At 43.4% G+C, this 56,461-nt stretch carries 58 protein-coding genes and 1 pseudogene (1 of these 59 cut by a window edge); 36 read left to right on the top strand and 23 right to left on the bottom strand.

Annotated elements, in window-relative coordinates; genetic code table 11:
• Both H6F92_RS05765 and H6F92_RS05760 read left to right on the top strand, forming a co-directional pair.
• On the top strand, positions 1–263 hold the 3' end of the coding sequence (locus tag H6F92_RS05765; RefSeq protein WP_190357110.1) for a DUF1361 domain-containing protein. Its footprint begins 367 nt before the window's first position; 263 of the gene's 630 nt are visible here — the last part of the coding sequence; the start codon falls outside the window, past its left edge; it ends in the stop codon at positions 261–263.
• 126 nt (positions 264–389) lie between these two features.
• A complete protein-coding gene (locus H6F92_RS05760; RefSeq protein WP_190357109.1) occupies positions 390–1,730 on the top strand; it encodes an aromatic ring-hydroxylating dioxygenase subunit alpha in 1,341 nt (446 codons plus the stop codon).
• 111 nt (positions 1,731–1,841) lie between these two features.
• On the opposite strand, the gene H6F92_RS05755 is transcribed toward H6F92_RS05760, so the two are convergent.
• The 3 genes from H6F92_RS05755 to brnA all read right to left on the bottom strand — a co-directional run bounded on the left by H6F92_RS05755 (position 1,842) and on the right by brnA (position 4,463).
• Positions 1,842–2,306, bottom strand: a complete 465-nt coding sequence (locus H6F92_RS05755) for a DNA phosphorothioation-associated protein 4 (protein WP_190357108.1) — start codon at positions 2,304–2,306, stop codon at positions 1,842–1,844.
• 100 nt (positions 2,307–2,406) lie between these two features.
• Positions 2,407–3,999 (bottom strand): ArnT family glycosyltransferase, encoded by a 1,593-nt coding sequence (locus H6F92_RS05750; protein WP_190357107.1) that lies wholly within the window; start codon positions 3,997–3,999, stop codon positions 2,407–2,409.
• Positions 4,000–4,286: 287 nt separating this feature from the next.
• Positions 4,287–4,463 carry a type II toxin-antitoxin system BrnA family antitoxin gene (gene brnA / locus H6F92_RS05745; RefSeq protein WP_190357106.1) on the bottom strand — a complete coding sequence of 59 codons (177 nt, stop codon included), beginning with the start codon at positions 4,461–4,463 and terminating at the stop codon, positions 4,287–4,289.
• Between the two features lie 362 nt (positions 4,464–4,825).
• Between brnA and H6F92_RS05740 the strand changes: the two genes are divergently transcribed.
• Positions 4,826–5,218: a pre-16S rRNA-processing nuclease YqgF gene (locus H6F92_RS05740; RefSeq protein ID WP_002765340.1), complete on the top strand. Its 393-nt coding sequence runs from the start codon at positions 4,826–4,828 to the stop codon at positions 5,216–5,218.
• Between the two features lie 39 nt (positions 5,219–5,257).
• Positions 5,258–6,412: a glutamate--cysteine ligase gene (gshA, locus tag H6F92_RS05735; RefSeq protein ID WP_190357105.1), complete on the top strand. Its 1,155-nt coding sequence runs from the start codon at positions 5,258–5,260 to the stop codon at positions 6,410–6,412.
• Positions 6,413–6,416: 4 nt separating this feature from the next.
• On the opposite strand, the gene H6F92_RS05730 is transcribed toward gshA, so the two are convergent.
• Positions 6,417–6,704 (bottom strand): YggT family protein, encoded by a 288-nt coding sequence (locus H6F92_RS05730; protein ID WP_002750032.1) that lies wholly within the window; start codon positions 6,702–6,704, stop codon positions 6,417–6,419.
• 261 nt (positions 6,705–6,965) lie between these two features.
• On the opposite strand from H6F92_RS05730, the gene fumC reads away from it, so the two are divergent.
• Complete coding sequence (fumC, locus tag H6F92_RS05725; RefSeq protein WP_190357104.1) at positions 6,966–8,369, top strand: class II fumarate hydratase; 1,404 nt, start codon at positions 6,966–6,968, stop codon at positions 8,367–8,369.
• A 120-nt stretch (positions 8,370–8,489) separates the two neighbouring features.
• Here fumC and H6F92_RS05720 read toward each other — a convergent pair whose 3' ends face one another.
• The 5 genes from H6F92_RS05720 to map all read right to left on the bottom strand — a co-directional run bounded on the left by H6F92_RS05720 (position 8,490) and on the right by map (position 13,616).
• Complete coding sequence (locus tag H6F92_RS05720) at positions 8,490–10,817, bottom strand: WD40/YVTN/BNR-like repeat-containing protein (protein WP_190357103.1); 2,328 nt, start codon at positions 10,815–10,817, stop codon at positions 8,490–8,492.
• Positions 10,818–10,951: 134 nt separating this feature from the next.
• The gene (gene pth / locus H6F92_RS05715; RefSeq protein ID WP_190357102.1) at positions 10,952–11,578 is read right to left on the bottom strand and encodes an aminoacyl-tRNA hydrolase; all 627 of its coding nucleotides are present in this window, start codon (positions 11,576–11,578) and stop codon (positions 10,952–10,954) included.
• 49 nt (positions 11,579–11,627) lie between these two features.
• The gene (locus H6F92_RS05710) at positions 11,628–11,852 is read right to left on the bottom strand and encodes a DUF2811 domain-containing protein (protein WP_190357101.1); all 225 of its coding nucleotides are present in this window, start codon (positions 11,850–11,852) and stop codon (positions 11,628–11,630) included.
• Positions 11,853–12,300: 448 nt separating this feature from the next.
• Positions 12,301–12,702 carry a universal stress protein gene (locus H6F92_RS05705; protein ID WP_190357100.1) on the bottom strand — a complete coding sequence of 134 codons (402 nt, stop codon included), beginning with the start codon at positions 12,700–12,702 and terminating at the stop codon, positions 12,301–12,303.
• A 68-nt stretch (positions 12,703–12,770) separates the two neighbouring features.
• Positions 12,771–13,616, bottom strand: a complete 846-nt coding sequence (map, locus tag H6F92_RS05700; protein WP_190357099.1) for a type I methionyl aminopeptidase — start codon at positions 13,614–13,616, stop codon at positions 12,771–12,773.
• Between the two features lie 132 nt (positions 13,617–13,748).
• On the opposite strand from map, the gene trxA reads away from it, so the two are divergent.
• From trxA to H6F92_RS05665, 7 genes are all read left to right on the top strand, one after another.
• Positions 13,749–14,066, top strand: coding sequence for a thioredoxin (gene trxA / locus H6F92_RS05695; protein ID WP_002765348.1), 318 nt, complete (start codon positions 13,749–13,751; stop codon positions 14,064–14,066).
• 33 nt (positions 14,067–14,099) lie between these two features.
• Positions 14,100–14,384, top strand: a complete 285-nt coding sequence (locus tag H6F92_RS05690) for a DUF427 domain-containing protein (protein WP_002750041.1) — start codon at positions 14,100–14,102, stop codon at positions 14,382–14,384.
• Positions 14,381–14,854, top strand: a complete 474-nt coding sequence (gene coaD / locus H6F92_RS05685) for a pantetheine-phosphate adenylyltransferase (RefSeq protein WP_002758057.1) — start codon at positions 14,381–14,383, stop codon at positions 14,852–14,854. The genes H6F92_RS05690 and coaD overlap by 4 nt, the downstream gene beginning before the upstream one ends.
• 36 nt (positions 14,855–14,890) lie before the next feature.
• The gene (locus tag H6F92_RS05680; RefSeq protein ID WP_190357098.1) at positions 14,891–15,550 is read left to right on the top strand and encodes an ATP synthase F0 subunit B; all 660 of its coding nucleotides are present in this window, start codon (positions 14,891–14,893) and stop codon (positions 15,548–15,550) included.
• Positions 15,551–15,710: 160 nt separating this feature from the next.
• Complete coding sequence (locus H6F92_RS05675) at positions 15,711–16,508, top strand: hypothetical protein (protein WP_190357097.1); 798 nt, start codon at positions 15,711–15,713, stop codon at positions 16,506–16,508.
• Positions 16,509–16,896: 388 nt separating this feature from the next.
• A complete protein-coding gene (gene folP / locus H6F92_RS05670; protein ID WP_190357096.1) occupies positions 16,897–17,739 on the top strand; it encodes a dihydropteroate synthase in 843 nt (280 codons plus the stop codon).
• Positions 17,740–17,787: 48 nt separating this feature from the next.
• Positions 17,788–18,246, top strand: a complete 459-nt coding sequence (locus tag H6F92_RS05665) for a cupin domain-containing protein (RefSeq protein WP_190357095.1) — start codon at positions 17,788–17,790, stop codon at positions 18,244–18,246.
• A 17-nt stretch (positions 18,247–18,263) separates the two neighbouring features.
• Here H6F92_RS05665 and H6F92_RS05660 read toward each other — a convergent pair whose 3' ends face one another.
• The 4 genes from H6F92_RS05660 to H6F92_RS05645 all read right to left on the bottom strand — a co-directional run bounded on the left by H6F92_RS05660 (position 18,264) and on the right by H6F92_RS05645 (position 20,805).
• Positions 18,264–18,464, bottom strand: a complete 201-nt coding sequence (locus H6F92_RS05660; RefSeq protein WP_190357094.1) for a hypothetical protein — start codon at positions 18,462–18,464, stop codon at positions 18,264–18,266.
• A 293-nt stretch (positions 18,465–18,757) separates the two neighbouring features.
• On the bottom strand, positions 18,758–19,618 hold the full coding sequence (locus H6F92_RS05655; RefSeq protein ID WP_190357093.1) for an Rpn family recombination-promoting nuclease/putative transposase: 861 nt from the start codon (positions 19,616–19,618) through the stop codon (positions 18,758–18,760).
• A 96-nt stretch (positions 19,619–19,714) separates the two neighbouring features.
• Positions 19,715–19,939: a hypothetical protein gene (locus tag H6F92_RS05650; RefSeq protein ID WP_190357092.1), complete on the bottom strand. Its 225-nt coding sequence runs from the start codon at positions 19,937–19,939 to the stop codon at positions 19,715–19,717.
• A 53-nt stretch (positions 19,940–19,992) separates the two neighbouring features.
• Positions 19,993–20,805 carry an Rpn family recombination-promoting nuclease/putative transposase gene (locus H6F92_RS05645; protein ID WP_190357091.1) on the bottom strand — a complete coding sequence of 271 codons (813 nt, stop codon included), beginning with the start codon at positions 20,803–20,805 and terminating at the stop codon, positions 19,993–19,995.
• Positions 20,806–20,845: 40 nt separating this feature from the next.
• Between H6F92_RS05645 and H6F92_RS05640 the strand changes: the two genes are divergently transcribed.
• The 14 genes from H6F92_RS05640 to H6F92_RS05575 all read left to right on the top strand — a co-directional run bounded on the left by H6F92_RS05640 (position 20,846) and on the right by H6F92_RS05575 (position 33,459).
• A complete protein-coding gene (locus H6F92_RS05640) occupies positions 20,846–21,736 on the top strand; it encodes a S66 peptidase family protein (RefSeq protein WP_190357090.1) in 891 nt (296 codons plus the stop codon).
• A 61-nt stretch (positions 21,737–21,797) separates the two neighbouring features.
• Positions 21,798–22,775: an SDR family oxidoreductase gene (locus tag H6F92_RS05635; protein WP_190357089.1), complete on the top strand. Its 978-nt coding sequence runs from the start codon at positions 21,798–21,800 to the stop codon at positions 22,773–22,775.
• Between the two features lie 23 nt (positions 22,776–22,798).
• Positions 22,799–23,716: an NAD(+) kinase gene (locus H6F92_RS05630; RefSeq protein WP_045360739.1), complete on the top strand. Its 918-nt coding sequence runs from the start codon at positions 22,799–22,801 to the stop codon at positions 23,714–23,716.
• A 380-nt stretch (positions 23,717–24,096) separates the two neighbouring features.
• On the top strand, positions 24,097–24,885 hold the full coding sequence (locus H6F92_RS05625; protein WP_190357088.1) for an ion transporter: 789 nt from the start codon (positions 24,097–24,099) through the stop codon (positions 24,883–24,885).
• Between the two features lie 544 nt (positions 24,886–25,429).
• On the top strand, positions 25,430–25,792 hold the full coding sequence (locus tag H6F92_RS05620) for an ATP synthase subunit I (protein WP_002739749.1): 363 nt from the start codon (positions 25,430–25,432) through the stop codon (positions 25,790–25,792).
• A gap of 57 nt (positions 25,793–25,849) precedes the next feature.
• A complete protein-coding gene (gene atpB / locus H6F92_RS05615; RefSeq protein WP_147068794.1) occupies positions 25,850–26,599 on the top strand; it encodes a F0F1 ATP synthase subunit A in 750 nt (249 codons plus the stop codon).
• A 230-nt stretch (positions 26,600–26,829) separates the two neighbouring features.
• On the top strand, positions 26,830–27,075 hold the full coding sequence (atpE, locus tag H6F92_RS05610) for an ATP synthase F0 subunit C (RefSeq protein WP_002740068.1): 246 nt from the start codon (positions 26,830–26,832) through the stop codon (positions 27,073–27,075).
• Positions 27,076–27,305: 230 nt separating this feature from the next.
• Entirely contained in the window at positions 27,306–27,737 is a 432-nt protein-coding gene (locus H6F92_RS05605; RefSeq protein ID WP_002795845.1) for a F0F1 ATP synthase subunit B', read from the top strand.
• Positions 27,738–27,863: 126 nt separating this feature from the next.
• Entirely contained in the window at positions 27,864–28,406 is a 543-nt protein-coding gene (locus H6F92_RS05600) for a F0F1 ATP synthase subunit B (RefSeq protein ID WP_190357087.1), read from the top strand.
• The gene (atpH, locus tag H6F92_RS05595) at positions 28,407–28,955 is read left to right on the top strand and encodes an ATP synthase F1 subunit delta (RefSeq protein WP_002763366.1); all 549 of its coding nucleotides are present in this window, start codon (positions 28,407–28,409) and stop codon (positions 28,953–28,955) included.
• Positions 28,956–29,023: 68 nt separating this feature from the next.
• Complete coding sequence (gene atpA, locus H6F92_RS05590; RefSeq protein ID WP_110578666.1) at positions 29,024–30,532, top strand: F0F1 ATP synthase subunit alpha; 1,509 nt, start codon at positions 29,024–29,026, stop codon at positions 30,530–30,532.
• Positions 30,533–30,832: 300 nt separating this feature from the next.
• Positions 30,833–31,780, top strand: coding sequence for a F0F1 ATP synthase subunit gamma (locus tag H6F92_RS05585; protein ID WP_190357086.1), 948 nt, complete (start codon positions 30,833–30,835; stop codon positions 31,778–31,780).
• A gap of 419 nt (positions 31,781–32,199) precedes the next feature.
• Complete coding sequence (locus H6F92_RS05580; protein ID WP_190357119.1) at positions 32,200–32,838, top strand: MotA/TolQ/ExbB proton channel family protein; 639 nt, start codon at positions 32,200–32,202, stop codon at positions 32,836–32,838.
• 18 nt (positions 32,839–32,856) lie between these two features.
• Positions 32,857–33,459: an ExbD/TolR family protein gene (locus tag H6F92_RS05575; protein ID WP_190357085.1), complete on the top strand. Its 603-nt coding sequence runs from the start codon at positions 32,857–32,859 to the stop codon at positions 33,457–33,459.
• Here H6F92_RS05575 and H6F92_RS05570 read toward each other — a convergent pair whose 3' ends face one another.
• A complete protein-coding gene (locus H6F92_RS05570) occupies positions 33,460–33,810 on the bottom strand; it encodes a hypothetical protein (RefSeq protein WP_190357084.1) in 351 nt (116 codons plus the stop codon).
• A 574-nt stretch (positions 33,811–34,384) separates the two neighbouring features.
• On the opposite strand from H6F92_RS05570, the gene H6F92_RS05565 reads away from it, so the two are divergent.
• Entirely contained in the window at positions 34,385–35,578 is a 1,194-nt protein-coding gene (locus tag H6F92_RS05565; RefSeq protein ID WP_190357083.1) for an NAD(P)/FAD-dependent oxidoreductase, read from the top strand.
• Here the strand turns inward: H6F92_RS05565 and H6F92_RS05560 are convergent.
• Positions 35,558–35,977, bottom strand: a complete 420-nt coding sequence (locus tag H6F92_RS05560) for a GAF domain-containing protein (protein ID WP_190357082.1) — start codon at positions 35,975–35,977, stop codon at positions 35,558–35,560. The genes H6F92_RS05565 and H6F92_RS05560 overlap by 21 nt on opposite strands.
• A 203-nt stretch (positions 35,978–36,180) precedes the next feature.
• On the opposite strand from H6F92_RS05560, the gene H6F92_RS05555 reads away from it, so the two are divergent.
• Together H6F92_RS05555 and H6F92_RS05550 are read left to right on the top strand one after the other, a co-directional pair.
• A complete protein-coding gene (locus H6F92_RS05555) occupies positions 36,181–37,515 on the top strand; it encodes a ParA family protein (protein ID WP_190357081.1) in 1,335 nt (444 codons plus the stop codon).
• Positions 37,512–38,204: a Rho termination factor N-terminal domain-containing protein gene (locus tag H6F92_RS05550; RefSeq protein WP_190357080.1), complete on the top strand. Its 693-nt coding sequence runs from the start codon at positions 37,512–37,514 to the stop codon at positions 38,202–38,204. The genes H6F92_RS05555 and H6F92_RS05550 overlap by 4 nt, the downstream gene beginning before the upstream one ends.
• A 506-nt stretch (positions 38,205–38,710) precedes the next feature.
• On the opposite strand, the gene H6F92_RS05545 is transcribed toward H6F92_RS05550, so the two are convergent.
• Complete coding sequence (locus tag H6F92_RS05545; protein ID WP_190357079.1) at positions 38,711–39,427, bottom strand: lysophospholipid acyltransferase family protein; 717 nt, start codon at positions 39,425–39,427, stop codon at positions 38,711–38,713.
• Positions 39,428–39,581: 154 nt separating this feature from the next.
• Between H6F92_RS05545 and metG the strand changes: the two genes are divergently transcribed.
• Positions 39,582–41,195, top strand: coding sequence for a methionine--tRNA ligase (gene metG / locus H6F92_RS05540; RefSeq protein WP_190357078.1), 1,614 nt, complete (start codon positions 39,582–39,584; stop codon positions 41,193–41,195).
• Positions 41,196–41,295: 100 nt separating this feature from the next.
• Complete coding sequence (locus tag H6F92_RS05535; RefSeq protein WP_002743578.1) at positions 41,296–41,901, top strand: LabA-like NYN domain-containing protein; 606 nt, start codon at positions 41,296–41,298, stop codon at positions 41,899–41,901.
• A gap of 433 nt (positions 41,902–42,334) precedes the next feature.
• Here H6F92_RS05535 and H6F92_RS05530 read toward each other — a convergent pair.
• From H6F92_RS05530 to H6F92_RS26720, 4 genes and pseudogenes are all read right to left on the bottom strand, one after another.
• Positions 42,335–43,557 (bottom strand): ISAzo13-like element ISMae28 family transposase gene (locus tag H6F92_RS05530; RefSeq protein WP_190357077.1). Its coding sequence is split into 2 segments (ribosomal slippage): positions 42,335–43,086 and positions 43,086–43,557, totalling 1,224 coding nucleotides; the frame shifts between segments, so codons are not numbered across the junction.
• A 149-nt stretch (positions 43,558–43,706) separates the two neighbouring features.
• Complete coding sequence (locus H6F92_RS05525) at positions 43,707–44,903, bottom strand: DNA double-strand break repair nuclease NurA (RefSeq protein ID WP_072927091.1); 1,197 nt, start codon at positions 44,901–44,903, stop codon at positions 43,707–43,709.
• Between the two features lie 88 nt (positions 44,904–44,991).
• Positions 44,992–46,149, bottom strand: coding sequence for a HigA family addiction module antitoxin (locus H6F92_RS05520; RefSeq protein ID WP_190357076.1), 1,158 nt, complete (start codon positions 46,147–46,149; stop codon positions 44,992–44,994).
• Positions 46,142–46,477 (bottom strand): annotated as a pseudogene (locus tag H6F92_RS26720) (type II toxin-antitoxin system RelE/ParE family toxin). The gene H6F92_RS05520 and the pseudogene H6F92_RS26720 overlap by 8 nt, the downstream one beginning before the upstream one ends.
• A 419-nt stretch (positions 46,478–46,896) precedes the next feature.
• Between H6F92_RS26720 and rpsL the strand changes: the two are divergent.
• From rpsL to rpsJ, 5 genes are all read left to right on the top strand, one after another.
• Entirely contained in the window at positions 46,897–47,280 is a 384-nt protein-coding gene (gene rpsL, locus H6F92_RS05510) for a 30S ribosomal protein S12 (protein ID WP_002740176.1), read from the top strand.
• Between the two features lie 155 nt (positions 47,281–47,435).
• The gene (rpsG, locus tag H6F92_RS05505; RefSeq protein ID WP_002758831.1) at positions 47,436–47,906 is read left to right on the top strand and encodes a 30S ribosomal protein S7; all 471 of its coding nucleotides are present in this window, start codon (positions 47,436–47,438) and stop codon (positions 47,904–47,906) included.
• 143 nt (positions 47,907–48,049) lie between these two features.
• Positions 48,050–50,125, top strand: coding sequence for an elongation factor G (gene fusA, locus H6F92_RS05500; RefSeq protein ID WP_190357075.1), 2,076 nt, complete (start codon positions 48,050–48,052; stop codon positions 50,123–50,125).
• A gap of 152 nt (positions 50,126–50,277) precedes the next feature.
• Positions 50,278–51,507 (top strand): elongation factor Tu, encoded by a 1,230-nt coding sequence (gene tuf, locus H6F92_RS05495; RefSeq protein ID WP_002743584.1) that lies wholly within the window; start codon positions 50,278–50,280, stop codon positions 51,505–51,507.
• A 90-nt stretch (positions 51,508–51,597) separates the two neighbouring features.
• Complete coding sequence (gene rpsJ, locus H6F92_RS05490) at positions 51,598–51,915, top strand: 30S ribosomal protein S10 (RefSeq protein WP_002740287.1); 318 nt, start codon at positions 51,598–51,600, stop codon at positions 51,913–51,915.
• Between the two features lie 134 nt (positions 51,916–52,049).
• Here the strand turns inward: rpsJ and H6F92_RS05485 are convergent, their stop codons facing one another.
• The 3 genes from H6F92_RS05485 to H6F92_RS05475 all read right to left on the bottom strand — a co-directional run bounded on the left by H6F92_RS05485 (position 52,050) and on the right by H6F92_RS05475 (position 56,015).
• On the bottom strand, positions 52,050–53,705 hold the full coding sequence (locus H6F92_RS05485; RefSeq protein ID WP_190357074.1) for a lipoxygenase family protein: 1,656 nt from the start codon (positions 53,703–53,705) through the stop codon (positions 52,050–52,052).
• Between the two features lie 354 nt (positions 53,706–54,059).
• A complete protein-coding gene (gene glyQ / locus H6F92_RS05480; RefSeq protein WP_190357073.1) occupies positions 54,060–54,935 on the bottom strand; it encodes a glycine--tRNA ligase subunit alpha in 876 nt (291 codons plus the stop codon).
• A gap of 156 nt (positions 54,936–55,091) precedes the next feature.
• The gene (locus H6F92_RS05475; RefSeq protein WP_190357072.1) at positions 55,092–56,015 is read right to left on the bottom strand and encodes a serine/threonine protein kinase; all 924 of its coding nucleotides are present in this window, start codon (positions 56,013–56,015) and stop codon (positions 55,092–55,094) included.
• Between the last annotated feature and the right edge of the window lie 446 nt (positions 56,016–56,461).

The following is a 56,461-nucleotide window of genomic DNA, read 5'->3' as shown; positions in this document are numbered from 1 at the left end:
ATTGTCAGCAAAGTCAGCTAAATTCAGCAGTTTTACCCCTAGAAATAACTCTCCATTTTTTAAGTGCGATCGGTATCTATTTAGGGCGTTTTCTCCGACTGAATAGTTGGCACTTAATCACTCAACCGCAGCAAGTCGTCTGGAGTTTGCAGAATTTACTGACTAAAAAACCTTTGATCTTCATCTCTGTCTGTTTTTTAATTATTTGGCTACTATACGAGATCAATAAAAGACTTTACAATCGATTTTTTGGTTACAATTAACGCCTATCGGGAATTTCGACCCTCTCCTAGTCCCTTTCGGATTGATTAAAAGATAGTAGGAAGACAGAGATCAATTTGCCGCACCGATATTATGATCATGATCAATATTTTTTCTCTCTCATCCCCATGACAAGCACTGATCAATCTCAACCCCTGCCTAGGGATGACTATTTTCACTACCAAAATTGTTGGTATCCTGTGTTATTTGTGCAGGATTGGCAAAAAAATCCCTACTCTTTCTCTCTTTATGGGCAACCATTGCTAATATTTCGCGATCAGCAGGGAAAATGGGGCTGTTTGCTCGATCGCTGTCCCCACCGCTTGGCGAAACTCTCCACCGGACAGATGATCGCTGGGCGTTTAGAATGTTTGTACCATGGTTGGCAGTTCGAGACGGATGGAAAATGTTCCCATATTCCGCAACTGCCAGTTAATACCCCGATTCCTCGCAATGCCAAGGTTAAATCCTATCGGGTGGTGGAACTTCAGGGAGTCCTCTGGGTTTGGTTAGGAGAAGAGGAAACAGGGAAAGAAAGCGATATTCCTATCATCAAAGACCTAGAAGACCCCAATTGCGTCCATACCGATTATGTCATCGATTTTCCCTACGAACAGGGCTATTTACTCGAAAATCTCCTCGATCCCGCCCATGTTAATATTAGCCATGATCGCAGCGAATTCGGGGCAAAACGGGAAAATGCTCAACCGTTAGCCTTCCAAATCCTCGAAATCTCGGCGCGGGGAATTCGCAGTCAGTGGCGCAATAGCCGCAATCCGCAGGAAAGCTGGAAATATCTGGATTTTATAGCCCCTAATCTCGTTCATTATCGTTTTTCTGTCCCTAATCCCCATTGGTATGCTGGATTGGCTTTATACGGGATTTCTCTCGGTCAAGGTCGTTCTCGCTTACTGGTGCGACGTTACCAAAATTTTGCCGTTAACTCCCGTCAATACCGTTGGCGCTGGTTGGAACATCTGCGTCAAAGTCGCATCCTCGAAGATGATCTACCTTTAATTCAAAGTCAGCAGCAAATGGTGGAAAAGTCAAGAGATAGTTTACAAAAATTATACTTACCCTTAAAAAGTTCCGATGCCTTGGTGATTGAGTTACGTCAATGGTTCGATCGCTATGGGGACTCTTTCCCCTACTATCAAGGCTACACCAGTCGGCGGACAACGGCGATCGATTTATCCGATCCTTTACCCCTCGATCGCTATTCTCGTCACACTGTCCACTGTCGCACCTGTAGCGATGCCCATGAAAAAATGGTAAAAACTAAACAAATGGCGATTTTAATGGGGATATTATTAGCTTTACTGGCAATTTTATCCCCAAATCAGTCTATCTATCAAATTACTGCCCTTATTTTCGCAATTTTGGCTTTAGCAATAGCGATCGCTGCCAATTACACCCGCACAAAATTTGAACGCACCTATGAGAAAAAAGCCCATACCAAACTACACTGATAAGTAGTCGTGCAAAATTAATTTCCTAGTGAAGATAGGCAAGAGGCAAGAGGCAAGAGGTGGTTAGAGATGTGGAATTAATTCTACTTAGGTACTTAACTAAGATTTCTACTACAAAAATCTGCCTAAATCGAATTCCGTTGTGGCAGTAATTTCTCGAAAACGTTCTTGACTGATAATTAACAATAATCTTTCAGTATAATCCACCGCACCGCGCAATTCTCGTTCTAATCTTGCTAAACCAGCGTTGGCATATTCCTCGAAAAGTGTCACTCGCAAAGCTTCCGAATCTACCCCGTGGGGAGAAAGAATTTTTGTGTCTTGGAATTCATTGACTGCCAATAATTTGATTAGGGTATCGTAGCCACGAGAAATAAAAATTTCTAGGTTAATAGGTGAGGGTTCCTTCGCTACATTTTCTATCGCCACCCTCTCTTGATATCTTACCCCTAAAGCCGCCGCAAAAGCGATGACATCAGCATAGGTTTGAAAGGGTCCAATTCCCTGATTAAAATTAACTAAGGACTGGACAAATTCCCCTTTATCTCTAGCAATACGCACTCGATGAATGGACATATTTACCAAGTAAAAAGTAAAAAAGTTTACAAAATTCAGGAGATAGCATCTATCAGTATATATGAACTATTTTATCTATCCCCTATCCGCTATAACTGCTTTAAGGATAAGTTTTAATTAGTCCTTTAGCTTGGTAAACATGAAATTGTTCGATGGCGACACCACCGCGCTTGATCGGAATGACAGCTACTTTAGTTATATCTTGGAAATAGGGACGGTAGCGATCGATTATTTCCGGTCTTTCTAGAGAACTATTTGTAGTAATTAATAAACCATTTTTACCGATCCATTCTTGAGGATTAAACCAAATTTGATAACCCCTTTGATCATTGTTAAAACAGGTGACGGGAATAGGAACTAGGGGATAAAGAGCCATATCTAGCCATGCTGTCACATAAAAATTATGGGTAAAAACGAAGCTAGACTCTTTTAAGAGCGCTAATAATTTGGGCGAATTAGCAAAGCCTTGGCGCAGTTGATCGATATCGACAATTTCCCGAGAAGGGTCCTGTTCTGGGGCAATAATTCCCCCAAAGATTGCGTATTGACTAGGTTTTTGGAAAGTGCCAAAAGTAACGTGAAGCATTGCTATAGATAAAACAGTAACGATAAAAATTCCCGATCCCCATAACCATCTTTTTACCCAGATTCGAGAAGATTGCTGCCAAGTATTGGCCTTTTCTCCTAATAAAATTGTGCAGGACCAGAACCCCGGTAAAATCCAACTAGGGGCGAGATAATGGGAAGCCCCCACATAAAGCATTCCCAGGATTAAAGGCAGAGAAACCGAGAGAATTAACCATTTTTTGAGTGATTCTTCATCTCGATGAAAAAATCTTTTTTTCGAGAGAAAGTTAGGAATTTGTTCGCCAAAACTTTTAAATGTCACCCACCACATCGGCAGACCAAAAGGAGGAAACATCGTGGCGATACTAATGCCAACAACCGAGAGAATACCAAGAATATTAAAGGTTTTGGCTTCTCCAGAAAAACGGTCCTCTAAATGAAAGCGAAAGGAAATCCAATCATGGTTAATATTCCAGTAGATAATTGGCAATAAAGTTATCAAAAAGAGAATAAATCCTAATCCCAACCAGGGGGATCTAAATACAGGCCAATAGCGGGGAGTGGTCAGACAAAATAAAACTAAACCAAAGCCCAAAATAAAGCCGTGATATTTACTTAAAACCGCCAATCCTACGGCAAGTCCAATATAAGCGAGACGATAGCTAGGATGATAGTTTTTTTCCCGAATTGGCCAGAATTCTTGGGCAGCTAAATAGACTGTTAATGACCAAAAAAAGATTAAAGGACTATCTGGCTGCGAGAGAATCCCGAAGACAATCCCATAGATGGGGATGAGAGTGGCGATCGCTAAAGTCATTCTGGCGACCGGCAAACTGAACAATTTTAAAGCCGTCAGATATAGCAAACAGAGGCTGCCAGTATAGAGGAGGAGAGTACCGAAGCGAATGGTAAATTGATTGACTAATCCCGTGATCCAAGTCCCAAAACCCGTGGAAATCGCTACTATTGGCGGATGATCGAAATAACTCCAATCTAGATTATGGCTGTAAACGTAATAATAGGCTTCATCGTACCCGGGATAAAGCCCCAGGGCGATGATGATTCTAAACAGGAGTCCACCGATGAGCAGATAAACGGCAATGCGATCGCTAATTATTTTCGTCAAAATTCTTACCTCATTTCATCGCTAAAACTGATGTTAGAGACGGGAGATTTTTGGGGTTGCCAGATTCGAGATTTGTGCATCTATGGCAAGATTAGATTTAAATGTGATCTTTAGTTACTATATCACCAACTCTGTCATCTCTTAGCCCTTGGCTATCAACAAACTCTCCCTAGGCGTTGCTGATTCGAGATATGAAAGAGGATTAAGGGAACGGGGAACTTAGATAAAAGTGATGTTAATTAAAGAACTTTTGCCCCCATCAAAGCAATAATAATCAGGGCAATACCTTATAACGGTAAATCACGACGCTGACTTTCTTGCTCAAGAGCCTCTATTATCCATGAGGGAAACTCAAAGGCAATTGTTTGTTCCTCGGAATTAGAACGTTTAATTTTAGTTAAATCCAAGTATTCGATGATATTTTCTCCAGCATCAAATTTGCGGTCAAAATCTTCAGCTTTCATAAATTTCTACCTCTTCAGGTCTAGTTCATCTCCGGGGCTGCATCTCAATTTTGTCGAAATATCTATAGGACATTTTGGGTGCAGGCAGTTCGATCAACTCACTGGCCACTAGGCGCTCCTACCATAATATTATGGTAGTGACTGTATCGGCAAGAGTCATAGTATAATTAAACCAAGAAATTTGGGGATTCCCTTGCTGCTGTTATCAGTGAGCAGTGAACAGTAAACAGTAATCAGTAGTTTTCACCTCACACTGTCCACTTAAAACTGCAATCTGATCACTGATAACTGAAATCCCCAACACCCGACACCCTAATTTATTGATTTAATAAAACCGACCACTGCTGCAGGAGATAAAAACTATGTGTATTCTCGGTTTTGATCCGGGTAAGGATAAATGTGGGATCGCGGTTAGGTCATCGACAGGGAAAATTTATACCCATGAGGTGATAGCATCGTCACAAGCGATCGAGCGTTTAGCCAGTCTCTGTCAACAATATCCGATCGAATTATTGGTGATGGGGAACCAAACCACCTCAAAAAGTTGGCGCCAAAAAATTGCCGCTCGTGTCACCATCCCAATTACTCTAGTGGATGAACGCAATAGTACCCTAGAAGCTCGCGATCGCTATTGGCTGATGTTTCCCCCCAAAGGATTACAGAAACTCATCCCCCAGGGGATGCGTCTTCCCGATCGCCCCATTGATGATATAGTGGCGATTCTACTGATCGAACGTCATTTACAGTCCAAATAATGTCACACTACAAATTAGACACAGCAGGGTGGATAGACGATGCTCCTAAGTAAAGGTTTTGAAGTGGAAATGTACACCGGAACGGCAGCCGGAGAAATTATCGGTTTATCCGATCGCATTGTCAAGGATTTAGATGGTTTTGTCCGGGAACCGGATAGTCGTAACGTAGAATATACCACGGCTCCCATGACTAACTATGACCGTCTTTTATGCGCTACTTTAAAACCTCGTCTCGCTCTACGGCAATATTTGCGTCGTTTAGGCGATTATACCCTAATCCCTGGCAGTACCCTCTCCTTGGGCGATAGTCAACATTTTTATCGCAGTGACCCCCACAATCCCTATCATGACTATATCGAACAGACCTACGGCACTAATGTAGTCACGGCCAGTATTCATATTAACGTCGGTATTAGCGATTATGAGGATTTAATGCGTGCCTGTCGCTTAATTCGCCTAGAAGCTCCTTTATACTTGGCTTTAAGTGCTTCTTCTCCCTTTCTCGACGGTAAAATCACCGGTTCCCATTCCCGTCGTTGGCAAGTTTTCCCCCAAACTCCCGCTTATGTTCCCCTCTTTGAAAGTCATAAACATTTTGTCACTTGGACTGAGGAACAATTAAAACTCGGTACGATGCAGAATGTTCGTCATCTCTGGGTGTCGGTACGTCCTAACGGTAGCAATCGTCCCTATAATCTCAATCGTCTAGAATTGCGAATTTGTGACCTGATTGCTGATCCTATTAGTTTATTAGCAGTTATGGCTTTTTTAGAGGCCCGTTTAACTCAACTTTTACAGAATCCCCAATTAGATCCCCTAATTTTAAGTCAATTACCTAGTAGTAATCGCAGTGAGGATTTATTAACTTTAACCCAGGAAAACGAACAGGCAGCCGCGCGTTTTAGTCTTGATGCCACCCTGAAACATTGGTACGATGGCCGGGAAATCTTAGCTAGGGATTGGATTAAAGACCTCTATGTTCAAGTTTATCCCGTCGCTAAAGCAAGGGGTTTTAGTTGTTTCCTCTCTCCCCTACAAAAAATCCTCCGCGAAGGTAACACCGCACAACAATGGTTAAAACAATCCGACCAGGGGATGGATGTTAAAAGTATTATCAAACAGGCGATTATCACCCTAGAAAAACAGGAACGAGAGTTAGAACATAAATTATGTCAGCACATTCTAGTCGCTTAAATAATTATTTTAAGGCCATGGTAATCAAACCCTGTTGACCGAGAAGAATTTCCCGCAGTAGCGTACAAATTCCCACCCAAATAATTGGAGAAATATCAACTCCTCCCAAGGGTGGTATCAGTTTACGCACGGGGATTAAAAAAGGTTCCGTTGGCCAGGCAATAATATTAAAGGGAAAGCTATTTAAATCTACCTGTGGATTCCAAGTCAGCACGATCCGTAAGATAAACAAAAGGGTCATCAACCCTAAGATAATTCCCAATGTCCAACTTAATGCGATCGCTGTGTCCATAGTCTCCAATCCCGTCTTTTTTACTGATTATCTTCCCTAAAATATAACAGTTTTTGTCTCATAATCACTCCAGCACCCTGCCAGTTATTCTTGTCAACCCCCCGGGTAAAAATGCCGCCAGAAAAAGTTCCAATAGGGCTTGACAAACCAGCTAGACTTGACTTATACTTTTATTATAATGGGAGTCCGTGTCGCCCTGCGACCCCCCTTTTTCAGGCCAGATAACGACCATCTTTTCCTGACCGCAGAAGTAACTTAAAGATGACAGAATTTCGCATCGAGAAAGACAGCATGGGAGAAATTCCCGTACCTGCCGATAAACTTTGGGGAGCGCAGACCCAAAGATCCCTACAATACTTTAGTATCGGTGATAATCTCATACCCCGGGAGATGATCCGGTCCTATGCCATTCTCAAAAAAGCCTGTGCAATTGTCAATCAGCAAAAAAATCGTCTCAGTCAGGAGAGAAAAAACCTAATCTGTCAAGTCTGCGATGAAATTTTAGCCGGACAACACGCAGATAACTTTCCCCTCTACGTTTGGATGACGGGAAGTGGCACTCAATTTAACATGAACATCAACGAAGTCATCTCCAATCGTTGTAGTCAACTGACGGGGAATCCTCTGGGGAGCAAAACTCCCGTCGATCCCAACGATCATGTTAATATGTCCCAATCGACTAATGATTCCTTTCCCTCGGCCATGTATATTGCCGTTGCCTTGGCAGTCAAGGAAAAATTAATTCCCAGTCTGCAACTATTACGGAATAGTCTCGATGAAAAGGCGCAATTATGGGCAAATATAGTTAAAATTGGTCGGACTCACCTACAGGATGCCACTCCTTTAACCCTCGGACAAGAGTTCTCCGGTTATGTGGGTTTATTAGATGATGGCAGCGATTGGCTAGAAAAATGTCTAGAAAAAGTCTATCGTTTATCCTTGGGAGGAACAGCAGTGGGTACAGGAATTAATGCTCCCCCAGATTTTGATCGAGATGTGGCTGCCGAAATCGCTAATCTGACCAAATTACCCTTTATTACCGCTCCTAATAAGTTTACCGTGCAAGGTTCCCATGATGCTCTGGTTTTCTTGAGCGGGGGACTGAAAACTATCGCTAGTTCCCTGTATAAAATTGCTAATGATATCCGTTTACTTAGCTGTGGTCCCCGTTGTGGATTAGGAGAATTACAGCTGCCGGAAAATGAACCGGGTTCTTCAATTATGCCGGGGAAAGTTAATCCCACCCAATGCGAAGCTTTATCGATGATAGCAGTGCAGGTTATGGCTAATGATTTAGCGGTGACGATGGGAGGCGCCGGAGGACATCTGGAAATGAATGTCTATAAACCGCTGTTGATTCATAATCTCATGCAGTCTATCCGGCTGCTCACGGATGGTTGCGCTAATTTCTGTCAGTTTTTGGTTAAGGGGATGACTGCTAATCAAAAACAAATTGAGACTTTTTTAAATCAATCCTTGATGCTGGTGACTGCTTTAAGTCCCGTGATTGGCTACCAAAAGGCTGCCTACGTCGCTCATTATGCCCTAGAAAAGGACTTAACTCTGAAAGTGGCAGCCTTGCAACTGGGATACATCAAGGAAGCGGATTTTGATCGCATTGTTGACCCCGCTAAGATGGTCAATCCCTACGTTGCCGATGGTTAATTCTCTGAGGGGTTGACTGCTGTAAAAATCAGAGGTCGCAGGCAGGCACGGATTCCCATTATATATATAAGTATAAGGCAAGCGGCGGGATTTGTCAAGCCCCGCCGGTGAAAATTTCTCCTAAACTTGGCTAATGATAGCGAAGAAAACAAACAGAAAAATCATAAATGCTGCTGCCATGGGGAAGAAGGATTTAGGAAGATTAATAACTTTCTCCAGTTTCAGGAAACCCACCAGAAAATAAGCGGCGATTGCTAGGAGAATCGGGATAACCACGCGCAAGATTGTGCCAAGGGGACCAGAGAAAAACTCACCGATTTTATAGCGGGTTGTATTTTCTTCTGCGTGAGGAGGAATAGTTACACTTGTCCAAGTTTCTCCCCCATCGGTGGAACGAAAAACTGTAGTTTTAGCGCCACCAAAACCGAATAAAGTTTTATCTTGAGCGTAATTAGGAGAAAACTGAACAGAGATCCCAGAGGAAGGGATACTATGAATTTTCACTAGGGGTATTTTAGGATCACCAATTGATTTAAAAGTTTCCCCGCCATCGGTAGATTTAAACAAACCATCTCCCTGTAAACTAACCATTACCGTGCGATCATTAGCGTAATCAGGAGAGATAGCAATGGTTTCTACTGAGGTATTGGGATTAAACCCTGGTTTTTCTAATTTTGTCCAACTTTTAGCCCCATCTTTGCTGACAAACAAACCGGAAATTGTCCCAGCAAAAATAGTTCCATCACTGGGATAATTGGGAGACATTGCCAACTGCACATTAGAGGTTTTTGATAGGGGGGTTCCTTGGCTGACATTTTGCCAAGTTAGTCCACCATCAACACTTTGATAAATACCCTCTTTTCCCGTGACAAACAAAGTTTTATCCTTAGCAAAATCAGGGGAAGCTACCATGGCAGGGGCATAATTACCAAAAATTCTGCCCACTTCACTGATATTTTTAACTGTATTTCCTCCATCGGTAGAACGAAATATTCTACCCTGCTGATTGGTGAGAAAAAGAGTTTTATCCTTGGCAAAATCTGGGGAAGGAACTATCCTCGGACCGCGGACTCCTTCATCGATTTCGATAATTTTCCAGAAATCACCACTGTTATCGGATTTGGCAAATTTATTGCGTAAAAACCCCGCAAAAATAGTTCTATCTTCTCCATAGTTAGGAGAAAAGGCAATGTCAAAGAAACGCCGGGGATCTTGTCCTGATTCTTCGGGATCTTTACCAAGTCGATAAACCTCTAAACCGCGATTAATTGGTGTCCAAGTTTCCCCTTTATCCCGACTGATGAAGATATTGCCTACATAATTAGCCATGACGACAGTGGCATCCTCGGCATAATTAGGAGAAACCGCCATGGCGATAACTGTTCCCCGGGCTAAAGTTTCTATTTCCTGCCATTGTTTGCCCCTATCCGTGGTTTTAAATAAGCCATTAAATCCCCCCAAAAACATCGTATCTTCAACGACTTTTAAATCCATAAAGTGGGGAACATTATAATCATCAGCCTGTTTATCTTTGGTTAAACCCGCGCTCATTTTTGTCCAACTTTTGCCCCCATCCTGAGAAACATACATTCCGTCATACCAAGTAATGGCATAAAGGGTGGAGTTTTGGGCATATTCGGGAGAAATAACGATGTCTTCGATGATTTTATCCTTAATTCCTTCGTTAACGGCTTGGAAGGTTTTACCATCATCAACGGTTTTAAAAATACCTGCTTCTTTTGTACCGACAAAAAAGGTTTTATCCCTGTCTAGATTAGGAGAAAAAGCAATTGTATCCACTGCCCCCACATTAGCGGGTAAGGGGAGATTCTGCCAAGTTTTCCCCCCATCGGAGGAAGTGTATAATTTACCCTGTTCATCCCCGAAAAAAATTCGCCCGGGATTGTTGGGAGTAATAGCTAGAGAAGTTATCAGTGCCGTGGTGGGGAAAATATTTGACCAATTTTTACCGCCATCTTCGGTTAAATAAACCCCTTTTTCTAATCCCACTGCCACTGCTATATTGGCATCGGAAGGGGCAATTTGTACGAAGTTAATAAAGTTAGTTTCTAAACCCTGATTAACTTTCTGCCAAGATTCCCCCGCATCTTCACTTTTATAAATGCCATCGGATCTTGAAGCTAAATAGAGAATATTTTTATTGAGGGGAGATAGGGATAGGGAACTTAATTCCCCCGTATAATCTAAACCTTGAATTAATCTTGTCCAGTTGCTACCTCCGTCGCTAGACTTATAAAAGTTATTTCGCACCAAGATATATACTGTATTATCTGTCTGGAAATCGAGAGAAACTTCCACTTGACTAATTACATCATGGGGACGATGGGCAAAAGCAGGATTACTCCAAAGACAAAAAACTGTAGCGATTATCAATAAAATGAGATTAAACTTGTGGGCGAATCTCAGCAAACTTTGGCGATTAATCATACTTAAACTGCTAATATCAAGGATAAAAATTGACCTAATCTAGCAAAGGGCGATCGGGATTTAACCAAGGGTTCTGTAAGAGTATAGACGAAAATGGCGATTATAACCATTACTAAAATCAGGCTTATTTGCTATCAGCATAGATTAGAACCAATCTCTACACTTTGATTGTTGTAAAGACTCATTGCCTTTTGTAACCCTTGTTTGAGACCAAGTTCGATCGCTTTTCTGGACAAGTCTAACACTTTCAAGATCACTTCGTTTTCTTGGGGGGTGAATCGGCCTAAAACGTGGGAAATTGTCGCTTTTTCGGTTGATTTACCGATTCCTATGCGTAAACGAGCGAATTTTTCCGTGCCAACGTGGGCAATCATCGATTTAATACCGTTGTGTCCGCCCGCCGATCCCGATAGACGGATTCTCAACCGGCCTAGGGGCAGATCCATATCATCGTAAATGACTAAAATCGACTCTGGCTCTAGTTTATACCAGTCCAGCACCGATCGCACCGATTGCCCGGAGCGATTCATATAGGTTTGGGGTTTCAAAAGACGAATTTTGCCCGGGAGAGGACCGTCACCCTCGGCGATAAAACCTTGAAATCGCTTGTTTTCCTGCCAAGATAACCCCCAATCCCGCGCTAATGAGTCCACAGCTTCAAAACCGATATTATGACGGGTGCGATCATATTTGGGTTCGGGATTACCCAAACCGATAATTAGCCGAGGAATGATTAAATTAGGGGTTTTATCGGAATTCATAGGGAGAAATCGGGTTTTTAACCAGGACCCGATTCTTATTATCACCGAATTAGCACTCCGAGCGCCGGAACAAAGTTTCTAGATAAACCTTGGCACAGCTATTTTGCTCCTCAAAATTCATCCTTTCGGGGGATTGACAATTAAGTAGAAAAAATGATAAAGCCGCCGTAAACACACCATCTTGATCCCAACCGGGGTGAGTTTCTAGGTATTGTTGTAGGGATTGGTGGAGAATTTCGGGGATTTCTGCCAAGATACTGACTGATGTATTCATATCGTTTACCTCTGATCGGAAGTGGGGAAATCCCTGACTCGTGTAGTGGACAGTAAGGACTATTGTCAGCCAAGTTGGAGGGAGTTGCAATATTACCAGATGTAAAGGAATGCTTTAGAAAAACTTAACATTTACGAGGGAATAAGGTTTAGAGCCAGATTTTATTTACTTAACTTAACAGTAACTCAGTATCTACCGATGGGGATTTTGACAATCAAGATTAATTTTTTCTGGAAGCAATGCCGATTCTATCGCTGTTGCCTGTGGAAAAGTCTGGGTAAACTGTGGAAAACTTGGGAGTGAATGGGGAAATACTGGGGAATGTATGGGGGAAAACATCGGGGAAAAATAAGATTTGCAAATTTTAGTCAGCAGTGATGCCAAATTAATTTTCATCTTTGAGATAGGCACTCTTGTCAGAGTACCTTTTCTAGCTCAATGCTGGCTGCTATGCTTTTACCACCAATACGGAACAGGTAGCTTCTGCCACCACGAGACTACTAACAGAATCTTCGATCACCCGTTGAACTCCCGTTAATCCCCGGCTGCCGATCACGATCAGATCAGCTTGATAGATATTAGCTAAACGAATAATTTCCTCCGCCGGATCACCAAAGATGACCTCGATTTCACTAGGGGTAGCAATCTGGGATTGATAGCAGCGCAATTGATCTTCAATGATCTCACGGGAGGGGTGAGGGCGATCCACTGCCGATTCATCTCCCTCCTTACTGAGAATATGGGTGAGTATAATGCAAGAATTTGCCGTTAGAGAAAGGGAATTCAAAGTATGGAGTACTCGATGGGATGATTCCCCACAATCCAAGGCAACAACGATATTTTTAAACATTTTGACTAAATCCTACCGCTAAATAAATTTCCAATTAAGATTCCAAGGCAAAAAATCTATAGACAATTTTATAGGTTATTGCGATCGGTTAGGATTTCATAACCTGTGGCGGTTACTAGGACAGTATGCTCAAATTGAGCGGAGAGAGCATTATCCATCGTCACCACCGTCCAACGATCGCGTAAAGTTCTGGTATGTTTAGATCCCCCATTGACAATTGGTTCAATTGCCAGAGTCATCCCGGCGCGGAGTTTGACATTGGGTAACTCATTAGTGCGAAAATTAAATACCGAGGGTTCTTCGTGGAGATTTCTGCCGACTCCATGGCCGGTAAAATCTTCTACCACCTGGAAACCGTTAGCTTGAACGTGATCTTCAATTGCTCCTGCAATATCGAGCAGATAATTGCCAGCTTTTACCTGATTTATGCCTTTATATAAAGCTTCTTCCGCCACGCGGATTAATTTTTCGGCTTTGGGAGAGACGGAACCGATAGCGATCGTGATACAGGAATCCCCATGATAACCTTGGTAGTAGGCCCCCGTATCTACCTTTAACACAGAACCGGCTTTGAGGCGTTTTTTCGGGCTAGGGATACCGTGAACGACTTCGTTATCGACGGAGGCACAAATCGAGGCAGGAAAGCCATAATAACCTTTAAAACTGGGAGTAGCACCCATTTCGCGGATACGTTTTTCCGCATAGACATCCAGATCCGCCGTCGTCATCCCGGGTTGAGCGATCTCGGCAATTTCCTTGAGGACTGTGGCGGCAATTTTACCCGCTTGTCGCATAATAACGATTTCTGCGGCGGATTTGGTCTCGATTCCCCGGCGGCTTTTCTGTACTCGCGGTGAACCTACTTGCTCTGGGGTTTTAGTTTCGGGAAAAAGCAGCTTGGTTAGGATGTTCATGGAAAGTTGGCTGTCGAGTCTTTACTTAACTTAGCATTTTCCCGGCGATCGATGACTGCTCTGGGGAAATCAAGGAGCATCTAGAAAAGCTATAGTAGGAAAAAGGCTATTGTTCCGGCGAGGTGACAATTTATGGCAGTCAAAAAAGAGTTTTCCAGTTTTCAGGAACTGTTGCAAACCACTAATCTCCCCGTGTTAGTGGATTTCTATGCCACTTGGTGCGGTCCTTGTCAAATGATGGCTCCGATTCTAGAACAAACGGGAATGTATTTCAAAAATCGCCTACAAATTGTCAAAATTGATACAGACAAATATCCCAATTTAGCCACTAAGTACGGTATTCAAGCTTTACCGACTTTAGTAGTCTTTAAAAATGGTCAACCGATCGATCGAATCGAGGGAGTGGTGCAGGTTAACCAACTGGTTCAACATTTACAAACTCTGTTGTAAGATAATTTTGAACCAGAACTAGGAGTTAGTGTCATGGCAAAGGCGATTTGGAATGGTGCAGTGGTAGCGGAAAGCGATAACTGCGAAATTGTCGAGGGGAACTACTATTTTCCCCCCGATACCATCAAAGCTGAATATTTTCAACCCAGTAACACCCATACCATTTGTTCTTGGAAAGGAGAGGCTAGTTATTATACTCTCAGGGTAGATGGACAGGACAATAAAGATGCCGCTTGGTATTATCCCGATCCTAAACCAAAAGCCCAAAATATTAAAGGATATATCGCTTTTTGGCGAGGTGTGCAGGTTGAGAAATGATCGCCATCTACCCCGGCAGCTTCGATCCAGTTACACTCGGTCATTTAGATATTATCGAACGCAGTGTGCCACTATTCGAGCGAGTAATCGTGGCAGTTCTCTGCAATCCCCATAAAAACCCCCTGTTTACCGTCGAAAAACGCATAGAACAGATCAGTTACTGTACAAAACACCTGAAAAACGTTGAAATAGACAGTTTTTCAGGATTAACAGTTGAATATGCCAGATTAAAAGGGGCTAAGGTGCTGTTGCGGGGGTTGCGGGTTCTCTCAGACTTTGAAAAAGAACTGCAAATGGCACATACCAATAAAACCCTCTGGGAAGGAATCGAAACGGTTTTTTTGGCCACCACGAAAGAATATAGTTTTTTAAGTAGTAGCGTGGTTAAAGAAATCGCTCAATTCGGTGGCTCTGTCACCCATCTAGTCCCAGAAAACGTTTCTAGAGATATTTACTCATACTATAGTTAACATACTAGAATACAGGAATGAGGACGATCTGAACCTATGGCGCGCCGAGAACCTAATGATCGCAGAAAAGCAGTACCTAACACTTCTAATAGTGGGGTTCCCAGTCCACCCGTCGATTTCGATATCTATCAGGATTTGGCGCGTCTGCAAGAGATGATTTTTGAGAGTTTCCATATCCCTCTCACCCGTTGGACAATGATCGATGAGGGACAGATATCTGAACAGATCGAGATCATCTATGAAACCGTGCCACCAGCAGTACAGAAAGCTTTAGCAATTTTGCAGGAAGAAGAGGAAATTATTACTAAAGCGGAAGAATACGCTCAACAAGTCCTTCGTTCCGCTCAACAAAGGGCAGCCCAAATTCTCGATCAGTCCGGTATTATTCAACAAGCAGAACGGCAAGCAGCCCAAATTCGTCAACAGGTTCAGCAGGAGTGCGAATCCGTGCAACAACAAACCCTAGATGAAATCGAACAGATGCGTCACAGTGCCCTGCAGGAAGTGCAACAGTTACGACAAAAAACCCAAGCTGAATGTCATGAAATTCAAAAAGGCGCTGACGACTATGCTGAAGCGGTTTTAGAACATCTTGATCAACAATTAGGGCAAATGTTACAAGTTATCCGCAACGGTCGTCAACAGGTAAGATCGAAACCAACATCGTCAAAAAATTTACCCGGAGAACGTCCTTAATCAGTGATCAGTTATCAGTGATCAGTTATCAGATGTAAGTTTTAAGTTAATTAGTTAGTTAGTTATCTTCATCTTTATCCCTGATTACTGTTTACTGTTTAGGGGTTGCTGAAAAGAACCAAACCTCCAATTCCTCACCGATAACTGATAACGGAATTTCATGAATAACCCCTCCTCGAATTACCATCTATTCGGACGCTTTCTTGGCGGGTTATTCAGCTGGAAAATTTGGTTATTTGTCCAGATATTTCAAGGCAGTAAAAGCTTTTATCGATTCCTGTATCATTATTTATATCGTCGTCCTAAAATCGATCGCATTCTCGGTAGCGATGTCGTCTATATTCCTGAGAAAAAACTTTATAGCATTCCCCTTGATGTGCTGAAAATGGAGCAGCAAATGGTTAATAGTGATCGCCAGCAGTTGACTTCTATTACTACTTGGAAAGTTAAAACGATTCATCCCACCATCACCGAAACCGAGATTCAATTCCACGATATTACCGTCGATTTACAACAGGTACACCTGATTAAATCAGACCTTAATAACTACGATTATACTAATACTCGCCGCTTGGCTCCTCTGGTGAAAACCTTACTTTTTGAAATTAACCCCAAAATTGCCAGTTTAGTAGAAAAGAAAAATCAATTACATAGACTGCGAAATCTGGCCGCATCTTCCGAAATTTTTCATTCACAAACTCCATTGTACGATCGAGCAATTAATCAAGTCCAGCTAATTATTGATCAAGCGGAAACTTTGAGACAAGAATGTTTAAAATTTATCCGAGAAACTCTTATCGAACGGGAATTAGTCCAATCCGATATCGATAGCAATCTCGTTGATTGTAACCTCGATTTTGCTAGTCAATATCAACTAATTCAAGACAAATATCAACTCTGGAAAGAAGAAGTACAAGCTTATTTTGAATTAAAAGATTCTTCCCCACCTAAAAATTAACTATAACCGTCAGTTATCAGTGATCAGTTATCAGTGATCAGTGATCAGTGATCAGTGATCAGTTATCAGTTATCAGTGATCAGTGATCAGTGATCAGTTATCAGTTATCAGTTATCAGTTATCAGTTATCAGTTATCAGTTATCAGTTATCAGTTATCAGTTATCAGTTATCAGTTATCAGTTACAGGATTTATTAAACCTCTTGCATAATTAATTTGTGAAGGTTCAAAAACGGCAAAAGTAAGGATTAAATTGCATAAAATATGTAAATAGACCATTTAATTGATTATTATTCATTCTTAATTCTCCTGACTACTGACTACTGACTACTGACTACTGACTCCTAACCCTAACAACAATTTTTGATTTTTACAAGAGGTCTATTATTATGTCTAATTTAACGGCAATTCGTGAACATATTTTTGCTTGGGGAAAACGCACCTATATCATGGGTGTTTTAAACGTTACTCCCGATAGTTTTAGTGATGGGGGAGAATTTGACAATGTTGAAAATGCCCTGCTACAGGCGATGAAAATGATCGAGGCCGGGGCTGATATAATCGATATCGGTGGTCAATCCACCCGTCCGGGAGCGCAAGAAATTAGCCTAGAAGCAGAATTATCGCGAGTTATCCCCGTAATCACCGCTATTCGACAAAAAAGTTCTATTCCTATCTCTCTCGATACCACTAGGGCGATCGTAGCAGACCAAGGTATCGCCGCCGGGGCCGATTTGATCAATGATATTTCTGGGGGAACCTTCGATCGCCTATTATTGCCGACGGTGGCTAAATTGGCTGTTCCCATCATCCTCATGCACCTGCGGGGCAATCCGCAAACCATGCAATCACTAACACATTATAATGATTTAGTCAAGGAAATTAAAGAATTTTTACAGGATCGCGTTAAGGAAGCTTTACAGTGGGGCATTGCTAGGGAAAATATTATCATCGATCCGGGAATTGGTTTCGCCAAAACTGGCACACAAAATCTTGAGTTATTGCGAGAATTAGGGCAATTTCGGGATTTAGATTTACCTGTTTTAATTGGATTGTCGAGAAAACGCTTTATCGGCGAGATTACAGGCAAAAATGACCCAAAAGAACGAGTTTTCGGAACGGCGGCGGCCTGTGCTATAGCGATCGCTAAGGGGGCTGATATCCTGCGCGTTCATGATGTGGCTGCGATCGTAGATGTGAGTAAAGTGGTGGACGCAATCGAGCGAAGTTGAAAATTTTTGCTAGTCTTAGAATCATCCACAGTTCGATCGAAATCAGCGATGAATAGCCAACTAACTAGCGATCATTGTATGTTGCCCGTGATTCGATCTCCCCGGGATTATCAAGTTTTTCGCATTAGCGCTGGGGATACGAATCGTTTAGCGATCGTCTTTGATTCTACCGTAGCGGGGGATTCCTTGACCGTCTGTGTGGAAATTTTCGATCCCCACGGTCGCACCCCTACCCATCGTCATCATTTTGCCGTAGAAATGTTTTTTATCCTCAAAGGGGAGGGAATGGCTATCTGTGATGGTAAACCGATTCTCCTGGGGCCGGGGGATAGTTTATTAGTCCGTCCCACGGGTATTCACGAGATTAGAAATGTCGGGGACGGAAGACTGTATGCACTATGTTTTATGGTTCCCAATGAGGATTTTTCGGAATTAATTCGCAATGGTATCCCAGAGGAGTTAGACGCAGAAGATTTAGAGGTGTTGATGGGAACTATTAAAGGATAATCAAGCAATATCATCCCTTAAATTTTCGGCTTTTTTTTCAGGAAAAGAGCGATAAAAAAGGTAAAGGTTCCTCCCAGAAGTCCGAAGATTAGCCAATTTAATCTTGGATAGCCTTTATTGATAGCGATGACTGTGGCAATGGCACCGACGAGACAATGCCAGAAAAAAAGCAACAAGAATAAATCCAAGCTCGGGGAAATATCAGCAATTAGTTTCATATTTTATCAGTAGAGCGAATAGAATCTTTCCAATGGCCGAATCTCTTGGCCGTTGTTATGTTTATTAACCTCTATAAGTATTTCTATTTTTTTGTCCAAGGCCATTTTGTTCCCATCTCGGTTAAAGCTGAAAAAACTAGATAGAGAATGAGAAGGGCAACACCAAAGAGAAAAGTCAATAAGTCGTTATTCATCGAGTTATCGCTGATAGCTTAAAGGTCACTAATTCGCTGCTATCCCTTTGTCCACTACTTAGCAATTACTGCTTTTCTAGACTGTTGAAACAGGTTTGATTATTGTTGCTGTTGTGCCAAATAGTTAAGCACTGTTTCCAGAGTCAAGTCTAAGCGTTCTGAGATTTGTTGCGGGGTTAAACCGAGGTCTTGCAGTAGAGGAATTGTTTTCAATTTTTGCAAGTTTATTCCCTGTTCAATTCCCTGTTCAATTCCCTGTTCAATTCCCTGTTCAATTCCCTGTTCAATTCCCTGTTCAATTCCATCTCCAAAAGCTTCTTGATAGAAACGAGTTTGTTTGAGGTCTTGTAGTTCCAACATAGCTTCAATTTCCTCTCGACTTTTTTGTGGTAACTTATAAATGATTATGGTTTCGATTAAATCAATGACATTTCTCTGCACTAAGCGATCGCTTACTTCTCTTTGAGCCTGTTTAATTAAAATCTTAGCAGAATTAACAGCTTGACTCTCACTTTCCGTAACCAATTTGACTATGGCGATCGCTAAGGAAGGAGTCTCGTCATTTGGCAATTCATCCAGATAGATTCTTTTAACCCTTGCTAGGGATAAAAAATCGGCAAATTGCTGGGGATGTTCTCGCTCAATTTCTCGACTGGGATAAATAACAACTATCTGCCAGGGTGATAAAGGTTTATACTGTCTAAGATACAGGAAAAGTTCCGAAAATAATCGATAATATAGGTCTTCATCCTTTTGAAACTGCACTTCTACCAGATAAAAGGGTGAATTTTCTAGATGATCGAGCGGCAAAAATAAACCATCTAATCGAAAAGCTAGTTGTTTGACTTCTTGGGAAGTAAATCGATAATTGCTAACCCTAGCATCGGGTCGAGCGATTAATTCAAAGAACGAATTGGGAAAATCGAGAAACATTCGATAGAATATGCTGTCAGTTTTCATGTCATCGCTGATAGGTTAAAGGTCACTGATTCGCTACTATCCATTTGTCCACTACTTAGCAATTACTGTTTTTCTGGACTGTTGAAACAGGTTTGATTATTGTTGCTGTTGTGCCAAATAGTTAAGCACTGTTTCCAGAGTCAAGTCTAAGCGTTCCGAGATTTGTTTTGGGGGTAAACCGAGGTCTTGCAGGAGAGTAATTGTTTTCAATTTTTGCAAGTTTATTCCCTGTTCAATTCCCTGTTCAATTCCCTGTTCAATACCATCTCCAAAAGCTTCTTGATAGAAACGAGTTTGTTTTAGGTCTTGTAGTTCTAACATAGCTTCTATTTCCTCTCGACTGCTGTTTTTCTAGACTGTTGAAACAGGATTGATCATTGTTGCTGTTGTGCCAAATAGTTAAGCACTGTGTCCAGAGTCAAGTCTAAGCGTTCCGAGATTTGTTTTGGGGTTAAACCGAGGTCTTGCAGTAGAGGAATTGTTTTCAATTTTTGCAAGTTTATTCCCTGTTCAATTCCCTGTTCAATTCCATCTCCAAAAGCTTCTTGATAGAAACGAGTTTGTTTTAGGTCTTGTAGTTCTAACATAGCTTCTATTTCCTCCCGACTTTTTTGGGGTAACTTATAAATGATTATGGTTTCGATTAAATCAATGACATTTCTCTGCACTAAGCGATCGCTGACTTCTCTTTGAGCCTGTTTAATTAAAATCTTAGCAGAATTAACAGCTTGACTCTCACTTTCCGTAACCAATTTGATTAGAGCGATCGCTAAGGAAGGAGTCTCGTCATTTGGCAATTCATCCAGATAGATTCTTTTAATCCTGTCCAAGGATAACAAGTCAGCAAATTGCTGGGGATGTTCTCGCTCAATTTCTCGACTAGGATAAATAACAACTATCTGCCACGGTGACAAAGGTTTATACTGTCTAAGATACAAGAAAAGTTCTGAAAATAATCGATAATATAGGTCTTCATCCTTTTGAAACTGCACTTCTACCAGATAAAAGGGCAAATTTTCTAGATGATCAAGCGGCAAAAATAAACCATCTAATCGGAAAGCTAGTTGTTTGACTTCTTGAGAAGTAAATCGATAATTGCTAACAATAACATCGGGTTGAGCGATTAATTCAAAGAACGAATCGGGAAAATCGAGAAACATTCGATAGAATATGCTGTCAGTTTTCATGCTGCCACAAAATTGCCTGTAATTTCCGCTTAATCTGCCTATGATCATCCCATCGTTTCTGCAACCCAGTGCTAAAGTTTCTCTGGTGGCCACCAGTGGCGCCGTCAAGGAATTAGCCGCCCTAGAAAAAGGCCTAGAAATCTGGCGATCGAGGGGTTATCAAGTGGAATTTAGCGAGAATTGGTCGAATCGTCTCGGTTATCTCGCCGGTAGCGACGAGGAACGTCGTCAAGCTTTAGCCCAAGCATGGCAAGATGCCGATTGTCAAGCAATTCTCTGCGCTAGGGGGGGTTACGGTAGCGCTCGCCTCTTGGAAAATTGGACATGGGCAAAAACTAACCCGAAATGGTTAATCGGTTTTTCCGACGTGACGGGGATTTTATGGAGTTTAGCGAAACAGGGCATTTGTAGCGTTCACGGTCCAGTTTTAACCACCTTAGCCCAGGAAAGTTCCCAATCAATCGATCGCCTCTTTTCTCTTCTGGAAGGTCGTCCTTTAGCCCCTCTTGTCGGTCAAGGTTGGGGTGGGGGCAAAGTGCGGGGACGCTTATTACCAGCTAATTTAACCGTAGCCACCCATCTCCTCGGAACCTCGGTTCAACCCACCCTAGAGGGGGTAATTTTAGCCCTAGAGGACGTAACCGAGGCCCCCTACCGGATCGATCGAATGTTAACTCAGTGGCGAATGCTGGGCATTTTCTCCCAAATTAAAGGCATTGCCCTCGGTCGTTTTAGCCGTTGTCTGGCGGCCCCTGGTAGTGATAGTCAAACCGTAGAGGAAGTCTTAAAAGAGCGTTTGGGCGATTTGGGCATTGCGGTTATTGCTGAGTTACCTTTCGGGCATGATGGCGATAATGCCGCTTTACCGGTGGGAACAATGGTAGAACTGGACGGGGATCGGGGAATCTTAGAATTTTTCTATCCCCAATGATCCACTTTTTTGATAGTATCTTAGAGAAGTGTTAACAAATGTAACAAAAAATTAATTATAGATGAAAGTATTAGTTGTCGGTGCGACAGGAACCCTAGGGCGACAGATCGTGCGTCATGCCATCGATCAGGGACATCAAGTGCGTTGTTTGGTACGCAGTCAGAGAAAAGGGGCTTTTTTGAAGGAATGGGGCGCAGAATTAGTCGGGGGAACCCTACGGGATAAGAGTACCATTATTGCCGCTTTAGAGGGAATGGACGCGGTGATCGATGCCGCTACTGCCCGGGCGACGGACTCAGCCAGCATTAAACAGGTGGATTGGGATGGTAAAGTTAATCTGATTCAAGCGGCCAAAACTGCGGGAGTCGATCGCTTTATTTTCTTCTCGATTCTCAATGCCGAAAAATATCCCAACGTGCCTTTAATGGAGATAAAACGCTGTACCGAGAAATTTCTAGCAGAATCGGGTTTAAAATATACAATTCTCCGTCCCTGTGGCTTTATGCAGGGTTTAATCGGTCAATACGCCATCCCGATGTTAGATAATCAAACGGTCTGGATCACGGGGGAAAGTACGGCGATCGCCTACATGGACACCCAAGATATCGCTAAATTCGCCGTTCGCGCCCTAGAAGTCCCCGAAACCGTCGGTCAATCCTATCCCGTGGTCGGCAGCAAAGCTTGGAAAGCTGAAGAAATTATCGAAGTTTGCGAACGCTTATCGGGTAAAGAGGGGAAAATTTGGCGTTTACCCATGGGATTACTGCGTTTTATGCGGGGAATAAGCCATTGTTTCCAATGGACCTATAATATATCTGACCGACTAGCTTTTGCGGAAGTTCTCGCTAGTGGTCAAGCTCTTGATGCCCCCATGGCAGAAGTTTATCAAGTATTTGGCCTTGATCCGAGTCAAACAACTACTTTAGAATCCTATTTACAAGAATACTTTAGCCGCATTCTCAAGAAGCTCAAGGAAATCGACTTCGAGAAACAAAAAGCTCAGAAGAAGAAGAAAACTCCTTTCAAAAAGAAAGCGTGATTCAGCAGTAGGAAAATTTGTCAATGCCCAAAATCGGCATTATTTACAACGATATTAAGCCTATCGCTTGTAAAACAGCCCATCAGATACAAGATCAGCTACTTTCCCTAGGTTGGCAGGTGTTTATGGCTACCGGCAGCGGTGGCCTGCTAGGCCATTCTAAACCCTCTCGTCCGGTTTGTTTTACCCCGATCGATCAGTTAGTCCCCCCCCACTTCGAGCAAGATTTAAGTTTTGCGATCGTGTTGGGGGGCGATGGTACAGTCCTATCGGCGGCCCGGCAGTTGGCCACCCTCAATTTGCCCCTGTTAACGGTCAATACGGGACACATGGGCTTTTTGACCGAAATTTACCTAAATCAGCTTGAACCCGCCTTAGAACTGGTTCTAGAGGGGAATTACACCATCGAAAATCGCTCGATGATCACGGTGCGACTGTTTCGCGAAGATACCCTCCTCTGGGAGGCACTTTCTCTCAATGAGGTGGTCGTCCACCGGGAACCCCTCACCAGTATGTGTCATTTTGAGATTCAAATTGGTGAACACGCGCCCGTCGATATCGCTGCCGATGGGGTGATTCTCTCCACTCCTACCGGTTCTACTGCCTATGCTCTCAGCGCCGGTGGCCCGGTAATAACTCCCGATGTGCCGGTATTACAATTAGCCCCCATTTGTCCCCATTCTTTAGCTTCCAGATCCTTGGTATTTTCTGACAAGGAAACTGTGAATATTTTCCCAGCAACTGCTAATCGCATGGTGATGGTAGTGGACGGTAATGGCGGTTCTTATATCTTGCCAGAAGATCGAATTAATGTGCAGAAATCGCCCCACCAAGTCCATTTTATCCGTCTGCAATCGACGGAATTCTTCCGCATCCTCCGGGAAAAATTGGGTTGGGGTTTGCCTCATATCGCTAAACCAACTTCGGTGGAATTACCTTAATCAGTTATCAGTTATCAGTTATCAGTTATCAGTTATCAGTTATCAGTTATCAGTTATCAGTTATCAGTTATCAGTTATCAGTTATCAGTTATCAGTTATCAGTTATCAGTTATCAGTTATCAGTTATCAGTTATCAGTTATCAGTTATCAGTTATCAGTTATCAGTTATCAGTTATCAGTTATCAGTTATCAGTTATCAGTTATCAGTTAAGTAGTCGGACATAAATTCTGTTGTCTATCTTAAGAAATGTAAATTGCCGCAATTCCTACTGACGACCGACTCCTTACCCCACAGTTAACTTTACTTTTGTCCAACTACTTATCAGATGTGAGCTTTCAGTTCACTGATTGCTGGTTACTGTTTACTGATAGCTGAATTTATGCTTTCTTTTCGTGCCAAGATAGCTTTTTATTTAGAGGATGTCACCACGGCGATCGGACTGACGGTAAATCTGCTTATCCTAGCATTAATTTTACTCTCGTTGGGGATTTATGTGGCGCAAACCTATCCCTTATCTGCGACTTGGCAAATGTGGTTACGTCAGCTTGATGGGGGAATTTTAAGCTTATTTTCCCTAGAGTATTTAATTCGGTTTTGGTGTGCGGAATCAAAACTAGGCTTTGTTTTTAATATTTTTTCTATCCTAGATTTATTATCAATTCTTCCCCTATTTTTTGGTTTTTTTGATATTAGGTTCTTTAGAATTTTTCGCTGGTTTAGAATTTTGCGAGTGATTCGTTTTTTTGGTTCCGATCTTTCTATTTTTCAAATTAAAACTTCCGATCAGATAGTATTTATTCGCATTTTACTAACTCTATTTTCGATTATTTTTGTCTATGCGGGTTTAATTTATCAGATCGAACACCCGATTAATCCCCAAGTATATCGGACATTTTTTGATGCTTTTTACTTTGCTGTCGTGACTATGACTACCGTGGGATTTGGGGATGTGACTCCCCTTTCTGATGGGGGCAAAATGGTGACAGTTTTAATGATTTTAACGGGAGTTTTGTTAATTCCCTTGCAAATTAGCGATCTGACTAAACAACTATTAAAATCTGGCACTCAAACTGATTATCCTTGTCCAGATTGTGGTTTACCCCGTCACGATATAGATGCCAATTTTTGTAAAAACTGTGGCGCAAAACTCTTAAAAAAACCTGATTGAGACTAATTCTGGCGAAATGGGGAAGTGGGGAGCTTTTCAGTGTTGCCAAAGGCACGGCGTAGCCGTCCAGTAAACAGTAATCAGTAATCAGTGAACTGAAAAAGCTCTCTTGGATATTGGCGGAAAAATGTTCACAATGTCACATTATGGGCGCAAGCAGTTCGATCAACTCACTGACCACGTTGCGCCCCTACATTGCACCTGTGTAATTGGTAGGGACCTATAGCCTACGCCCTTTCTTCGATAAGAGCTGCTCATCACTATAACCCCAAGAGAGCCGCTGATCACTGATCACCGATAACTGTCTCGGAGTCTCCTGTCTCCCGTCTCCTAACGACCGACGACCGACGGAATCATGACAATTTACAATTGCTTAATAATTGTTGCCGCTGCCGTGATAATATGTCTTGTGGCTTACCTGAGCGTCATAGCTGGGAAAGCAATCCAGATATTGAGATTAGTCTATCGCTGATTTAGGTGTACCTTGTCTGATCCATCGATCGAATCTCCCCCAACCCCAGAAACCAACCCGCCGTCAGATCCGATGCGGGAATACTATCAACTACAAAACACTTTACTGATCACCACCCTGATCTTAAGCGGTCTGATCTTTATACCCGTGTGGCTGTTTTATTCCCTCAATACTGCCCTTAATTACCTATTAGGGGCAATGGTGGGAGTCGTTTACCTAAAACTCCTGGCCGGGGAAGTGGAAAAATTGGGGGTAACGAAAAATCGGGTAGGCAAAAAAGGATTAGCCCTATTCGCTGGATTAATCATCATCGCCAGTCGTTGGCAAGAACTGCACATAGTGCCGGTTTTTTTGGGTTTTTTGACCTATAAAGGGGCGATCATCGTCTATACTCTGCAAACCATCTTCAAGTTGGAGCAGAAAGCCGATTCCTAAACCCTTTGACCGTTAAAATAACCCTGATTTGCGAACCCGAATCTCTCCAAGGTGAAAATGTTAGACAGTTTAAGTGTGCTTAATTTTTATAGCCTCGCTTCCCTGGAAGTGGGACAACACTGGTACTGGCACATCGGCGGACTAAAAATTCACGGGCAAGTGATCGCGGTCTCCTGGATCGTCTTCGCTATCTTAATCATCGCCTCGATCGCCGCTACCCGCAAGATCCAGAAAGTTCCTGGCGGTATTCAAAACCTCATGGAGTACGTTCTGGAATTTCTGCGCGATTTAGCCAAAAACCAGCTAGGAGAAAAGGAATATCGACCCTGGTTGCCCTTCATCGGCACCCTATTTTTATTTATCTTCGTTTCTAACTGGTTAGGGGCCTTGATTCCTTGGAAGTTAATCGAACTGCCCGAAGGAGAATTAGCCGCCCCCACTAACGACATCAATACCACGGTGGCGTTAGCCCTACTGACTTCCCTCGCTTACTTCTACGCAGGCATCAGTAAAAAAGGACTCGGTTACTTCGCTCACTACCTAGAGCCGATTCCCGTGCTATTACCGATCAAAATTTTAGAAGACTTTACCAAACCCCTCTCCCTCAGCTTCCGTCTTTTCGGAAACATCCTCGCGGACGAGTTGGTAGTGGCCGTATTAGTCTTCCTTGTCCCCCTAGTCGTACCCCTCCCCCTGATGGCTCTCGGTTTATTTACCAGCGCTATTCAGGCCCTTGTCTTCGCCACCCTTGCCGGGGCCTATATCCATGAGGCACTGGAATCGGAACACGAAGAGGAACACGCTTAAAAGCGAGGGACGAAAACAGAAAAATTTCTTAGGGAAAAGTGTCCAAATAATAGGATAATAACTAAGAAATTATTGGTCGAATTCAGGATGAGCAACTGAATTCCAGGATCGTTCTTTCCCAAAAACTCTTTCGGGAGTTTTGAGCAGAAAACCAGCCATTTTTTACGGCTGAGAACGCGCTCTGTAAACAACAGATTGAAATTGATTAGTAAATAGAGGAAAAAATCACCATGAACCCCACAGTAGCTGCCGCTTCCGTTATCGCCGCCGCCCTCGCCGTTGGTTTAGCCGCTATCGGCCCCGGCGTTGGTCAAGGAACCGCTTCTGGAGAAGCTGTTTCCGGTATCGCCCGTCAACCCGAAGCTGAAGGAAGAATTCGTGGTACCCTTCTCCTCAGCTTGGCATTCATGGAATCCTTAACCATCTACGGCTTGGTTATCGCTCTCGTTTTACTGTTCGCTAACCCCTTCGCCTAATTAAAAAAGCAGTGGGCTATCAGCCCCCAGTCCCCAGCTTGGCGGCAGAGTTTTCAAAACTCTCAAAAAACGCCAAAGGAGCCAACTAAAAAGTCTGGTTTTTGGGACGGAAGGCTGATAGCTAGTTAAGGGAATTTTGCTGATCCCCCCTGACTGTTCATTGTTAAAGCAGGGGGATCGTCTTCCTTTTTTGAACCTGCCTATAGCTTCTATTTATCAGGAATAAATCAATGTTTGATTTCGATGCCACCCTGCCAGTGATGGCACTACAATTTATTCTTTTGGCAGTGATCCTGAACGCCGTTTTTTATAAACCCCTCAGTAAAGTTTTAGATGAACGGGCGGAGTATATTCGGCAAACAGAAAGCGGAGCCAAAGAACAACTAGCCAAAACCGAAGCACTGGTACAAGAGTACGAATTGCAATTAAGTTCGGCTCGTAAACAATCCCAAGAGATTATCGCCCAAGCGCAAGCCGAGGCCCAAAAACTAGCCAGCGAACGAGTTGCCGCAGCCCAAAAAGAAGCGATCGCCCGTAAGGAAGCCGTCGCCGCCGAAATTGCCCAACAGAAAGAAGAAGCCTTTCGTTCTCTAGAAGGACAAGTGGCCTCTCTTTCCCGTCAAATTCTCGAAAAACTCCTCGGCCCCGAACTCGTTCGCTAAACCCCAGCCCTTGGTTAATAACAGTGATCAGTGAAAAGATAGAACTCAGTCGTCAGGAGTTAGAAGACTGATAACTGATAACTGATAACTGATAACTGAATAACCTACTCCCCGCCCTCAATAACCATGATCATCGACACAGTTTTATTATTAGCCACGGAGGCGAAGGAAGCGGCAGCAGAAGGATTCGGCATCAACACCGATATCCTAGGAACTAACCTATTTAACCTCTCGATTCTGCTCGGTTTAGTCATCTTCTACGGCCGCAAAGTTCTCGGACAAATCCTCGGAGAACGTCAGTCGAAGATTGCTGAAGCTTTAGCCGAAGCCGAAAACCGGAAAAATATTGCCGCTAACGCCCTCGCCGAAGAACAGAAAAAACTCGCCCTAGCAAAACAAGAGGCGGAAAAAATTATCGATAACTCTCGATCTAGAGCTAAAGCTGTCACCGCCGACATCGCCGCCCAAGCCGAACTCGATATTCAAAGAATGCGCGAAAGTGCCGCTAAAGATCTCTCGGCAGAACAGGATCGCGTTTTAGTAGAATTACGCCAAAGAATTACCGCTTTAGCCTTAGCTAACGTGGAATCCCAGTTAAGCGCCGGCCTGGAAGAATCGGTACAACAAACCCTAATTGATCGCAGTTTGGCCAACCTAGGAGGTAAATAGATGCAGGGAAGTTTAATCAGTTCAGAAATAGCCGAACCCTACGCCCAAGCATTACTTTCCGTCGCCCAAAGCAGCGGACAATTAGAAGCGATCGGCGGCGAAATAAAATCCCTCTTAGAATTGTTGGAAAATGCTCCCGATCTAAGAGCTTTTATCGGCAATCCCGTCATCAAAGAAGAGGCTAAAAAAGCCGTTCTTTCCCAAGTAATGGGGAGCAGTGCCAATCCCTATTTAACTAACTTCATGATGTTATTAGTCGATAAACGTCGGATTCAATTTTTAGAACCCGTTTGTCAACAATATCTCACCCTGGCTAGAGTGCTGACTAACACCGTTTTAGCAGAAGTTTCCTCGGCCACCGAATTGAACGATAGCCAAAAACAAATCGTCATCGACAAAGTGAAAACCCTAACCGGGGCGAATGTGGTCGAACTGAAAACCAAAGTTGATGGCAGCCTCATCGGTGGTGTGGTGATCAAAGTCGGTTCTCAGGTCTTTGATGCCAGCATTCGCGGTCAACTACAACGCCTCAGCCTCTCCCTGCGCTAAGGTCATCTAATCTCTCTTTTTTGCCGTTTTTTCACCTTCTAATTTTTTACTTTTTCCCAGATTAAACTATGGTAGCTATCAGACCCGACGAAATTAGCACGATTATTCGTCAACAGATCGAATCCTATAACCAAGAAGTACAGGTCTCCAACGTGGGAACCGTCCTGCAAGTGGGTGACGGTACTGCCCGCATCTACGGCCTACAACAGGCCATGTCGGGAGAACTATTAGAATTTGAAGATGGAACCGTCGGCATCGCCCTTAACCTCGAAGAAGATAACGTCGGCGCGGTGTTAATGGGTGACGGTTTCGGGATTAAAGAAGGCGGTACGGTGAAAGCTACCGGTAAAATCGCTCAGGTTCCCGTGGGTGACGCCTTAGTCGGCCGCGTGGTTGATGCTCTCGGTCGTCCCATCGACGGTAAAGGGGACATCCTCGCCAGCGAAACCCGTCTGGTGGAATCCCCCGCCCCCGGTATTGTCGCTCGCAAATCCGTCTGTGAACCGATGCAAACCGGCATTACCGCTATCGATGCCATGATTCCCGTCGGTCGTGGTCAACGGGAGTTAATTATCGGTGACAGAAAAACCGGTAAAACAGCGATCGCCATTGACACGATCATTAACCAGAAAAGCGAAGACGTGATCTGTGTCTATGTCGCCATCGGTCAAAAAGCCTCCACCGTCGCCCAAGTAATCGACACCCTCACCCAAAGAGGCGCCATGGATTACACCGTGGTGGTGGCCGCTAACGCTAACGACCCCGCCACCCTCCAGTATATCGCCCCCTACACCGGAGCTTCGATCGCCGAATACTTCATGTATAAAGGCAAAGCGACCCTAGTTATCTACGATGACCTCACCAAACAGGCTCAAGCTTATCGTCAGCTATCCCTGCTCATGCGTCGTCCTCCCGGTCGGGAAGCTTACCCCGGCGACGTTTTCTATCTCCACTCCCGTTTACTAGAGCGTGCCGCTAAACTCAGCGATGCCCTCGGTGGTGGTAGCATGACCGCCCTGCCGATTATCGAAACCCAAGCCGGTGACGTTTCTGCCTACATTCCCACCAACGTAATTTCGATTACTGACGGTCAGATCTTCCTCTCCACCGACCTCTTTAACGCTGGTTTCCGTCCCGCAATTAACGCTGGTATTTCCGTATCCCGCGTGGGTTCGGCGGCCCAAACGAAAGCAATGAAGAAAGTTGCTGGTAAATTAAAACTCGAATTAGCCCAGTTTGACGAATTAGAAGCTTTTGCTCAATTCGCTTCTGACCTTGATGCGGCCACCCAAGCACAACTGGCTCGCGGTCAACGTCTGCGTCAAATCCTCAAACAGCCCCAAAACTTCCCCCTCTCCGTTTGGGAACAGGTGGCGGTGGTTTATGCCGGTTTAAACGGTTATCTCGACGATATCGCCACCGATAAAGTTATCGATTTCTGCGCCGGTTTACGGGAATACCTGAAAACCAGCAAACCTCGCTACGTTGAGATCGTCAGCACTGAAAAACAACTCAACGACGAAGCAGAAGGCCTGCTCAAAGATGGCATCAACGAGTACAAACAGGCTTTCAAGTAAACTTCTGTGAGCTTTAAGCTGTCAGCCTTTTCAGTTATCAGTGACCAGTAAACAGTGATCAGTAAACAGTGATCAGTAAACAGTGAGCGGTAAACAGTGAGCGGTAAACAGTGAAAAGATGGCAAGAAACTGCTATTTAATACTGCTCACTTAACACATACTGCTCACTTAAAACTCCAATCTGATAACTGATAACTGATAACTGATAACTGATAACTGATGACTGATAACTGATAACTGATAACTGATGACTGATAACTGATGACTGATAACTGATAACTGATAACTGATAACTGAATTATGCCTAATCTCAAAGCGATTCGCGACCAAATTCAATCGGTCAAAAATACCAAAAAAATTACCGAGGCCATGCGTCTGGTGGCGGCAGCAAAAGTGCGCCGCGCCCAAGAACAAGTTCTCTGTACCCGTCCTTTTGCCGATGCCCTCGCTCAGGTACTCTATAATCTCCAAGGTCGTTTAGCCTTTAGTGATGTTAATTTACCCCTGCTGGCCCAACGGGAAGTAAAAACCGTGGCTCTGTTAATAGTCACAGGCGATCGAGGTCTTTGTGGCGGTTATAATACTAACGTCATCCGTCGTGCCGAACAACGGATGAATGAATTAAAAGAGCAAGGGATTAAGTATCAATTAGTTGTTGCCGGCCGGAAAGCTGCACAATATTTCGAGCGCCGGAATGCTCCCATTGCCGCTAAATTTATTAACCTCGAACAGATTCCCACTGCCGATGAAGCTGGCACGATTGGGGATGAATTGCTTTCCTTATTTTTATCGGAAACTGTTGATCGTGTCGAGTTAATTTATACTCGTTTTATCTCCCTGATCAGTGCCACTCCGGTGATTCAAACCCTCTTACCTTTAACTACTCAAGGTTTGGCGGTACAGGATGACGAGATTTTCCGTTTGGTGACTAAAGAGGGAAAATTTAAGGTACAAAGGGAAAAAATGGCCAGCCAACCGGCGCAGGTTTTCCCCCAAGACATGATTTTTGAGCAGAATCCCGTCCAAATCCTCGATTCTCTCCTACCTTTGTACTTAAATAACCAATTACTGCGCGCTCTCCAGGAATCGGCAGCTAGTGAATTAGCAGCCCGGATGACGGCGATGAGTAACGCCAGCGAGAACGCCAGCGAGTTAATTGGCACTTTAAGCCGTACCTATAACAAAGCGCGTCAAGCCGCTATTACGCAAGAATTGTTAGAAGTAGTAGCGGGGGCCAACGCTCTCTAGATTTAAGCCTGTTTTTCTTGTGATTATCAGTAGGAGTGATTATTTTCACTCCTTTTTTTTATTTTAGCTGGCTTAATACTAAATCCGGTTATTAAAGACTGATTATCTATTCCTCCTACCCCCCCGATGTCGGGGGGCAGGGGGGGTTGCCCCTTGCATGAGTAGAAAACGGGTTTCTCGGAGAAACCCGTTTTCTGTGCGTTACTCAGGGGCAATCCCTTTTTTGATATCTTCTGGCCCCTTGAAAAGCCCCATCTCATCCTGTATTGTAAGTCAGCGTGATAACTATAAATGTCAATCGATTAAGCTAAATCTTAAACTATAATCCTTAAACTATAATCATTACCCGATCGCCCGGTATTGGAGGAACAAAACAACTCGTGAGTATAACTGATTTAATCCAAAAAGGCGGAGTGGCCATGTGGCCGCTGCTTTTTCTGTCTATTTTAGCTCTTAGCACTATTATCGAACGAATTTGGTTTTGGAGTCGTACTCTCCTCAGTGAAGGCCAGATTTTAAACCGGATTATGGAATCGGCCATCCGTAATTGGGATTTGGCGGCAAAAGTCGCTAGGGATTCCCGCAATCACCCCATTGGTAGCTATCTCTACGCACCCCTGCGCTTAGAAAATCCAGATCCAGAGGTTTTTCACTTTGCCATCGAGTCGGCTGCCGATGAACAGTTATCCCTAATGAAACGGGGCGATAAAATCCTTGAGGCAGTCATCGCCCTTTCTCCCCTGCTAGGATTATTGGGGACGGTACTCGGTTTAATTACCTCTTTGGCCAATATTCAACTGAGTGACCTGGGAACTTCCTCCACAGCTGGAGTAACTTTAGGTATTAGTGAAGCTTTAATTTCCACCGCTACTGGCTTAATTGTCGCTATTTTTAGCCTCGCTTTCTATCGCATTTTTCAGGGACTCTGGTTCAATCAAGCCCGAATTTTTCGCAAGGCCGGCAGTGATTTAGAAATTATCTATCGTCAACGTTGGCTAGATGGGGAAGACCAACAATACTCCCTCAGTGCTAACCTAGAAAAACCTCTCGAACGCTAAATCTCTCCCTTATCAGCCATGGCCGAAACTAAATCTCTTAACCACAAAAAGCCAAAAAGTAGCCATATTACGGCTCGTCCGCTCAAATTATGGCATGATCAACACCGCATTCAAGAGGATGTGCAGGTTAATATCATTCCCTTGATCGATGTAATTTTCTGTATTCTCACCTTCTTTATTCTCGGTGCAGTGGGATTATCTCGCCAACAGGCTATCAGTCTCGATTTACCGAAAGCTAGTACCGCCACCACCCCGATGCGGGAAATGTTGGTGGTTAGTCTCGATGATTTCGGACAACTCTACGTCGAAAAACAGATGGTGACTCGCCCCCAGTTGTTTGAGGCAATCAAGAATTATCATCAATATAGTCCCAATGGACTGATGGTACTGAATGCCTCCAGAAATGCCAGTTATAACGAAGTGGTTGGGGTTTTAGACCTACTGCGACAGGTAGGCGGCGATCGCGTGGCTTTAGCGACTCTATCGGGGGAAGCTAACAATCCCACAATGGAAAATAGCAATCCTTTGCCCAATTTGCCGACTAATCCCACCTTGCCCGGTTTGCCCAATCTACCCAACCCTAATTCGCCCTCTTCCACCAATCCTCTGGGCAGAAATTAACTAGGAATGGATGCGATAGGTGAGTAATTGTTCTTCGAGGGCGGCAATGCGATTGTAGGCTGCCGTCAATTGTGCCGTTAATCGGCGAATTTGGATTTCATCGGAAAAAGGATTATCGCCATTGACAGCTGGGGCCTGTTTGCCACCGTGATCCCGGAGAATATCTTTATGATCGTAGAGGCTATTATCGGATAACTCGGAAAAACCGACCATTTCCAGGGATTCTCGCGGGGAATGACTCGATTTATGCCCGGCTAGGATAGCAATTTGCTGGCTGAGGCTTTCGACAATATCCTGTAGATGATCGACTTTCCGATCAAGACTGATAATCTGTTGTTGTAGTCCATTCATACAATTACCTAGGGATTAAGGAGGCTTCCCCTCTATGCTAGGCTCTGGAGGAAATGGACTATAACAATTTATGATTGATTTAACGATCCCTTTACTGCCCTTAACTCATCTTAATATATTGCCAGAGTCAACCAGCCATAGCACTTCTAAGTAGGGCTTGCCCTGAGCTACGTCGAAGGGAGGCACAATTGTTTGTAGGATGGGTTAGCGGTACCGTAACATGAGCGGGCGTTGGGTTTCATGCTTCAACCCAACCTACGTTTAACTGATCTTAATATATTGCCCGGGTCAACCGGCTGCCCCCGATAGCACTTCTATTAGAAATTAAGGTAAGCTTTTGAGCGGTAAGCCTCGATTTTAAGGAACTAAATTATGTTTAAAAATTGGTCTTTCGATGATTGGATGAATCATATCCTTTTTCTGGCTACAATTATGGCTTTGCTGACGATTTGGCTGGGTAGATAAATAAAAACTATTTTTCTTTCCTGGTTTACCGAAAATTTGGGTTTAAGTTTCCCCGTCCATTTCACGGCAGGCAGTGTCACAATAAGAAACAAAACCCTCAGCGATCGATATGACTGACTCAAACCCAAAAATTTGTATTCTCGGTGGTGGTTTTGGTGGACTCTATACTGCTTTACGTCTGAGTCAATTGCCTTGGCAAGATCAACACCCTCCCCACATTACCTTAATTGATAAAAGCGATCGCTTTTTATTTTCTCCCCTTCTCTACGAATTAGTCACCTCAGAACTGCAATCCTGGGAAATAGCTCCCCCTTTCAGCGAATTGCTCGCTAATACCCCCGTTGACTTCCAACAGGGAACCGTCACGGCGATCAATGTTAATAATCATAAAATAACCCTTGACAATCAAAACGATATATGCTATGACCGCCTCGTGATCGCCCTCGGTGGTCAATCTTCCCTTGACTTCCTACCCGGGGCCAGAACCCACGTTATCCCCTTCCGTAGTCTAGAGGATGCCTATCGTCTTCGGGATCGACTTAAAACCCTAGAACAATCCGATCGCGATAAAATCCGGGTCGCCATTATCGGGGGCGGTTATAGCGGCGTAGAATTAGCCTGTAAGCTGGCCGATCGTCTCGGAGAAAGGGGAAGAATTCGTCTGATCGAAAGAAATAGCGATATACTTGGCCCTTCAAACCAATTTAACCGCGACACCGCCAAAAAAGCCCTAGAAAAACGTCTAGTTTGGTTAGACCTAGAAACCACCGTCGCCGACATCCAAGCGGATCGCCTCTCCCTTGACTACAAAGGACAGATCGACAATATCCCCGTTGATCTAATTCTCTGGACCGTTAGCCCGATCGCCTCTCCACTACTCGCTAATTTGCCCATAGCACATAATGAGCGCAAATTACTAAAAGTTAATCAATATTTACAAACTGTCGAAAACCCCAGCATCTACGCGATCGGCGATGCGGCCGATGGTCGCGACCAAGAGGATAAACCCTATGCTGCCACGGCCCAGGTCGCCCTTCAACAGTCCGACTACTGCGCTTGGAATATTTGGGCGAGTTTCCACGATAAACCAGCTTTACCCTTCCGTTATCAACCTTTAGGCGAAATGTTGACCCTCGGAGTCGATGAAGCTACTATTAGCGGTTTAGGACTAGAATTAGCCGGTCCCCTTGCCCATCTTACCCGTCGCTTAGTCTATCTCTACCGTCTGCCCACCCTTAACCATCAAATCGCCGTAGCATTCAACTGGATTACCCAACCGCTTCTATCCCTCATCTCTGAGTAGCGAGTTCAGATATTCCTCCACTAACAAACTATCTCGATCGGTCAATTCCTGACCATCGAGACGGTTTAACAGCATTACTGCACCAAATAACCGATTATTAACCCTAATTGGCACAGCTAAAGCCGTTTTTATCCCCAAAGCCACCGCTATATCCTGACGAATGCGATTATCTCCTAGGGTTTGTCCCACCACCACCGCACAACTCCCCTGGTAAACCACCGTACACAATCCCGACGTGGCAATATCTCCCCTTTTGCCCACAATTGCCTGGGTGTTTTTACCCGCACCCGCGCGATAATAAATACCATCACCGTCAAATTCGGCAATGATAACCGTTTCTGTTGGAATTAAACCTAAAATTTCTTCAGCAATGCGATCGAGATTAGTTAATTTTTCCATAATGGTTTAGGGGTTGAGGAAATGGGGTGTTATACTAAATCCGTTGAGTAACGCACAGAAAACGGGTTTCTCCGAGAAACCCGTTTTCTACTCATGCAAAAGGCAAGACGGAGAATAAATAATCAGTTTTTAATAACTGGATTTAGTATTATAATCAAAAAAACAGCAATTCATTAACTTTAGTCTATAGTTTGTGAACTGAAATGAAAGATAACACCCCCAAAGTAAAAAGTCTCAAATCTTATCTTCAGCATTTGCCTCAAAGTGCGTCTGAAGCGATTGTTAGCACAAACTTTGCACCTTACCTGATATCATATTTAGGATTTTCAACCACGGAGATAATTCCACAGTACGACACGGGAGGCGGTGGGATTACCGACTTTGCCACTCGGAGAAACCTAGGAAACGATATTTTTTTACAGACAAAGAGTAATCCTTTTCTGCTGATAGAGTTAAAGGGTAGAGAGATTAACCTAACTGAAAATAGTCCAAAGTATGCGTCAACTGTCAATCAGTTAAAGCGTCAGTTATTAGGGACTAAGTGTCAAGCAGCCCAATGGGGAATTATCACTAATAGTTCGCACATCCAGTTATTTAGAAAACATGGTAAAACCATTTTTCCTGCTACTACTTGCATACAGCTAACCCCTGATAACATTGATGATACTATAGCTCTGATCAAGACAAAAATTGACAAGACTCCCAAAGCATTAACGGTTACTGTTTACAATAATAAAGGCGGTGTAGGCAAAACCACCACAACCATAAATCTTGCGGCTATTCTTGCTTTTTTAGGTAAAAAAGTTTTAGTTTTAGACTTTGATTTTAATCAACGAGATTTAACTAGCTCTCTCCTAAATATAAAACCACAAAATGGACTACTAGAAAAGGCTTTAACTGATAAGAATATTGATCTAAAATCAGTGATTCGTCCCTATATTTTTAAGAATTCAAAAGGACAAATTACCTTCGATGTCGTTCCTACTGATCCTAAAATAGCAGAGCTGACGGAATTTGAATATCATTCTAAAATGAAAATATCCACTCTCCATAGAAAATTAGACTTAGCTAGATATGAATATGATTACATCTTTATAGATGCAGCTCCCAATTGGCGATTTACTAGCCAGCTGGCTGTTTATGCTGCCGATGTTGTCCTCTTACCCACAAAACATAACAATTCATTCTCCCTTAATAATGCAGCCACTGCCATCAAGGAGTTTCTGCCGGAAATGCAAAAATCAAAAAAAGATGGGACTCCCATAGCCTTACCAATTTTTTTCAACGGTGAGAAGATTACTCAACCACAGTTACAGCTTGCCCAAAAAGAAATTAATCAAATACTAAAAAATGACAAAAACCTTGTACCCTATTTTTATCCCAAACACGCTAAGGCCAATAAAAATTTACATATTCATCACCTGCCAGAATACGCTATTATAGCCAGTGCTGCTTTCGCTCGCGTGCCGGCCGTTTATAAACATATTTCCGTTTATTACTACTACGAAGACTTAGCAAAGGAGTATTTTTTACAATGATGGAATATACCGATATTGGTACTTTGAAGTATCTCTACTTAGATGAAATAGAAATTACCAATGGAACCGATGCTGATAGTTTTTTAATTGAAGTTGCTGCCAAACTATTACAGCAGACAGGTGGACGCAATTGGCTGCCTGTAATCGTCAAAGAACTATCAGAGGATCGCTATGAAGTTATCGGCAACTCATTTGTTTATGCTGTGGCTGAAAGGGCTGGACTAGAAAGAATTTGGTGTATTATTGCCGATGGAACAGAAGATGCTAGGAATATATCCAGAGTTTTGGCAAGAGAAGAAACCCCAAAACTAAATCTGTCAAAAGCTTCAAGAGAAGAAATTAAATCTGCTTTACAGTTCTTAATTGAACAACCGAATAGCCCCCTAAAAACAGTTAAATTAGCTACTGCTACTGCTAGGATTGATGAGGCTCCCCGTCAATTCTGGAAGAGTTTAGACTCAATTGTTGCCCTCAAGTGTGGAATTACAAAAGGGAAGGGATTAGATTTACTCAAAACTGTCTTTTATCTCACTCCTCAATCTCAACAAGATGCAGTGATTGAGGAATTTTCAGAAGAAACTCTCAAACTCAAGACTGTTTCTGAATTAAAGACTCTAGCCAAAGAAAAGGGAATCGTTGGTTTAAGCAAGATGAAGAAAGCAGAGCTAGTCAGAATATTAGCGCAATAAGAAAAAGGATTATGAATTATGAATTAGGAATTATGAGTTAGGAAGTGGGAAGTATTTTCAGTGAACAGTAAACAGTAATCAGTCGGGGTAGGGTTGATTCATGAATCAACCCTACCTTGAATCAACCCTAGAACGTAGGTTGGGTTGAAGCATGAAACCCAACGCCCGATCATTTTAGGCTACTGCTAACCCATCCTACAAATAATTGTGCCTCCCTACTTATAACAAATCACTCCACTATCAATTATGAATTATGAGTTAGGAAGTGAGAAGTATTTTCAGTGAACAGTAAACAGTAATCAGTAAACTGAAAACTCACATCTGATAACTGATAACTGATAACTGATAACTGATACTAAATCCAGTTATTAAAAACTGATTATTTATTCTCCGTTTTGCATGAGTGCATGAGTAGAAAACGGGTTTCTCCGAGAAACCCGTTTTCTGTGCGTTACTCAACGGATTTAGTATGATAACTGATTCAAGGCTGCCTCCTGTCTCCTGACTTACCCTTTCAGCAATAAATCGCCAATTTCCGACTGACAATGACCAATTAAACGATTAAGGGCTTTTTTTCCTTGTTTACCTTGATAATCTGAGCGATCGCTTTCAGTAATTCCATAGGGACGACCGATCGCCACCTTGACACGATGATAAAATACAACGGGATGCCAACCATCTTGATCGAATAAAGGTTCTGTGGTATCTAATAAGCGCAGCAAACGCACGGGAAAAGGACTAATAGTAGTTTCCGACTCGGAGAGAATAGCCACAGGTAAGACCGATAGATTCTCCACGGGACAACCCAGGGCTAAATGGGCAAATCCGCTTTGAAAACGGCTGATTTGACGAGGAGAAGTCAAATTTAACATCGGCGATCCACCTTCCGGAAATAAACCGATCCATCGTCCAGACTGTAAAAAATCCGTTGCTTGCCGAAAAAAAGTCCGGTGGCGATTTTCGGGAGTATCAAAGGGAAAACAGCCCAATTCTCCGATTAATTCCCGCAAAAGCGGCGTTTTTCCCATGTAGTGATGACAGGCGATCGGGAGAGTTTTGCCCAAAGCTTGAATTAAAATCGGCGCGTCCAAAAAGCTACGATGGTTACTTACCACGATCGCCACTCCTTGACTGGGTAGATTTTCTTGACCGACGGTAAACAGACTCGTGCGTGTGGTATCAAGAATTAAACGAGAGGTAGATAGGGGGGTAAGCAGCTTCATGGAAAAAAAAATCGGCCTTAAGATTGTTTTTATTGACTTAGATCACAACTAAAGGATAAAACAGAATTGGGGGATCATAAGATATACAGATTATCTCCCAATCATCTACGGATCAGCCTTGCGGCGGCCTCGTCTATTTAAAAAAATAAATTTCATGAATGATTTGAATGAGCGAAAAACATTTGCTTTAACAACACCCCTTTATTATGTCAACGATATCCCTCACATCGGTAGTGCTTACACGACGATCGTAGCGGATGTTATGGCACGATGGAAGCGGTTACAGGGCAATTCTGTCCTCTTAATTACAGGAACCGACGAACACGGACAGAAAATCGAACGGACTGCGGCAGCCAAAGGACTCAATCCCCAGGCACACTGCGATCGCATTGCCACCAGTTTTGCCAATCTCTGGGCAAAGCTACAGATCCAGTATGATCGCTTTAGTCGCACCACTGCCCCCCGTCATCAGGCAATTGTTAACGAATTTTTTGAAAGAGTCTGGGAAAAGGGCGATATCTATCTCGATCGCCAACAGGGTTGGTATTGCGTCGCCTGTGAAGAATTTAAGGAAAAAAGAGAACTGTTAGATAATGGCTGTTGTCCCATTCATACTAATCTGGCCGCCGAATGGCGCGACGAGGAAAACTATTTTTTCCGTCTCTCTAAATATCAGACGCAACTAGAACAAATTTACCAAGAACAACCCGATTTTATTCAACCGGAAAGCCGACGTAATGAGGTTCTCAACTTCGTCAACCAAGGACTACAGGACTTCTCCATTTCTAGGGTTAATGTGGCTTGGGGGTTTCCTATTCCCCACGATGGTCAGCATACCATCTACGTTTGGTTTGATGCCCTTCTTGGCTATGTTACCGCCCTTCTCGACCCCGAAGACGAACCCACCCTAGAAAATGCCTTGGCCAAATGGTGGCCGATCGATCTGCATCTGATCGGTAAAGATATATTAAGATTCCATGCCATTTATTGGCCGGCTATGCTAATGTCGGCGGGTTTACCCTTGCCCAAAAGAGTGTTCGGCCATGGCTTTTTGACCAAAGACGGGCGGAAAATGGGCAAAAGTCTCGGTAATACCCTCGATCCCTTCGATTTGGTTGATCGCTATGGGGCCGATGCCGTCCGTTACTATTTCGTCAAAGAGATTGAATTAGGACAGGATGGCGATTTTCAGGAAACCAGATTTGTTAATATTCTTAACGCGGATTTAGCCAACGATTTAGGCAACCTCCTCAATCGCACCCTAGGCATGGTCAAAAAATACTGCCAAAATATCCCCCCCCAGTTGACTGGCGTAGATATCCCCAACGACAATCATCTTAAGAATATGGGGATCAATTTAGGGGTTATTGTTGAACAGAAGTATGATGCGCTACAATTTAATCAAGCCTGTGAGGAAATATTGGCGTTAATTCGCGCTAGTAACAAGTTTATCGATGAGAGTGCGCCCTGGAGTTTATTTAAACAGAAACAACAAGCAGCAGTAGAACAAGTCCTCTATGCGGTTTTGGAATCAGTAAGACTCTCTGCCTACCTACTCTCACCGATAATACCGACCTTGAGCAGTAAAATTTATCAACAACTAGGTTTTGTTATTGATTTTAATACTTTCAGGTCGGAGGATGGGGAAAACTCCCCTGATGGTGTCTCTTTTTCCCAACACTGTCAATGGGGATTACCCACAAATCCACAACTGGGAACACCTGAACCGATCTTTTCTAAACTAGAACTGCCGTTAAACGATTCCTAAGGGAATTCTTTGATAACTCTATTTTTTAAGGTCTCTTGTCCTTTCGGATACAACTGGCAAACACCCAACACTAAACTTTTAACAAACGAGGAAAAATAAAATGTTTGATGATTATGACACGGCCCCAGTCTTCACCCCCGAACAAGTGCTAGAAAATCGCGGCCGTGTGGCGATTTTCATCGATGGTTCTAATTTATTCTATGCGGCTCTGCAATTAGGTATCGAAATTGACTACACCAAATTACTTTGTCGTTTAACTGCTGGTTCTCGTCTCTTGCGTGCCTTCTTTTATACTGGAGTTGATCGCACTAACGAAAAACAGCAGGGATTTCTCCTCTGGATGCGTCGCAACGGTTATCGAGTCATCGCTAAAGATCTAGTACAATTACCCGATGGTTCCAAAAAAGCCAATCTCGACGTGGAAATCGCCGTGGATTTAATGGCTCTAGTGGGTTCCTATGATACCGCAGTTATTGTCAGTGGTGATGGGGATTTAGCCTATGCTGCCGATTCCGTCAGTTACCGCGGTGCGCGAGTAGAAGTGGTTAGTTTGCGATCGATGACCAGTGATAGTTTAATTAATGTAGCCGATCGCTATGTTGATCTAGATCAAATCAAAGAAGAAATTCAAAAAACTAGCAAACATCACGTTAGTTATAATAATTTCCCCGTCAGCGTCTTAGACCAAGATCGTAGCAGTCGCTAGAAAAATTCAGCAAAAATCAAGTTAAAGGTGGGTAATTCCCACCTTTTTCAGTTATCAGTTATCAGTTATCAGTGACCAGTTATCAGTGACCAGTTATCAGTGACCAGTTATCAGTTATCAGTTATCAGTTATCAGTGACCAGTTATCAGTTATCAGTGACCAGTTATCAGTTATCAGTGACCACTCCCCATCTGCTGCCTCCTCAATTAAGGGACTTCCAGAGAATAAAATACCCAACAAAAAAATAGAAAAGTGTTTTTTTGAAAAAGTAATTATTTTTGTCTAGGAAAACAAAGAGTCTCCCATTACAACCTATTTTTCCGAAAAAAAATAGCAGCATAAACTTTTATACTTCCGAGCTTTTTCGAGTATAACAAGGACAAGTTAAAGAATCAAATACAGTTTTTAGCTAACCATCTTAGTTAACTAGAAACTAGGTCTTATCATAATAAATATCAATAAACCATTGCCCCAAATCGGGAAAGTCTTGATTCGTTGATTCTGTGAGACGTTCGATTTTTTCTTCGATTTTTTCCCTGGCTTTTTTAGTAAGCTTTACTCCTTTTTCGTAAGTTTCAGTAATCAACTTAACAATCGGGTGTTTTCCTTTCCAAGTCATAGTTTGGGCGAATTTCAAAGCGGTTTCTATTTCATCTAAAATACTCCCATTCCAATGGTTTTCTAACACAGCCCAGGTTCGTTCAATAGGATTATATTTACTATGGTAGGGGGGATAGTAAGCTAAACGTATATTAACTTGATATTTTTGGGAAAACTCAACTATACGTTTCATAAACTGAGTTCGTCTCGAATTATTTTCTGAGCCATTATCTTGATTAATTATCAAAGTTTTAATTTTCTCAAAACGAGATTTTTCAGATTCCCAGAAATCCTCTAATATATCAACAATAAAGTCACTGGTGACTGTGGAGGTAGTGAAATACAAAAACAACTCATCAAATTCTGGAATAAATATTCCGTAAGGGGTTAGGGTTGTTTTCGGATTAAAATCATGATCGTTTGTTTCGACAGTTATTCTATTTTTACCTCCTCGATCAAACAGTCCAATATTAACACGGGCTTTGGCATCTAAACTAAGACGTAACATCGTAGGGTCTTCATCCGCTTCCCGATTAATGTTAGCTAATTCCTCAAAGATTGCCTCGGTTTCTGGAATTTTTTTTTAGGTAAAACTTTAGCGACTCTTTTCAGACGATAACCTAAGTTATTTAATTTAACCCGAATAGTTTCCTCGCTCGGTAAATCCTCATCACTGTACCCATATTTAGAGATTAATTGCTTTCGGACTTCGGCCGCACTCAGTCTCACATAAAGCCTTTGGCTTTTAAAACTTGGGTCAGTTTGGCTTTGAGAATCCACTAAATTTTTGATGTTTTCCAATAGAAAAGGTAAATGTTCTTCTGCTTTTTTCCGCCCCTTAGCTGAATGATTATCAACACAAATAATGCCTCTTTTTAGTTCTTTAATTCCTTGACGAATAGTAGTTCGATTCCAGCCTAACTCCTGTGCAGCAAGGGTTTGTCCCCCATAGCCTAATTCTAAGACTGTTTGCGCCATGAATCTTCTTTTAGCTGCACCTTTTAATTGAAGTGCAGTTTCACTGAGCAATTTCTTGAGGGAATCAGTTAATTCCATATATTCTTAAAAAGAAAAACTTGATTAATAATGTACAGGATTAATTCTACTACAAAATTGGAAGGAGGGGGCAACCATCGATCCCTACCTCCCACACTCCGAGAATGATTATTATTCTTGAGGATGAATAGTTTATTTTTTGGAAGTCCCTAAGCAATACTACTGCGTTTTCTCGCTTCCTTATAAGATGTTCCCACATCCTGTAAACCGACTTTAATCATCTGTTGTTCCAAAAGGGCAAAAAAACGCAAGCGATCGCCACCTTTAATCACCGCTAAATTGTGCGCTTCCGCTAAGGCGATCGGATAACCATAACCTTTTAACACCTGGGCCAGTAAAATACTCAAAGAGCGATCGAGTAATTCTCGCTCCTCCACCACCCAAGCAGGAACCTCTACCCTAGCGATTTCCGTCCCCACATGGAGATAACAGAAGTAAATGCGATGTTCATCCCCATAAAGATCGAGTATTTTCAAAGAACTGCGCCAAAAAGGACTTCTTTGCCCCGGTTCCAATAAATAACCCCAGAGAGAAGCATCCCGGAGAGGATCGACAACGCGACAAGGGGTTTTTTCTGGGTCTAAATCACCGCAATTGATCAAGCAATTGGGAGTATCATGGGGACAAGATTGTAAACGCAGGAAATTTAAGCCTTCCGTGCTACGAGAAGCACTAATATAACCTATAAGCGGGATTTTAGCCGAGCGCAAATCGTCCCAAGACTGAAAAATCGGCGGCAAAATTAAATCTTTTGCTTCCGGGGGGAGACTATCGATAAACCAATAGATCAAAGAACCATCCACGAGGGCTAAATTTGGTTCATAATGGGCGCCGGGGGGTTTTACCCAACGAGTAGCCATTTCCGCTAACATTTGGCTTTCTAATACCGTCCGACGATAACTCATCCACTCATCCACGCGAATACCCCACTGTTTAGAAATGTAGAGGTCTTCTGATTTGTAATAGACTTCGGGAATGCTATCGAGGAGCGGGTGCAAATTTTGGCCATAGTGCAACATGATCCTACCGATATTAATTAGATAACAGTAGGCAATTTCGTGGTGAGAAGGGGCAATTTGGGAACCATCCGTGGCAAAAACGCTATGACTTTCGGGAGCGGGAAGGATAGTAATGCGGGTGTCGAGAGGTTCGATCGGTAGCGCGACAGAGAAAATTAGGCGATCGTGCCAGTTATGATAGAGTTCTAGTAGTTTTTCCTGTTGCTGTTGAGCTTGTTCTAAAAGAATTTTAGCCCGTTGCACTCGCTCGCGACTAGCTGTCACTTCCTGTTGAAAATGTTGACTGATTCCTGGCATTTTTGCCGCTAATTTCGCAAGATCGAGCATAACTATCCTCTCCCTGACTTTTTTTGATTTTATCGCAACTTTGTCACTTATTGCCAAATTTATCCTTAGTAATCTCCGCTTACAGCAGTTATCTTAATAGTGAGATAGGAAGTTTTCCTTTTGGGGAGTCGCTCGTCAATACCAAAAAGGAATTCTGCGTATTTAGACAATATTTCTCCTTAAGATCATTATAGTTTTGATAAGAAGTAATTTGCTCATGTTGCATTCTACCAACAATAATACCAGGGTGTATTCCTAGTTGTTCGGCAAATTGATTAATAGCTTTTCTATTCAGAGAATTATTGGCGATAAATCTCTGCCAATCTCCAGGATCAATTAAGAAATTAGCCGCAAAAACATCCGCCTCTTTTTCTTTAATTGTATCTTGAATATCTTGCCCCTCTAAAAATAAAGTTCGTTTCCCATGTAATAAAATATGACCAGCTTCATGAAAAAAAGAAAACCAAAAATGATCATTTGTTTTGTATCGATCGCTCAATTGAATTAAAGCTCTGTGAGAACCTAACCAACGGGTAGCACCGTGTACCCTTGTTTTCGGAAGTTCAGGGACAAAGGCTAAGGCAACCCCCGCTGCCGCACAAAGCTCGATCATTTGCGGTTGAAATACCTCGATAGACTTAACAGTTAACGAACGAATTTGTCGCAAGGCATCTCTGAATTTCAACTCGTTGTAATCAGCACAATTAATTTTCGATGCTTCTATTTCTCCTTGACGTAACCATGCCGTTATTGCCCCTCGATCGCTCTCAAACCCCTGAGACTTTCTCAAATCAATCGATAAATTTATCCCCCAAATCTCCTCCCATTGCTCAGGGGAGACAACGGCAAAAAAATTCAAGCTCTCTCGTAATTGCTCTATTTTATCCTCATCAAACTTGAGCCAGCCTAATTCAGTCAGCTGCCGATAAGGAATTTGTTTTAACCAGCCTAAATAACCTTTTAATCTTTGATTCTCATTTTTTCTCGCTAAATATTCCCGATAAAGTCTTTCGCGCTCTATCCAGAAACTGGCGGGAGTTCCTAACACTAACTCTATCTGTAAGGCGGTATCGATAGTAATCTCCGCTTTACCTTTTATGATCTCATTGATAGTCTTTTTTGGTCTGCCCATGCGTTGGGCGAGTTCCGATTGAGACATATTTCTTTCTTCTAGGATTTCGGCAAGGGTTTCTCCCGGTGGAGAAATAAAATCCGGTGCATATCTGTTCTCAATAGTATTAGTCATGGGTGTCATCTATGCCAATAATTACGACTGCGGTTACTTTCTGCCAATCAATTCCCCCGTCTGCTTTTCGAGGAATCGGTATATTAGCTGGCTCAAAAATTAGTCTGAGAGGATGAACTAAATCTAGAGATAGTTGTCCAGCACGGTTATATAACAATTCGTGGCAACGTCCCGGTAGCACTCGCATTTCCTCCAGGACAATAACTGCTTTTAAGTCATCGAGTCTTTACCTGATTTTCTTAGCCATCTTCTCTCCATACTGTTTTTTCAGTAGTCTTTGGCTATTGCATTCGTTCTCAAATTTTTTTTCCTTAAATACAATATCCATTGTAGATGACCCTTGTAATATTGTTAACCTCAAAGGTTAACAATATTTTATGATAGCCTCTGGTGCATCCAGTACAAAAGCTCTAAATATAGCGTTAAGAGCTAATAGTCTAGACACCAGTTCTGAAAATGAGGTTAGCTAGAGACAGTTTTTCAGATATTAGCCGATTAATCAGGTGATAATTATTGCTAAAATTGCACTAGCAATCCAAAACAACGAAAATATAATTTTATCGCCTAATAACGCTCAAATTAAGTGCCGCCGCTGCCCAAGAAAAAGACAATCTCTAAACCTCTAAACCGGAGAAAAGCACAATCCCTGACTTGACAACAAGAGCGACAATTTGCTATAATGGCCTTTTGTCAACGATTTGACCTTCGGTAAAAGGAGTTCAGAGTAACCTTAGATACAGCCCTATCATGCCCACCATTCAGCAATTAATACGCGACGAAAGATCCAAAGCGAAAAGAAAAACCAAATCTCCCGCCCTCAAACAATGCCCCCAACGTCGGGGAGTTTGTACAAGAGTATATACCACCACACCGAAAAAACCCAACTCAGCCCTACGGAAAGTGGCTAGGGTACGTTTGACCTCTGGATTTGAGGTGACAGCCTACATCCCGGGCATCGGTCATAACCTGCAAGAACACTCGGTCGTCCTCATTCGCGGCGGTCGGGTCAAAGATCTACCCGGAGTCAGATATCACATCATTCGCGGCACCCTCGATGCCACCGGGGTGAAAAACCGTCAAAAGGCGCGGTCTAAGTACGGAACCAAACGCCCCAAACCCGCCGCTAAATAAACAGGGAATTGATTAACCAAAAAAATACTCTCACCGAGTCGGTCAAAGTTAACCCAAGAGACTGAAAACTCGCAGGAGAGGGTTTGAGATGGGCTGTAATCATCCGACTGTCAAGCAAAAGTTAAAGTTAACCTAGAAAATTCAGGAATATTCCGATGTCTCGCCGTAAAAACGTCAAAAAACGTCCTATTCCCCCCGATCCCGTTTACAATAGCTGTTTAGTCAGCATGACCATCCGCCGGATCATGCGATCGGGCAAAAAATCCCTAGCTGCTAACATCGTTTACGATGCCCTGAAAACCGTCGGCGAACGTACCGGTCAAGAACCCCTAGAAGTATTTGAAAAAGCCGTTAAAAACGCCACCCCCCTAGTGGAAGTGAAAGCCCGCCGGGTCGGTGGAGCCACCTATCAAGTGCCGATGGAAGTACGCAGCAATCGTGGTAGTACATTGGCACTGCGTTGGTTAGTCCATTATGCCAGAACCAGAGGCGGCAAAACCATGGCAGGTAAACTAGCCAACGAGATCATGGACGCAGCCAATGAAACCGGCGGCACGATCAAAAAACGGGAAGAAACCCACCGGATGGCAGAGGCAAACAAAGCCTTTGCCCACTATCGTTACTAAGAAAGATACTTTAAAGATACTTTAAGGGCGGTGGACTACACCGCTGCCGCCAAAAAACTGTCAAGAAAAGTATAGAATTGTAAATAGTGTAAAAAATCCTAGAACAAAACCCCATCACTGGCAAGCAAAGCAAGGAGGTTGCTGTGGCACGGACTATCCCGCTAGAGAGAGTGCGAAACATCGGAATCGCCGCTCACATAGACGCGGGCAAAACAACGACAACAGAAAGAATCCTGTTCTACACGGGAGTCGCTCATAAACTGGGCGAAGTCCACGACGGAACGGCAATTACCGACTGGATGGAACAGGAACGGGAGCGAGGAATCACCATCACCGCCGCCGCCATCAGTACCAGTTGGCAAGATCATCGCATCAACATCATTGACACCCCCGGCCACGTCGATTTCACCATTGAAGTGGAACGTTCCATGCGGGTACTCGATGGAGTAGTGGCGGTTTTCTGCTCTGTTGGTGGTGTACAACCCCAATCAGAAACCGTCTGGAGACAAGCCGATCGGTACAAAGTACCCCGGATTGCCTTTGTCAACAAAATGGACAGAACGGGGGCGAACTTCTTCAAAGTTTACGAACAATTAAGAGATCGCCTCAGAACTAACGCCGTTCCCATCCAAATGCCGATCGGCGCGGAAAGCGAACTGAGCGGGATCGTTGATCTCGTCAAGATGCGCGCCTATATATATAAGGACGATCTAGGGAAAGACATAGAAGAAACCGACATTCCCGAAGACTTATTGGAAAAGGCCGAAGAATTCCGCCTGCAGCTGGTGGAGGCTGTAGCGGAAGCTGATGAAGAACTCCTAGAAAAATATCTAGAAGGTGAAGAACTCACCGAAGCCGAAATCAAACGCGGTCTCAGAGAAGGGACGATTGCTGGTACAATTGTTCCCGTCCTCTGCGGCTCGGCTTTCAAAAACAAAGGGGTACAACTGCTCCTCGATGCCGTCGTCGATTATCTGCCCTCACCCTCGGAAGTAGCCGCCGTTAAAGGGATTCTTCCCGATGGCAGCGAGGCAATCCGGGAAGCCAAGGACGATGCGCCCTTCTCGGCCCTGGCCTTCAAAATCATGGCCGATCCCTTCGGTCGTTTAACCTTCCTACGGGTCTATTCCGGTGTACTAGCTAAAGGCAGCTACGCCTACAACTCCACCAAAGGAACCAAAGAACGGATCGCTCGCCTGATCATCCTCAAATCCAACGAACGGATCGAAGTGGATGAACTGCGCGCCGGTGATCTGGGAGCGGCGATCGGACTGAAAAACACCATTACCGGGGATACCCTCTGTGATGAGAAGAACCCGATTATCCTAGAATCCCTCTTTATCCCCGAACCGGTTATCTCCGTGGCGGTGGAACCGAAAACCAAACAGGACATCGAGAAACTCAGCAAAGCTCTGCAAGCTCTCTCCGATGAAGATCCCACCTTCCGGGTCAAAGTTGATCCCGAAACCAATCAAACGGTAATCGCTGGAATGGGAGAACTGCACCTGGAAATCCTGGTCGATCGAATGCTCCGGGAATACAAAGTCGAAGCGACGGTGGGCGCTCCCCAGGTGGCCTATCGGGAAACTGTGCGGAAACCCGTGCGCGCTGAGGGTAAATTTATCCGTCAAAGTGGCGGTAAAGGGCAGTACGGCCACGTCGTCATCGAACTCGAACCGGGTGAACCGGGGTCAGGCTTTGTCTTCGTCTCCAAAATTGTCGGTGGTGCTATCCCCAAAGAATACATCAGTCCGTCAGAACAAGGGATGAAAGAAGCTTGCGAATCGGGGATTGTAGCGGGTTATCCCGTCATCGACCTGAAAGCAACCCTTGTAGATGGTTCTTTCCACGATGTGGACTCCTCCGAGATGGCCTTTAAGATTGCCGGTTCCATGGCGATCAAAGAAGCGGTGATGAAAGCTTCTCCCGTTCTCCTAGAACCGATGATGAAGGTGGAAGTGGAAGTACCCGAAGACTTCATCGGTAACGTCATCGGTGATCTTAACTCCCGTCGGGGACAAATCGAAGGTCAAGAAACCGAGACCGGCATCGCCAAAGTCTCCGCTAAAGTTCCCCTAGCGGAAATGTTTGGTTACGCCACTGATATTCGCTCCAAAACCCAAGGACGGGGCATCTTCACCATGGAATTTAGCCATTACGAAGAAGTCCCCCGCAACGTGGCTGAGGCGATTATCACCAAAAGTAAAGGGAACGGTTAATCAGTGACCAGTGACCAGTGAGCAGTGGGAATAAACCGATCATTTAAATTCGATCGGTCAACTCTAATAACTGCTAACTTAAAACCGATCTCTGGTAACTGATTACTGTTTACCCAGCTGAAGAAGAAAAAAAACAAAGGAACAGAAAGTAAATGGCACGCGCTAAATTTGAACGGACGAAACCCCACGTTAACATCGGTACGATCGGTCACGTTGACCACGGCAAAACTACCCTCACCGCCGCTATCACTATGACCCTAGCGGCTCTGGGTAATGCCCAAGCTAAAAAATACGATGAAATCGATGCCGCTCCCGAAGAAAAAGCCCGCGGGATCACCATCAACACCGCTCACGTTGAGTACGAAACCGCTGATCGCCACTATGCACACGTTGACTGCCCTGGCCACGCCGACTATGTAAAAAACATGATCACCGGTGCGGCACAGATGGACGGTGGTATTCTCGTGGTCTCGGCCGCCGATGGCCCGATGCCCCAAACCCGGGAACATATCCTGCTGGCTCGTCAGGTGGGTGTACCTAACCTGGTGGTCTTCCTCAACAAAAAAGATATGGTGGACGATGAGGAGTTACTGGAACTCGTAGAACTGGAAGTACGCGAACTTCTCACCAGTTACGACTTTGCTGGCGACGATATCCCCATTATTGCCGGTTCTGCGAAAGAAGCCCTCGACTACATGACCAAAAATCCCAAGGCCCAAAAAGGCGATAACGAGTGGGTGGACGCAATTTATGAATTAATGGAAGCGGTAGATAGCTATATCCCCACCCCCGAACGGGATATCGATAAACCCTTCCTGATGGCGGTAGAAGACGTATTCTCGATTACTGGTCGGGGGACGGTGGCTACCGGTCGGATCGAACGCGGTATTGTGAAAGTGGGTGATAACGTGGAATTGGTCGGGATCAGAGAAACTCGCCCCACCACCGTCACCGGGATCGAAATGTTCAAGAAAAGTCTTGAGCAAGGGATGGCCGGTGACAACGCTGGTATCCTCCTGCGTGGTATCCAAAAAACCGACATCGAGCGCGGCATGGTGATCGCTAAACCGGGTACAATCAAACCCCACACCCAGTTTGAGGGGGAGGTGTATGTGTTAACTGCAGGAGAAGGTGGTCGTCACACTCCTTTCTTTAAAAACTATCGTCCTCAGTTTTATGTGCGGACAACCGACGTAACTGGGACGATCCAAGACTACACCGCCGATGATGGCAGCACTGTAGAAATGGTCATGCCGGGAGACCGGATCAAAATGACCGTGGAACTGATCAACCCGATCGCTATTGAACAGGGTATGCGCTTCGCTATTCGCGAAGGTGGTCGCACCATCGGTTCTGGCGTTATCTCGAAAATTATCAAGTAGGCTAATCTACTAATTAACGGGGCAGTGAATTTAAAAGCTGCTCCGTTACTGTCTTTATTTTGTACCTTGACAATTGCAATAGGTGAAATTATGGCTACGCTACAACAACAGAAAATTCGCATTCGTTTGAAAGCTTTTGACCAGCGCTTACTCGATACTTCCTGTGAGAAGATTGTCGATACTGCCAATAGAACTAACGCCACAGCGATCGGACCGATTCCCCTACCGACAAAAAGAAAGATTTATTGTGTCCTGCGTTCCCCTCACGTTGACAAGGACTCCCGTGAACATTTTGAAACCCGCACCCATCGCCGCATTATTGATATTTACCAACCCTCTTCTAAGACAATCGATGCCTTGATGAAATTAGATCTACCCGCAGGGGTTGATATTGAAGTTAAATTGTAAAAAATGCCAAAAAGATGTTATCGCTAACATCTTTTTTTCTTAGAGACTCTTTGTCATGGTGTTTCTCGTCTAGTTTTTGTGGACGAGAATCGCCATTAGATACCCCAGCAGCCCATCAAGGTGGCGGTTGCTCTTTAAATATTGATACTATTGGGGATGCGAGAGGGTTTCAGGAAAATATAAGGCGTAATTCGGGTTGAATTGCGCCGATCGATCTCATTTTCGATCGCTTTTAATTTAGCTTGGAAAACCGCCAAAATCGGGTAAGTGCGTTGATCTGGGAAATCATTTCGGGATGGATAACCAAAACGGTTGAATTGAAAAGCTGTTAAAGTGTGCATAATTTCCAATTGATAAGTGGCCTGGGCCTGGGGGGGCAAAAGACGGAGAATATAATCCATATCCACCTCCTCAGATGCTTTGGGAGGAGATTGATAACCGGCTAGGGGAATATTCGCGCAAAAGGCGAGATAATCGTATTGAGAATAATTAACCGCCGCGTGTTGTGGTCCAGCAATAAAAATTATCTGGGTGACAACTTCGATTAATTTGGCTAAAGTGTCTAATTTTCCGTCAGAAACTAATTTTTTAATGCCTCCACCTTCAGGTGACATCAATTTTCGCACCCAAGCTTGTAATTCTGTATCCTTGTTTACATCCGCGTCGGAAGTATAGTAAAGACTTAGGTAATCTTTGACGTAGGTTTCCGTTGCTTGCCAAAGTAAGAGAGCATCGTCTCGGTAGGGGTAATCTGGTAGTAGGGAGGTATCATCGACTTGGCGGAAGGCTAATTGCTTGGGTAGGGTATAATCGGCGAAATTATCCAATCTTTGACGATAGGAAGTCTTAATTATCTCGATAGATGCTTCTAGCGTCCCCGCTAATAGACGATCAACGAATCCGCCGGGGTTAATTAACTCGCTCTCGGCTAAACTATTAATGGCGAGGGTAAATTGAAAATGAGGTCTTAATAGAATTGCCAGAGGATGATTGAGTGCTAACTCGGTAGCTGTGGCTAAAACAAAAGCTTCCGCTACTAAATGGGTATGGCTGAGGTGACTAACTAATTCATGATGATTTCCGTCGGCAATTTGCACGAAAATCTTCGCCATTAACCAATTAAGTCCGTCATCGGGGGTATAGATGCGCTGATTAGGTTGGGTAGGATCCTGATATAATTGAATGGCAACAGGTACTAATCCCCCTTGACCGCGTAAACCTCTAGCACGCCAACAGAAAAGGACAAGAGGTGCTGTTACAGTTTTCATACCCTTTTGATAACTGCCTAAAGTTAGGTGGTGTAGGGGGGCATAATCTGCTAGAAATAAGTTACCCTTAGCGGCTTCCGAGGCAATGGTTTTATCCGGTCCCATGGCTTTTTGGAAGATAGCATCGGTGACTGGGAAATTATCTGGTAAGCTGCTAATCCCGCGAATTACCATGGGATTTGCTCCTGCTAATCTTTGGTAGGCAAAACTTGTGTTAGATTGCCAAGTTTTAATACTTGTGGGTTTGGGAAGGATGGGAAAAAGTTCTTCGTAATCTTCTAATTTGTCAAAGGGATCGAAGATATTTTCTACTCTTGTGGCCACTCCATTGGCAATTAAAGCACTGAAACCTTTACCCCGCATTACTTGATAGGAAATAGAAAAGTTTTCGTGGGTGGGTAAATCTTTGACGAGGGTGATACCATTAACGGAATCATAGACGTACACTTGTTTTTGTCGTCTTAATAGATCTTGTCTTTTGGCTGGATCAGGATCATTTTGGGGTAGCGATGGTGTCAGCAAAGTAACTCCTTGTCTAAAAAATTAGAACTTAAAAAGTTTGGTCTTTTTCCTGGCACTAATAGGCTAGTCAAGGTAAGGAATTACCTCTGAGAAAAGGGTCTTTTGAGGTAAATTACTGGCTAGATATAGTGTCACCTATTATATACAGTTAGCACTGGGTTAGATTCCCGAAATATTGCCTCTGTTTGCAAAACTTAATATATTAATTCTCGGATCTATGAGGTACAAAGTTGCTGGTTTGAGGTTGGGGAGATTTTATCAGTGAACAGTGAACAGTGAACTGAAAACTCGCATCTGATAACTGATAGCTGATTACTGATTACTGAAAATGCTGACGGCTAGAATAACTGATTGCTAAACCGTTTGTAGGGGAAAACCTAAAGCTTCTCGTTGCTGTAAATACAATTGAGCAACCTGTCGGGCTAAATTGCGAATTCTGCCGATATAACGGGTTCTTTCAGCTACAGCAATCACACCTCTAGCATCGAGTAAATTAAAACTATGGGAACATTTGAGAACATAATCTAGACTGGGAATCACCAGAGAGCGATCAATTAATTGTTTAGCTTCCTGTTCATATAAACTGAATAAACTAAATAATAATTCAGGATTAGAAGCCTCAAAATTGTAGGTACATTGTTCGATTTCATTTTGCAGAAAAATATCACCGTAGAGGATATTTTCATTCCATTGAATTTTATTAATTGCCTCCACATCTTGCAGATACATGGCTAATCTTTCTAAACCGTAGGTAATTTCGATCGCCACGGGACGACAATCGATGCCCCCACACTGTTGAAAGTAGGTAAACTGAGTGATTTCCATACCATCTAACCACACTTCCCAACCCACACCCCAAGCGCCGAGGGTGGGAGATTCCCAGTTATCTTCCACGAAGCGAATATCGTGATCTTCTGGGTGAATTCCTAACACCCGCAGGGAGTCTAAATAGATTTCCTGAATATTATCAGGAGAGGGTTTAATTAGGACTTGATATTGATAGTAATGCTGAAAACGATTGGGATTTTCGCCATAACGGCCATCCGTAGGACGACGACAGGGTTCCACATAGGCAACGGCCCAAGGTTCCGGACCAATTGCCCTTAAAAAAGTGTGGGGACTCATGGTTCCTGCACCTTTTTCGGTATCATAGGGTTGAGCAACTAAACAACCGCGATCGGCCCAAAATTCATTTAATTTAGCGATAACAGCCTGGAAAGTTAAAGACATGGGAAAAAAGTAAAAAAGCGGATTAGGGGAATTATAAATTATAAATTATAAATTATAAATTATGAAGTGGGGAAGTGGGGAGCTTTTCAGTGATCAGTAAACTGATAACTGATAACTGATAACTGATAACTGATAACTGTCTCCTGACGGTTAAAGTCATTGACTTACTTTTAACTGCAAGCGAAAGTGAACAGGGGTAGAAGATTGGGGGAGAATAACTAATTCATAAAATCCCTCTTCGGGTAATTGACCGGACCATTGCCGATCGCTAGACTTGTCTAAAAGGGTAATATTACCCGTGGGAGAGTAGAAAGATAGTAAAACTTCGCCTTCCGTCTCTAAATTTAAGTCTAACCGATCACTGGAACGCAATTTTATTGCATAGGCTTTTCCTTGTCCCTCGCTGAGAATTGCCTCGATCACTTCCTCTCCCCCCGCGTCTAAACTTTCGATCGCTTGGTAGGATAGGCCAGACTGTAAAGATTGTAACTGATTCCAGGCCAAACCACTCCATAGTTGACCTAAGCCGCTATCAAAATTTGGTCTTTCTGTCAATTCGGGAAATAGCTGAAAAAAAGCAGTATCAGTGAGTAAATTAAGGACTCTACTGCTTAAACGTAACTGATTCACTTGTTCTCGCCATTTTTCTCGCTGTTGCTCGTCGTAGCTACCTAATGCTTCTCTAGTGCCAGAATCGAGAAGTTCTAAGCGATCGAGGATTTCTGCTGCTAAAATATCTCTTTGTTCCTGTTTCTGTTTTTCCTCTTTGATATCCCCATAGCGGAGGCTAAACAATTCATTGACGAGATTTTTAAAAAACTGACCATCAATTCCCAACTCTAGACGGCGCTTTCTCATCTCGGCTTTCCGTTGCCATGCCCGATCTGTGGCAGAATTAAAATTATTTTCCTCCGTGGCAAAAACGGGTTTAACGGTTTGGGGTTGATTGCTGTGTTTAACCCACTGTTTACCGATTAACCAGCCTATTGCCGCCGATAGTAACATCAAGAGGCAAAAAATAGCGATTCTGCCGGAACAGCCGAGAAAAACGGGCGATTTATTCCGAGAATTGGCGGCCATTGTCTCCTTAGACGATTTGGGGTTTTGATATCTAAAGATGAGATTAACACAAATAATAGGCTAAGACGCATTTTAACCGCCTATCCTTAGATTAGCTGAATCTCCCCCAACCCCCCCGACATCGGGAGGCAATACCCCCCCAACCCTAGGGTTGATTCATTTAAATTAAGTACAGCGGATTTTGAGTCAATAAATTTGAATGAAAATTCTCAAGTTTATCTTTTTCTAATCAAAAGAGTTAGTGACAATAACTAATCTTTAATCCTCTGCCAAATTTATTATGAATAAATTGATAAAGCTTGTTCCCAAGCCACTAAAAGCCTATCTCTCTTCAAATTTTCTGAGAGTACATCCTGTTAATTTAGCTAATTTTTCTGCTTCTTACGTCGATAAAACTATCAGTTTTTCCCAACGTTCAGCTAACCACCTCTGTCCCTCTGTTATTG

Origin of the sequence: Microcystis wesenbergii FACHB-1317, from assembly GCF_014696875.1 — a bacterium.
In the GTDB taxonomy this organism is placed as follows: domain Bacteria; phylum Cyanobacteriota; class Cyanobacteriia; order Cyanobacteriales; family Microcystaceae; genus Microcystis; species Microcystis wesenbergii_A.
The sequence above is the reverse complement of the archived record's forward strand: the minus strand, read 5'-3'. Positions and strand labels throughout refer to the sequence as shown.

Excerpts from the sequence above, each read along its gene's own strand:
- H6F92_RS05760 (WP_190357109.1), top strand. The coding sequence starts at position 390 with ATGACAAGCACTGATCAATCTCAACCCCTGCCTAGGGATGACTATTTT.
- H6F92_RS05755 (WP_190357108.1), bottom strand. The coding sequence starts at position 2,306 with ATGTCCATTCATCGAGTGCGTATTGCTAGAGATAAAGGGGAATTTGTC.
- brnA (WP_190357106.1), bottom strand. The coding sequence starts at position 4,463 with ATGAAAGCTGAAGATTTTGACCGCAAATTTGATGCTGGAGAAAATATC.
- H6F92_RS05740 (WP_002765340.1), top strand. The coding sequence starts at position 4,826 with ATGTGTATTCTCGGTTTTGATCCGGGTAAGGATAAATGTGGGATCGCG.
- gshA (WP_190357105.1), top strand. The coding sequence starts at position 5,258 with ATGCTCCTAAGTAAAGGTTTTGAAGTGGAAATGTACACCGGAACGGCA.
- H6F92_RS05730 (WP_002750032.1), bottom strand. The coding sequence starts at position 6,704 with ATGGACACAGCGATCGCATTAAGTTGGACATTGGGAATTATCTTAGGG.
- fumC (WP_190357104.1), top strand. The coding sequence starts at position 6,966 with ATGACAGAATTTCGCATCGAGAAAGACAGCATGGGAGAAATTCCCGTA.
- H6F92_RS05720 (WP_190357103.1), bottom strand. The coding sequence starts at position 10,817 with ATGATTAATCGCCAAAGTTTGCTGAGATTCGCCCACAAGTTTAATCTC.
- pth (WP_190357102.1), bottom strand. The coding sequence starts at position 11,578 with ATGAATTCCGATAAAACCCCTAATTTAATCATTCCTCGGCTAATTATC.
- H6F92_RS05710 (WP_190357101.1), bottom strand. The coding sequence starts at position 11,852 with ATGAATACATCAGTCAGTATCTTGGCAGAAATCCCCGAAATTCTCCAC.
- H6F92_RS05705 (WP_190357100.1), bottom strand. The coding sequence starts at position 12,702 with ATGTTTAAAAATATCGTTGTTGCCTTGGATTGTGGGGAATCATCCCAT.
- map (WP_190357099.1), bottom strand. The coding sequence starts at position 13,616 with ATGAACATCCTAACCAAGCTGCTTTTTCCCGAAACTAAAACCCCAGAG.
- trxA (WP_002765348.1), top strand. The coding sequence starts at position 13,749 with ATGGCAGTCAAAAAAGAGTTTTCCAGTTTTCAGGAACTGTTGCAAACC.
- H6F92_RS05690 (WP_002750041.1), top strand. The coding sequence starts at position 14,100 with ATGGCAAAGGCGATTTGGAATGGTGCAGTGGTAGCGGAAAGCGATAAC.
- coaD (WP_002758057.1), top strand. The coding sequence starts at position 14,381 with ATGATCGCCATCTACCCCGGCAGCTTCGATCCAGTTACACTCGGTCAT.
- H6F92_RS05680 (WP_190357098.1), top strand. The coding sequence starts at position 14,891 with ATGGCGCGCCGAGAACCTAATGATCGCAGAAAAGCAGTACCTAACACT.
- H6F92_RS05675 (WP_190357097.1), top strand. The coding sequence starts at position 15,711 with ATGAATAACCCCTCCTCGAATTACCATCTATTCGGACGCTTTCTTGGC.
- folP (WP_190357096.1), top strand. The coding sequence starts at position 16,897 with ATGTCTAATTTAACGGCAATTCGTGAACATATTTTTGCTTGGGGAAAA.
- H6F92_RS05665 (WP_190357095.1), top strand. The coding sequence starts at position 17,788 with ATGAATAGCCAACTAACTAGCGATCATTGTATGTTGCCCGTGATTCGA.
- H6F92_RS05660 (WP_190357094.1), bottom strand. The coding sequence starts at position 18,464 with ATGAAACTAATTGCTGATATTTCCCCGAGCTTGGATTTATTCTTGTTG.
- H6F92_RS05655 (WP_190357093.1), bottom strand. The coding sequence starts at position 19,618 with ATGAAAACTGACAGCATATTCTATCGAATGTTTCTCGATTTTCCCAAT.
- H6F92_RS05650 (WP_190357092.1), bottom strand. The coding sequence starts at position 19,939 with ATGTTAGAACTACAAGACCTAAAACAAACTCGTTTCTATCAAGAAGCT.
- H6F92_RS05645 (WP_190357091.1), bottom strand. The coding sequence starts at position 20,805 with ATGAAAACTGACAGCATATTCTATCGAATGTTTCTCGATTTTCCCGAT.
- H6F92_RS05640 (WP_190357090.1), top strand. The coding sequence starts at position 20,846 with ATGATCATCCCATCGTTTCTGCAACCCAGTGCTAAAGTTTCTCTGGTG.
- H6F92_RS05635 (WP_190357089.1), top strand. The coding sequence starts at position 21,798 with ATGAAAGTATTAGTTGTCGGTGCGACAGGAACCCTAGGGCGACAGATC.
- H6F92_RS05630 (WP_045360739.1), top strand. The coding sequence starts at position 22,799 with ATGCCCAAAATCGGCATTATTTACAACGATATTAAGCCTATCGCTTGT.
- H6F92_RS05625 (WP_190357088.1), top strand. The coding sequence starts at position 24,097 with ATGCTTTCTTTTCGTGCCAAGATAGCTTTTTATTTAGAGGATGTCACC.
- H6F92_RS05620 (WP_002739749.1), top strand. The coding sequence starts at position 25,430 with ATGCGGGAATACTATCAACTACAAAACACTTTACTGATCACCACCCTG.
- atpB (WP_147068794.1), top strand. The coding sequence starts at position 25,850 with ATGTTAGACAGTTTAAGTGTGCTTAATTTTTATAGCCTCGCTTCCCTG.
- atpE (WP_002740068.1), top strand. The coding sequence starts at position 26,830 with ATGAACCCCACAGTAGCTGCCGCTTCCGTTATCGCCGCCGCCCTCGCC.
- H6F92_RS05605 (WP_002795845.1), top strand. The coding sequence starts at position 27,306 with ATGTTTGATTTCGATGCCACCCTGCCAGTGATGGCACTACAATTTATT.
- H6F92_RS05600 (WP_190357087.1), top strand. The coding sequence starts at position 27,864 with ATGATCATCGACACAGTTTTATTATTAGCCACGGAGGCGAAGGAAGCG.
- atpH (WP_002763366.1), top strand. The coding sequence starts at position 28,407 with ATGCAGGGAAGTTTAATCAGTTCAGAAATAGCCGAACCCTACGCCCAA.
- atpA (WP_110578666.1), top strand. The coding sequence starts at position 29,024 with ATGGTAGCTATCAGACCCGACGAAATTAGCACGATTATTCGTCAACAG.
- H6F92_RS05585 (WP_190357086.1), top strand. The coding sequence starts at position 30,833 with ATGCCTAATCTCAAAGCGATTCGCGACCAAATTCAATCGGTCAAAAAT.
- H6F92_RS05580 (WP_190357119.1), top strand. The coding sequence starts at position 32,200 with ATGTGGCCGCTGCTTTTTCTGTCTATTTTAGCTCTTAGCACTATTATC.
- H6F92_RS05575 (WP_190357085.1), top strand. The coding sequence starts at position 32,857 with ATGGCCGAAACTAAATCTCTTAACCACAAAAAGCCAAAAAGTAGCCAT.
- H6F92_RS05570 (WP_190357084.1), bottom strand. The coding sequence starts at position 33,810 with ATGAATGGACTACAACAACAGATTATCAGTCTTGATCGGAAAGTCGAT.
- H6F92_RS05565 (WP_190357083.1), top strand. The coding sequence starts at position 34,385 with ATGACTGACTCAAACCCAAAAATTTGTATTCTCGGTGGTGGTTTTGGT.
- H6F92_RS05560 (WP_190357082.1), bottom strand. The coding sequence starts at position 35,977 with ATGGAAAAATTAACTAATCTCGATCGCATTGCTGAAGAAATTTTAGGT.
- H6F92_RS05555 (WP_190357081.1), top strand. The coding sequence starts at position 36,181 with ATGAAAGATAACACCCCCAAAGTAAAAAGTCTCAAATCTTATCTTCAG.
- H6F92_RS05550 (WP_190357080.1), top strand. The coding sequence starts at position 37,512 with ATGATGGAATATACCGATATTGGTACTTTGAAGTATCTCTACTTAGAT.
- H6F92_RS05545 (WP_190357079.1), bottom strand. The coding sequence starts at position 39,427 with ATGAAGCTGCTTACCCCCCTATCTACCTCTCGTTTAATTCTTGATACC.
- metG (WP_190357078.1), top strand. The coding sequence starts at position 39,582 with ATGAATGATTTGAATGAGCGAAAAACATTTGCTTTAACAACACCCCTT.
- H6F92_RS05535 (WP_002743578.1), top strand. The coding sequence starts at position 41,296 with ATGTTTGATGATTATGACACGGCCCCAGTCTTCACCCCCGAACAAGTG.
- H6F92_RS05525 (WP_072927091.1), bottom strand. The coding sequence starts at position 44,903 with ATGCTCGATCTTGCGAAATTAGCGGCAAAAATGCCAGGAATCAGTCAA.
- H6F92_RS05520 (WP_190357076.1), bottom strand. The coding sequence starts at position 46,149 with ATGACTAATACTATTGAGAACAGATATGCACCGGATTTTATTTCTCCA.
- rpsL (WP_002740176.1), top strand. The coding sequence starts at position 46,897 with ATGCCCACCATTCAGCAATTAATACGCGACGAAAGATCCAAAGCGAAA.
- rpsG (WP_002758831.1), top strand. The coding sequence starts at position 47,436 with ATGTCTCGCCGTAAAAACGTCAAAAAACGTCCTATTCCCCCCGATCCC.
- tuf (WP_002743584.1), top strand. The coding sequence starts at position 50,278 with ATGGCACGCGCTAAATTTGAACGGACGAAACCCCACGTTAACATCGGT.
- rpsJ (WP_002740287.1), top strand. The coding sequence starts at position 51,598 with ATGGCTACGCTACAACAACAGAAAATTCGCATTCGTTTGAAAGCTTTT.
- glyQ (WP_190357073.1), bottom strand. The coding sequence starts at position 54,935 with ATGTCTTTAACTTTCCAGGCTGTTATCGCTAAATTAAATGAATTTTGG.
- H6F92_RS05475 (WP_190357072.1), bottom strand. The coding sequence starts at position 56,015 with ATGGCCGCCAATTCTCGGAATAAATCGCCCGTTTTTCTCGGCTGTTCC.